This is a genomic window from Streptomyces violascens, assembly GCF_014649955.1.
Classification (GTDB): Bacteria; Actinomycetota; Actinomycetes; order Streptomycetales; family Streptomycetaceae; genus Streptomyces; species Streptomyces violascens.
Window position 1 is genome coordinate 1 of sequence record NZ_BMUA01000011.1, and the last position, 56,159, is coordinate 56,159.

A 56,159-nucleotide genomic window follows, 5' to 3' on the forward strand; every position below is an offset into this window, starting at 1 on the left:
GGCCGCGAACCTTTTCACCCGCAACATCTACAAGGACTTCCTCAAGCCGGACGCGACGGCCGCGCAGGAGGCCAAGGTCTCCAAGCTGGTCTCGCTGGTCGTGAAGGTCGGCGCGCTGGTCTTCGTCCTGACCATGGACAAGACGGTCGCCATCAACTTCCAGCTCCTGGGCGGCATCTGGATCCTGCAGACCTTCCCGGCCCTGGTCGGCGGCCTGTTCACCCGCTGGTTCCACCGCTGGGCGCTGCTCGCGGGCTGGGCGGTCGGCATGCTCTACGGCACCCTCGCCGCGTACGGGGTCGCCTCGCCCACCCAGAAGCACTTCGGCGGCTCTTCCAAGGAGATCCCGGGCATCGGCGAGATCGGCTACATCGGCCTCACCGCGTTCGTCCTGAACGTGGTGGTGACGGTGGTCCTCACCGTCGTCCTGCGCGCCCTGAAGGCCCCCGACGGCATCGACGAGACCTCCCCCGAGGACTACACGGCGGACGCCGGCGAGAAGGGTGCCCGGCGCCCGTCCCCGCCGGACACCAGGCTCTCCCCGGCCACCGGCTGAGCCGCAGCCCCGAGCACAAGCGTCGGCACCCGCAACCTACCGGCGGGTGCCGCCATCACACGTCACGCCGCCGTCCGGCACCGATCGCGTCGAGGGCGACGGCCACTGTCGCCTCCAACGCCGAAGCCCTGGCACCGGCACGTGAGCGCAGGTTCACGCCGTATGCGAGCAGGGCGAGCAGGTCGGCACCGGCACCGGGGTCGGCGCCAGGAGCGAGCTGCCCATGCGCCTCGGCAGTGATCAGGGCTGCATGCAGAGCATCCCGCAGCTGCTGATGATGCTGATCGAGGACGGCCTTGACTTCCGGGTCGCCGTTTTCGGCGCCGGCGTGCGCGTTGGAGACCATGCATCCCCAGCGCGCGTACTCGCCCGAACAGCGAGCCTTGATCAGCCCGCTGAAGAACTCCCGGACCGCAGGAAGACCACGCTCATCCTCCGCCAGGCCGCGGAACATCGGCTCGGAACGCCGTTCCAGATAGCAGCGCAGAGCCTTGACGTACAGCTCCTGCTTGCCGCCGAAGGTGGCATACAGACTGGAGCGGTTGAGGCCGGTCGCGGTCACGATGTCCTGGATCCCGGTCGAGGCCACACCCTGCCGCCAGAACAGCCGCACCGCGGTGTCCAGGGCCGCGTCCGGATCGAAGTGCTTGATGTCCGGCATGCCTCACCCCGGTATCTTGAAATAGGAATTCCAAGATAGCGCCATCCTGATCGCGGGCAAAGGGGACGCCTTCCGTGCACAGTGCGACCCCAGAGGCGTCCAGGTTCATCCACGATCCGCCGCACGGCAGCCGCCGCCCTCCATCCTGTGCCCATGAACCGCATACCAGCCTTGTGGACTCTCGCCTACGGGTCGCACGGATCCGCCACTCGCCGCTTCCTGGCCCGTCGCGCCGTGGCCCTCTGCGCCTTCATCCGCACCCTGGCCCTGGCGGACCATGAGCCCTTCACGACCCTCTAGCGCCCCCGAATCAGCTCCGCCCCGCCGCTGGCGCAGGGTCACACCTGCCCGTATCCTGGAATGAGCATTCCAGGATTGAGTGATCTCACGGCGCCGCCGCAGACTCAACCGTCGAGGAGGAACGGCTCAGATGACCCTCAACGCCGAACTGCGCACCTTCTACGAAGCCCGACAGCAGCAGATCCCGGCGGAGGTGCGCGAAATCATGAACCGGGCCGGCCAGGAACTCGCCGCCTCCGGCCAGGCCGACCGCGCCCTGACCGTCGGCGCCCAAGCTCCCCGCTTCAGCCTGCCTGCAGCGAACGGCGCGACCGTCACCCTGGACGGCCTGCTCGCCGACGGTCCCGTGGTCCTCACCTTCTACCGCGGAGCCTGGTGCCCGTACTGCAACATCGCCCTGCGCTCCCTGCAGCAGCACCACAGTCAAATCACCGCTCGCGGCGCCCAGTTGGTCGCCGTCTCACCGCAGGTCCCCGACGAGTCGCTGTCCCTGACCGAGAAGCACGAACTCGCCTTCCCCGTACTCAGCGACCTCGGCTCCGACACCGCCAAGCAGTACGGCCTCGCCTTCGACCTGCCGCACGACCTGGCCGGCGTCTACGACAAGCTCGGCTTCGACCTCCAGCGCGTCAACGCCGGGCACCCGCGCACCCTGCCGCTGCCCGCCACCTACGTCATCGACCCCGAAGGAACCATCCGCTGGGCCTTCGTCCACACCGACTACACAACACGCGCCGAACCGGCCGACATCCTCGCCGCACTCGATGCCCTGAGCTGAGCAACCAGCCTGGCGCCAGGACGACTTCACCGATCCCGCGATCAGCCCCGGCGGGTCGCCCAGACCTCGACATACGGGCCCGGGTCCACGCAGTCGACCTCGAACCCCGCCTCGGTCACGGCGGCGGTGAACTCGTCCTGGCCCCAGACCGTGTACCAGCGGCGCCCATCGGGCTCGTCGAGCCAGCCCGTACGGCCAGCGGCCTTGAGACACACGTACAGCCTGCCACCTGGCCTCAACAACCCGGCGAACTGCCCCAGCACATCCACCGTTTCCGCCTCAGCCAGGTGGACGAGCGAGGCAGACGCCCAGATACCGTCGAACGTCCCAGCCGGAAACCTCGCTCCCACTTCACGCAGATCACACTGAGACGTAGGAGCATGGGCACGGGCCATGGCCACGAACACCGGGTTGAGGTCGACGCCGCGCACCACATGGCCGTACGCACGGAACCGGGCCAGATCCCGACCGGGGCCGCAGCCGGCGTCCAGGATCAGCGAGGGCCGCGGCAACCAACCCGCGAACCGCTCCACCCGATCCGTCATCTTCGGAGCATGCGTGGCCGCGTAGTCGTCGGCACCGTCGCTGTAGACCGCGACGGACACGACGACCGGGTCCCGGTCCTGATCCGCGTCCAGGTCCTCACCAGTGACCGTGCCGTGTGTAGCCATGCCGCCCCCGTCATCCGAACCGCAACGCATTCCCGCACCCTTCCGGGCGCTCCTGGCACAGTCGACCAGTCTCCCACCTCCTCCGCGGCCGCTCGGGCCTAAGCCCTGCCCGTATGACCAGTTGGCCGGGTTCCCCGCCACACGGGGAGAGCGCGGCTGGATCACTCCCGGGCGGTCCCACCGCCGCCGAGGTGTTCCACCAGCTGGAACAGGGCGGGCAGCGCGGCCCGTACCGCTGTCCGGTCGGCGTTGTTGAGGGCGTTGAGTGCGGCGTCGAGGCGTTGTTCGTGGGCCTGGGTCCAGGCGGTGAGCTGGGCGCGGCCGGCGTCGGTGAGCGTGACGGCGGAGGCGCGGCGGTCGTCCTCGTCCACGGCGCGTACCACCAGGCCGCTCTTGATCATCTGGCCGATGAGTCCGCTGACGGTGCTCTGTGCCAGGCGTTGGCGGGCGGCCAGGTCGCTGATGCGGGCCGGGGAGTGTTCGGCGATGACCTGCAGGAGTTCGACCTTGGCCATGGGGAGTTGCTCCCACGGGTAGTCGGTGCGGATCGAGGTGCGCAAGGCGCGGCGCAGGCGGGTGACGGCCTCGGTCAGCTGGCGCGCGTCACTGGCGGCCTCGTGCGACGGGCCGGTGAGCGGGTCGGGTCGGGTCCTTGGGGACATGGCTGGACTTTAGCTTCCGCATACCTGTTCGACATCGGATTATTTCGGTAACCGATGTATTGTCGGGCGAGTCTGTCCCGGCCCGAGCCGGGGTCCCGCTCGCCTGATCGGTTGTGTTGTTCATGGAGTTGGCGTATCTGCCGAGCCCGTCTCAAGGGGTGTGGCACCTGGGGCCGATACCGATCAGGGCGTACGCGCTGTGCATCCTGGCCGGTGTGTTCGCGGCCACCTGGCTGACCCGGCGGCGCTGGGCCGCGCTCGGCCACGACCCGGAAGAGGTCGTGGACATCGTCGTATGGGCGGTCCCGTTCGGTCTGCTCGGCGGGCGTCTCTACCACGTGATCACCGACCCCGAGCTGTACTTCACCGCCGGGAAGCAGCCGATGCGGGCCCTGTACATCTGGGACGGCGGGCTCGGCATTCCCGGCGCGGTGGCCCTCGGCGCGGTCGGCGCCTGGATCGGCTGCCGCCGACGCGGCATCCGGCTCTCCGACTTCGCCGACGTGCTGGCCCCCGGCCTCGTGCTCGCCCAGGCGCTCGGCCGCTGGGGCAACTACTTCAACCAGGAGCTGTTCGGCGGCCCGACCAGCCTGCCGTGGAAGCTCCTGATCGACCCCGCGCACCGGCCGCCGGACTCCCCCGGCGCCGCGTTCTACCATCCGACCTTCTTGTACGAGTCGTTGTGGGACCTGGGCGTGATGGCGCTGCTGCTGTGGCTCGACCACCGCTACCGGCCTCGACGCGGGCGGCTGTTCGCGGCGTACGTCCTGGCCTACACCGCCGGCCGCGCCTGGATCGAGGCACTGCGCGTCGACCACGCCAACCACTTCCTCGGACTGCGCCTCAACGACTGGGTGTCCGCCGCATTGTTCACCGGCGCCGCGGTCTATCTGGTCGCCACCCGGCGGTCCGGGTCGGCAGACGATGCCCCGGCGTCGACTGACGACGAGCAGGGAGTGAAGACGCCGTGACGGCCACGCCTTCGGTCCAGACGGCCGCCCGGTCGCGCACCGGACTCCGAATAGGCCCGCTGCTGCCGGCCCGGCTGCGCCCCCTGGGCCGCCCTCGCCTTTGGGTGGAACTCGTCTTCACCGCGCTCGGCTACTGGGCCTACACCCTGACCCGCAACGCGGTCCCCGCCCACCAGGACGCGGCACTGCACCGCGCCCACCGGGTCTGGGACATCGAGAGCACCCTGCACCTCAACATCGAACGGGCGGTCAACCACGCCGCCGACAGCGTCGGCTGGCTCATAGTCGGCATGAACTACTACTACGCCACGCTGCACTTCATCGTCACCATCGGCGTCCTGTGCTGGCTCTACTTCCGCCACCCCAACCACTACCGCGCCGCCCGCACCGCCCTGTACACGGCCACCTTGCTGGCCCTGGCCGGGTTCACCTTCTTCGCGCTCGCCCCGCCCCGCTTCCTGACCGGGCAGGGCTTCATCGACACCGTCGTCACCCACCACACCTGGGGCTCCTGGGCCTCCGGCGATGTGGCGGCACTGTCCAACCAGTACGCGGCGATGCCCTCGGTCCACATCATCTGGTCCGCCTGGAGCGGAGCCGCCCTCTTCTTCCTGGCCCGCCGCACCTGGGTGAAGATTCTGGGCGCCTGCTACCCGCTGGCCACGTTCGCGGTCATCCTTTCCACCGCCAACCATTTCGTCGCCGACGCCATCGCGGGCGCGCTCACCCTTGCGCTCGGCTTCCTCGTCCAGCGCCTGCTCACCGGCCGCCCGGCCTATCCCCCGCTCCGCTGATCCACGGGCCGAGGAACAGGCGCCTTGGTGCCGGCACGGATCCGCGCACCCGGATCGGTGAAAGCGTTCGGGGAAGAGATACGTCATGAGAATGCCGTGGCAATACCGGTGGGCCTGGCTGGCCGAACTGCTGGCGGTGCTGGTGGGCGGCCTGGTCGCCCTCGGGCTCATCATCGGCCTGGGCTGGGGCGAGCACGGCGGCTGGCGGCTGCTCGCCGCCGCGGCCGTGGCCCTGGGAGTGGCCGCGGTGGTGGCCGAGTTGCCGATCGGCCTGGCCCGCACGGACCAGGCGGCCGCGGCGGCCCACCTGCGGCGCTACGCGGACAAGGCCAATACCGGGCCCGCCGGACAGGACTACTGATCGAGCCCCGGCCGCTGCACGCGGCTTGGTCTCCTTCCGCGGCGGCGGCACCACAGAATGAAGCGCCCGGCTAGCCGTCCGGCGGCAGACCGCGTACTTCTCCGCGACCGCGCGCTGCGACAGATCTGGATCAAAACCGAGCCAGCGGGAGCTACAGCGAGCAGCGGCGGGCACGCAGCGCCAACCTGACCTGGCGCAGGGCCAGGACGAGCCAGAGTCCGGCCAGCGTGCCCAGCCACTGGCGATGGATGCGCAGTCCTGCAGCCAGCACCATGGCGGCGACCGCCAGATCCAAGGCGGCAGACCACATGTCCCCTGCCCAGCCGCTCGCCCTTGCCCTTGCCCTTGCCCTTGCCCTCACCCTCGCCCTCGAAGGGGTCGGTTCATCGGACACCGGGTTGCCTGATCTGCCGGGGAACCGACCGGCGCAGAGCGGGTCCGGCCCAGGCCGCTCCGACCGTGAGCAGGGACACGACGAGCAGGACCAGTACGGCCCACCGGCCGCCCCGGCCCGCGGCGTGCAGGGCCAGGGTGACGAGTGCGACGCCGAGCGCGGTGCCCAGGCCCCGGGTCATGTTGACCAGCCCTCCGCCGGTACCGGAGCAGGTGGCCGGGATGGCTCCCATGACCAGCGCGTTGTTCGCCGGGATGAAGGTGCCAAGGCCCAGGCCGAGGGCGGCGAGCAGCGGTACGAGGGGGACGGTGGTGAGTGGCAGGGCAAGCATCGCCGTCAGCGCAGCGGCGCACACGAGTGTGCCCAGCACCCCCCGGGCCCGGTCGCTCATGCCGCCTGGCAGCGCCTTGTCCGCGCCCGTCGCGGACAGCGCGAACCCGGCCGGGAGGGCGGTCAGGACGAGCCCGGCCGTGACGTTGGAGGCACCCGAGTCCGTAAGGACGACTGGGACCAGGACCAGGGGGCCGAAGAGCACCAGGTAGCCGCCGAGCGCTCCGGCCAGGCCGGTCGACACCGCGCGCAGGCGCAGCAGCGACAGGTCGAGCAGCGGCGCGGGCGCCCGCCGCTGACGTGCGCCGAAGGCCCAGCCGCACACCCCGGCCGCGGCGAACAGAAGCGCCACACTCCAGGCCGGTGCCGGCAGTCCCGAGGCAGCGGACACCCCGAGCAGCAAAGTAGTGGTCGCGGCGGACAGCAGGGCCAGGCCCGGCCAGTCGAAGCCGACGGAGGCGTTGCGCTGGTGGGTGCGCGGCAGCAGGTAGTGGCCGGCGATCAGCGCGACGATCCCTATGGGGACGTTGATGCCGAACACCCAGCGCCAGCCGAGCGTGTCCACCAGGACGCCGCCAATGGTCGGCCCGAGCGCCAGGCCGAGCGCCTGGGCGGCGGCCTGCACCCCGAGCGCGGTGCGCATCTTCTCGCGCGGCGCACTGGTGGCGACCAGGGCCACGCTGTTCGCCTGCAGCATCGCGGCGCCCGCGGCCTGCACCGCGCGGAAGGCGATGAGCTCGGTGAGCGAGGTGGCCAGACCGCACAGCGCGGACGCAGCGGTGAACATCGCGAAGCCGTACAGGTAAAACAGCTTGCGGCCGTGCGCGTCGGCGAGCCGACCGACCGGCACCAAAAGCGCCACCAAGGTCAGCAGATAAGCCAGCGACACCCACTCCACCGCGGCCAGGGAGACAGCGAACTCCGAGCGCAGACTGCCGTAGGTCAGGGTGACGATGCTGGCGTCGAGCTGTCCCATGAACGCGCCGAAACACACCGTCGCCACCGCCAGCCACCAGGCGTTCGGACGGCTGCGTATGTGTTCCGGCCGGGCCCGCTCCTCGGTCAGGAGTGCAGGCCAGGAGCGGCGGCGACGCATCGGGGACTTGGTCGTACCGGCAGTCATGGCTTTCCCTTCCGGCACCCGGCGCGGTACCGCTGACGTCGGGGTGCGGACGCGGTCGCTGCCGGTGTGCACGCTGAGATGCGACATCCTCAGATTACATCGGTAACCGAAATAATCGGTGCCCGTAGGGCAAAGCCTCGGCATGGGTAAGGGGCACGGGAAACCGGGGCCGTGGGAGACCGGCAGGAAGGTGTCGCCGGGGCGGGAGCCCCGTGGGAGACCGGCCCGCAGACGCACGGCCAGGCACCGGGGGCCGCCCGAGTGGGAGCCCGACCGGGTCCGACCGGGTCCGACCGGGTCCGACCGGGTCAGCTCAGGGCGCCTCACCCGCCGGCCCCCGCCCCCAGCGCACCCGGCCCCGGACGGCCGCCATCGCTCGTGGCGCCAGAGACAACAGCACGCCGGCGGCGATCGCGTAGTGCAGCGCGATCTGGGTGGTGGCCAGGAAGGTGAGAAGCAGCGTCGTCACGCCGATCGGGCCCGACCGCCAGGCCCTCCGCACATCCGCGGACCGGCCCACGATCAGCTTGGCCCCGACCACCACGATCAGCCCGCCGACCACTGCCAGCGGAATGCGTCCGATGGCCCGCCCCATCGCGCACACCAGCACCGCGAGTACGACTCCCGAGACCACGCCGACCCATCGTGTACGGGCTCCGGCAGCCAGGGCGACACCGGTACGCGACAGCGACCCGCCGGCCGGAAGCGCCCGGAAGAAGGCTCCGGCAAGATTCGCCGCAGCCTGCGCGGGCAGATCGGCCCGCCACGCCTTCCGGCCGGACGTCACCTCCCCCACCGGCACCACCGACGGGATCCCCGCGGCCTGCGCCAGCGCCACCACCGCCACCGCGCACGCCCCCGGCACCAGCGCCGGCAGGACGCTCCAGTCGGGCAGCGTCACATCGGGCAGCCCCGTCGGTACCGGGCCCAGCGAACTCGCGAGCGGAAGCGGCACCCGCCACGCGGCCACCATCGCACTCACCGTCACCAGCGCGACCAGCACCGCCCAGGGCCGCCACCGCCGTGAGGCGTGGACCACCGCCCACACCGCGACCGTCGCCATCGCGGCCGTCACCACTCCCCGGTCCCACGCGCCCGCATGCGCCAGGCCGTCGGCGATCCGTACCAGGGTGTTGTGATGCGTCGAGCGGAATCCAGTAGCGTCGGCCAGCGCACCCGCGACGATCTGTACGGCGATTCCCAGCGAGAAGCCCGTCATCACCGGTACGGAGACGGCCCGGAACACCGCCCCCAGACGCACGAGGGCGAAGACCGCCATGGCCAGGCCCACCAAGAGCGTCAGCGCCGCGAGATTACGGGGGTCCGACGGATCCAACCGGGCGTTCCCCAGGGCCTCCTGGGAACTGAGGGCGATCGCGCTGGTGAGGGTGGTCACCATCAGCGGCGTACCGGCCAGCAGCGAACCCACCACCGCCGGCACCACCCCGGAATACAGTCCGGCCGCCGGATCCAGGCCGGCGATCGCCGCGAAGGCCATCCCCTCCGGAACGCTGAACAGAGCGACGATCACCCCGGCAGTCACATCGGCGCCCGCCGGCCCCCTACTGCCCCATCGGCCCGACCCGCCCCGCGCCAAGGGACCTTGCGAGGTGTTTGCCGGATCCCTCTCCGTCCCAGGGTCCGCCACCGCATCCGCCCCTACGTTGTCCACCGGTCCTCCGTGTCGCTCGGCACAAGGCATGCATCAGACACCCGGACACGACCGCACGCACAGCCGATGGACGAGTAGGGATGCGATGCCCGCAGCGTCACAAAGCCCCGTCAGGACACGCCATACCCCAACACCCGAAACCCCCCTTTCGGCTATTTCCACCCAACCTGGATGTAACCGATTCCCGGCCGCGTCCACCATGGCGATCCGGGCCTCCCCGGCGCCTCGGCAGCAACGGTCTGCCGCAGAGGGCGTGACCAGCCATCACCCGCAGCCGATACGCCGCGCGAGGGAACTCGGCCAACCCGACCGGCCGGCTCCCTCCGCGCCCACCCCTGCATCACTACACTCCACGGCAGGTGCGCCGGGAAGACTGGTCGGCAACATGACCCCACATGCCCAGGAGCACACATGGCGTCCGCGACCGTTCCTGTCCTTTGCGGGGACCCCTACGGCTCACCAACTCCCGCTCCCCGGCGTCAGGTGTCCGCCATGACCGGCCCACCACTGTCCTCGGAACCAGCCGCCACCACCTCCGGCACCCTCGCCATCATCGTGCTCGCTTCCCTGGCCATCTTTGTGTTCCGGCGGCGCAGAAGGCGGACCAACCGCGCGGAAGGCAGCCGTGTCGTGGTCAGGCTGCGCGGTGAAATCACCGCGACGAACGAGGAGGAGACGGGCAGGCAGCTCCGTGCGGCGCTGTACGGCCGCCCGGAGGTCCTGGAGATCGACCTGACGGATGTCTCCCACCTCAGCGGTGACGGCGCAGCAGCCTTCTTCACCGCGCTCAAAGCGGCCCGGAACAGCCGCACCCAGCTTCTTGTCACTCATGCCTCGCCCCAGGCCCGCACCATGTTGACTCGTATGGGGCTGGTTCGCGCCCTGCGCCACGACGACGGCCGAGGGCCTGGGATCAGCCAGACCTGAACGAGATGCTGTCGCCCTGAGGACGACCTGTCAGGCCAGGGCGAAGTACCGCAGCCACACGTAGAGCGCCGCGACGGCCGTGGTGACGGCGGTGACGACGAGGCCGTATCTGGTGAACTGCCAGAAGGAGATGGGCTGGCGGTTGCGTTCTGCGATGCCGAGGACGACGACGTTGGCGCTGGCGCCGATCGCGGTGGCGTTGCCTCCGAGGTCCGCGCCGAGCGCGAGGGCCCACCACATGACGTGGTCGGGGCCGCCGCCCATCGAGTGGACGAGGTCACTGGTGATGGGAGCCATGGTCGCGACGTAGGGGATGTTGTCGACCACCCCGGAAAGAACGGTGGAGGCGCCGAGCAACAGCATGGAGCCGCCCAGTTCCTGGCCGCCGATCCCGCTCGCGAGGGCGTCGGAGACCTTCTCGATGACGCCGGTGTCGATCAGGCCGCCGATCATGATGAACAGGCCGGCGAAGAACGCGAGGGTGGGCCATTCGACTTCCGCCAGGACCTCGCCGGTCTCGACGGTGGAGACGGCGATGAGCAGGCCGGCGCCGAGGAGGGCGACGATCGACGGCTCGTAGTGCAGGACCGGGTGGAGCACGAAGCCGGCGATGACCAGGGCGAGCACGATCAGGCCCTGGACGAGGAGGCGGGGGTTCTTGATGGCTTCCCGCTCCTCCAACTCCATGATCTCGGCGGCACGTTCCTCGTCGTACACGAAGGTCGTACGGAACAGCCACCAGCACAGGGCGATCAGGACGAGGGTGAGCAGCGCGGACAGCGGGGCCAGGTGGACGAGGAAGTCGTTGAAGGTCAGGCCGGCCCGGCTGGCGATGATGATGTTGGGCGGGTCCCCGACCAGGGTGGCGGTGCCGCCAATGTTGGACGCGAAGACCTCCGCGATCAGGAACGGGGCGGCGGGCAGGGCGAGGCGTTCGCAGACCAGCAGGGTGACCGGCGCTATCAGCAGCACGGTGGTGACGTTGTCGAGGAGCGCGGAGGCCACCGCGGTGATGACGATCAGCATGACCATGACCCGGAAAGGCCGCGCATGGGCCCGTTTGACGCCCCAGATCGCCAGGTATTCGAAGAGTCCGGTCTTCTTGAGCACACCGACGATCATCATCATCCCGGCCAGCAGGAAGATGACGTTCCAGTCGATGCCCCGGTCCTGGAGGTAGAAGGCGGAGACGTCGTCGGTCGCCCCGATCGCCAACATCAGACCCGCGCCGCCGAGGGCAGCCGCGACCCGGTGAATCTTCTCGCTGATGATCAGGGCGTACGTGCCGACGAAGACGGCGATCGCCGCCCAGCTGTGCCAGTCACTCACATGGTCTCCAACTAAGTCTGCGCTGCAAGCAGTTGATTGAGCAGGTGCGAAGCGGTGATCACGCCGATCAGGCGGGCACCGTCCTTCCCCTTGCCGGTGACCTTCTCCACCACCGCGACCAGTGGGCTGCGCTGCTGGGCCATCAGCGCGGCCACCTCCAGCGCGGTGTCGTCGGGCGCGACGATGGGCGGCGTGGCGGCCTTGCTGGACAGGCACTCGCCGACCGTGCAGCCGACCAGGGCCGCGCAGAGCCGGTCGGCGTGTTTCTCGTCGACGACCGCGGCGAGGGTGGGGTCCTCCAGGACGTAGGAGGGGACGAGGACCTTGACCATTTGAGAGGCGGGCAGGATCGCCACCGGTGCGCCTTGTCCGTCCAGGACCAGCAGACCGGGCAGCCGGTGTTCGGCCATCAGGCGGGCTGCCTGGAGGGCGTCGGTGTCGGTGGTGACGGTCTCGTACTGGACCGCGAGGTCACGTGCGCGCATGGCCGGCTCCGTTCGGGTGCGGGATGTCCTTCGGCTCATCGTGGGCCGCGTCCGGGATACCGACCAGGTCATTGACGCGGAACATACGGGCCACCGGCACGTCGGTGCTGGAGTGCGCGATGATCGAGAAGGCGATGCATACCGCGATCAGCGTGTACGCCTGCTCGGCCTGCGGGATGCCGGACTGGAGCACCAGAAGCCCGTATACCACCGAGGCGAAACCTTTCGGCCCGAACCACGCGGCGGCCAGCTTCTCCCGGCGGTCGAACTTGGTCCCGATGAGGGACAGCAGCAGGGACGCCGGGCGGATCAGCACGATCGCCAGGACGACGGCCACGTAACCGCCCCACGACAGGTTCCCGAAGAGCGTCGGCGTGAGCAGAGCCCCGAAAACCAGCAGGGCCGCGAACTTCGCCAGTTCGGCCAGCGCCTCGCCCAGCGGCTCGAAGGCGTCCTTGGACTCCGGTGATACAGAGGCGAGGACCGCGCCCGCCGAGAACGCGGCGAGGTAGGGGTTGGCGTGGGTGAGGTGGCAGGCCGCGTACAGGATCACGCCCGTCGCCAGCGGCAGCAGCGGCTGCAGCTTGGGCTCGGCGCCCAGGAGGCGGAAGCGGACCAGGCCGGTCACCAGCAGCGGCAGGACGACCCCGAGGGCCAGGCCCAGCGCGAGGTCCGTACCGATCGCCGACGCCGTGGCGCCCGTGTGGCCACCGGCTGTCGGTCCCGCCGCCACGATCAGCAACAGCACGACCGGCAGCGCGAGACCGTCGTTGATGCCGCTCTCCACGTTCAGCAACTGCCGCAGCCGGGCCGGGACTTCCTTGCGCCCCACGATCGCCGAGGCGAACACCGGGTCCGTCGGCGCGAGCACCGCCCCCACCAGGAACGACGTCGTCCAGTCCAGACCCACCAGGTAGCGGGTGGTCAGCGCCATGAAGACGAAGGCGAGCGGCATGCCCAGACCCAGCGCGCGGGCCGGGTTCCTCCAGGCGCGGCGCAGCGCCGGGAAGGACACGTGCATGCCGTCGGTGAACAGCACCGCGAACAGGGCGAGATCGGCGGTGACGGCGACGATCTCGCTGTCCGGCGTGATGTGGATCAGGCCGAGGAAGCCGTCACTGACCAGCGCCCCGCCGACGAGGAACAGGAAGGACGTGGAGAGAACCGTGCGGGCGGCGAACCCGGACAGCAGCACCGCCACCAGCAGCGCCACCCCGAAAACCGCGACGAGCACCATGGCCAAGACCCCCGGTCGAAAAGAGATTGATCCCTTGTTCGCCGACCAGGCTTCCCGGCACACCGCCAGCAACCTTATCTGCTCTTGATGCGTCTTTGACAAGATATTTATGCCGCACGAGCAGGGCCGAACCACTGCCGGGGCCGGCAACAGGACGTGTCTCAGAGTTCCTTCGCGGGCCAGTCGAGCAGCCGGGCTCCGATGACGGCGGTCTGCAGGGTGTAGTGGTCGGCCATGGCCTGGCGGCCGCAGGGTCTGGACGGGGAAGACCAGCAGGTCCGCGGCGCGCAGGACCGGGTCGTCGAGGTTCATGCGCTCGGCCAGGTCGAGAGCGTTGAGCGCTTCCTCGTAGGAGTAGGCGACGCCGCCCGCGCCGGGCTGGGGGCGGCCGATGGTGTCGGTCACCGCATACGATTGCCCTCGCCGAGCCGAGACACTGATCGTCTCCGGGGCCCTTCACGCCGCTGACCAGGCGTGCACTGCCGCGTACTGAGGCTGTTGAGGAGGCGCTGCTCAGATGCCGGTCCCTGCCCTGGCCGCGGTGTACGTCCTGACGGGATTACTGAGCGGGCCCGCGCCGCCCACCATCGCATGCCCGCCAGGCCAGGACCCGTTCTGGTGCCCGGGGGCGGGTGGGCGTGCAGCGACATTCCTGCCCATCTCGCAGGCGCGCCCAGCCAGGATATTGATGGAATCGTGACGGGGCCCGGCAGCTCCCTGCCGTATGGTTTTTGCCGGTATGGCGGTGCTTTGTTGGGTGATGCGCCTCTCTCCTTCTTGGTATTCGAGCCCCTCCAATCCGGGCGCTATTTCACGAAAGGCCCTGACCATGGGTTCTGATGAGTACGGCGGCATCAGGTCGGGACCGATCCCGGGGCGGGGCTGACCGGTCGATGAATGACCTATTGGAGTGGCTGCTGCCGGGTGCCTTCGCCGTGCTTGCCCTGCCGGCCGGAGCAGCGCTGGCCCTGGGGTGGGTTCCAGCCCGGCTCCGGCGCCGGCCTGGGCCGCTGAAGGTTCTGGGCGCCGGCACCATCGGGGTGGGAGCCGCCATGGCAGTGGACTCGGTTCCCCGGGCCGTTCACGTGTCCCGGGCGGCGACCGATGCATGCTCGTACGCGGCACTGGCGCTTGTGTCGGTCGCGGTACTCATGGCGGTCATGTACGACATCAGAAGGGGCCCCTCCGGCAGAGACGCGGCCTGAAGCCGGGTGAGCGCCACTCGGTGCCGGCCGGTCAGGTCTGCGGGGCGCTGCCCATGTGCGCGGTGAAGGCGGCCGGGGTGCCGTCGAACCCCCGGATCATCTCGTGGAACTCCCACTCGCCGGAGCGGTCGTCCCTGGTGAATTCCGCGACGGTCGCGGCATTGGAGCCTGCGACCTGGGTGAAGTCGTTCGTCAGTAGCTCGGTGTACTTCTCGACGACCACCACTCCCGCGTGCGCTATGTCACCGAAGGTACGAGTGCCGCCGTCCTGGTGGATGGCCACGCCGACCACCACCCTGCCGAACGAGGGTGCCATCCGGTCGAGCTCCAGAACCATCACCTCGACGAAGCCGAATCCCAGCCCGGTCCGGCTGTCCCGGATCATGCTGATGGTGCCGTCCGGCGACCGGCTGTCGTAGTGGACGACGTACACCGGTCGGCCATAAGGGTCGTTGGAGGAATAGGTCGCGGCGATGATGTCCAGGTGGCGCGGCGGCTGGCCGAAAGGGCTGGGATCCCATCGGAGTTTCACCTCCACCTTCTCGCGCACCTTGCTGACGTTGCCCATCCGATGCCGCCTCCCCCGTCGAAACCAGCACAGGGCCAACTCGAACCCCGCTCCGTCAAGTATGGCCCGTGACCAGCGACTTGACGCCCCCTTAACGCCCTTCCCGGCAGGCGGCTCCGGTCATCCCCCACGTCAGCCCGTGGACGCCTCCGCGCGGCTTTCGACGTCCTCGATCCCGGTGGGCCGGCCGGCCCGTACCCAGCGTGCGTACAGGCCGCCGGCGATCAGCAGCGTGCCCGCCAGCGAGAGGACCGGCCAGCCGCGCAGCAGGTTCACCGCGAGGGTGAAGGCGACGGCCGCGGCGGCGAGGCCGTTGACCCATGCCAGGGCCCGCTTCTTCTCCGTACGGGCGAACCGGGTCATGGCCAGCAGGCCGACCAGGAAGCTGACGAAGACGGCGACGGCGTAGAAGAGGACCAGTTCCTGCTCCTGGCCCGCGGCGGCGGCGATGATCAGGGCTGCGGCGCCGAGGTAGACGACGACCGACCAGTACGGGGTGTGGTGCTTGTTGGTGCGGCCGAGGACCGGGGGCAGCACGCCGGGTGCGCCGGCCGTTCCCGCCAGCGCCTTGAGCAGTCCCGGTCCGGCCTGGAAGGAGGAGCTGGCCGCGGCGAGCAGCAGGAGGGAGCTGGTGAGTTGAAAGGCTCCGTAGAGCCAGCCGGGTCCGGCGGCGGCGTGGGCGGTGTCGGCGATCTGGGTGGAGTCGGCGCCCGGGATGCCGATGTGCAGGCGTACGGCCAGGGCGGTCAGCGCGAGGGTGAGGCCGCCGACGATCACGACCAGCAGAGCGAGGGTGCCCCGGCCGAAGCGGCGGCGGTGGGTGTCGTCGAGCTGGCCGAGCTGGGCGATCGCCGTCGAAGGCGCCTCCACGCCGGTGGCCAGGGCCATCGCGACGGGGAAGGCGAGCACCACGGCCAGCACCGCCGGGTGGCCGGGGCCGGTGCTCGCGGCGGCGTGACCGGCCTCGTGCGGGGAGACGAATCCGAGCACGAGCACCGCGACGCAGACCGCGACGAACAGCACCGTCATCACGGCGAACAGCAGCCGCCCGCCGTGTCCGAACCACGTCAGCCCCGCGACCAGGACCAACAGGGCGAGCGCCAACGGGATGCGCGCTCCACCCAGTTCAGGGAACAGGGCGATGACCGCACTGGCGGCGGCCGAGATGGAGATGCCGATGGTCAGGACGAAGTCGACGACCAGGGCCCCGATCGGCAGGAACGTCCAGCGCGGCCCGAAAGCCCGCCCGGCCGCGGCGGCGGCTCCCCCGCCCTTGGGGAAACGGCGCACCAGCTGCCAGTAGTTGGCGGTGACCACCACGACCAGGCCGACCACCAAAGACATCGTCGGCAGCAGCAGTGCGAGGTCGCCTTTGAGGGCGCGCAGGGCGGCCTCGATGGCGTACGCGACGGAGGAGACCGGGTCGGCGATCACGGCGAACGCGAACGCGAAGAACAGCACCGAACGGCGCGGAACGCGTCCCGCACGAGGCGCGGCCGGGACGGAGGCGGGGCTCGTCTGCCCGGAGAGTGTCATGTGCCGGTGCCTTTCGAGGCGAGGCCGTGACGCGTCACGCGCGCACGAGAACGATGAAATTTCGCCGACCAGGCTTCCCGGCACACCAGGTGTGAGCGTACGTCAAGAAGCCGACAGCAAGACGTTAAGGAGACGTCAAGGCTCCCCTACTACAAGGAGGAGTCCAGCCAAATGCACCCTCTGGGCTATTCCGCACTGTGCAAAGCAGAGTGTCGGCCGGGGCCGGACGGCCATCGGCGGTGCCTGCCGAACCAGGCACCCCCGGACGTCGCCTCAAGCGAGGCGCCTGAGGGGCATCAGCCTGCTGGGAGAGGTACGTTGCCGACAGCGGACCGGCTGTCCGCGTACTTTGAGCACGCCCCACATTCGTCATCGGCGCCCCCGGGAGGCGAACGTGCCAGGATCCATGCTCGCGCCCACCCGTTGGCCCCGCCCCCTCATCAGGATCTGCTGGAGTGCCCGCAACCGGCAGTGGGGGTGGGACGCCGCCGGCTTCGTGGTCCTGCTGGCCGGGGGTGCCATGGCCTTGTGGGGCATGTTCCCCGTGGACCTGCACGGGCCGTGGCGCTACCCGGGCATCATGGCTCCGGCCTGTGGTGCGACCCGATCCGTGGTGGCGCTCCTGCACGGCGACGCAGTCATGGCCTGGCGTTACAACCCGCTGGGCTTCCTGATGGTGCTTGCCGCGGCGGCAGGTGTGGTCAGGCTGGTGCTCGGAGTGCTCACCCGGCGGTGGCTGACGCTCTTCGTCCGCCCCGGCCCACTCGGCTGGAGCGCGCTTGTCCTGCTGGTGGTGGCCCTGGACGTGCGCCAGCAAGGCCACGCCGCGCTGCTCATGAGTACGGGACTGCGCTGATACGGCTGCCTACAAGGTCACTGAAAGTGCACGCGGGTGACTGGTCAGTCCGGATACGGCTCCGCCCGTCCCTCTATGGCGTGCCGCAGCAAGCAGGAACATCGCCGTGTGCGCTCGGTGGCCTTGTCGGAAGCTGCCGACCCGCTCCCCGACGCGCCGAAGAAGCCGCCAGCCGCACGGTGTCGTGTCACATGGTCACCAGCATCGCGACCATGCCGAACCCCAGCAGGACATGGCATCCCTCGGCGAGTTCCGGGGCCCACAGCGGGTGGGCGGCCGGCTCGTCAGCGGCGCCGGCCACGACGGGGGCGCCCAGGACACGGCTGCCCGCGGCGAGTGCGTAGCCGGTGAAGAACACCAGGAGGACGCCCGTGAGCCACGGGACGCCCACGGCATGCCCCGTCTCCGGCATGCCCGCCATACCCGCGGCGCCCGTCATGGGGGCGGCCATGGCGACCGCCATGTAGACCATCGCGAGATGCCCCACCCCATGGAAGAGGTGGTGGCGCCGGTGAACGGTGGGCCGCGTGACGGCGATCAGCGACCACAGACCGGCCGGGGCGAGGAGCGCGACCCACACGAAGAGCGGTACCGCCATGCCCATCCCGTACGGCAGCGCCATGACCGCCATGGACAGCCCCTTCAGTGCTGCCGATGCGTCCAACAGCCCTTCCTCTCGTGACTGCTGAGGGGCGCTGCGGCACCGGGCGAGGCAGTACAGCCCCGCCCCCGCCATCAGCACGACCCGCAGCCACACCACTTCCGCCGAGACTCGCACACCCGATCCCCTCCCCCGGTGACGTCGGCCCCTTCGAGCCTTCCCGCAGCAACCGGGCGGGCAGGGGCGCAGACGGGGCGTACGGATGCATTCGGCGAACGGGCAGCAGACCGGACCGGGCGGCAGCGCCCGTAGCCGGCGCTCACCGGTAGGCGGCGCCGAGGGCCTCGGCCCGATCGGTATGACCCTCGATGCGGGTGATCAGTCCGTCGGCGAGGTGGAAGACCTGATACGTCCTGATGGCTGTCTTGGCGGAGTCTTCGCCGTCCCGGATCCACAGGCTCAGGGCGATCGCCTCGGGGTAGGTGATTGCTTCCTCGACCGTCACCGCCAGCCCCCGGGCGTACAAGTGGGCGCAACGACCGAGGACTTGGGCGCGCCCACAGCATCCGTCGCTACCCCCGTCGGGCGGGCTCCACCGGACATCGGCGTGGAGCACCTCGGCCAGCGCGTGGCAGTCCGGGGTGTCCAGGGCGGTGCGCAGGCGGGCGGTGACGGCGCTGGGGGCGGGGCTGGAGCTGACGGGCATGCGACACCTCACTGAGCAGTGTGGGAGTTCGTGAACACGCGTGGACGTGTGGAATTACGGTGCGGCGGTGGCGAGTTCATCGAGAGCGGGAAGCCTCTGTGCCGCAAGGCGAGCGCCGGTCAGGCGGCTCGCTCCGGGCAGCCCGGCCAGTTCGAGGGCGGCGCGCCGGACACGCAGCCGCAGTGATGAGTCGGGCACGACCCAGCGAGCCCCGCCCCGGGCCGCGCGCTGGCCGCGCGAGACTACGGGCCGCCAGATGCGCTCGTAGTGCCGCAGTGCCTCTTCCACGCTGTCGGCGTGTCCGAGCTGGTCGGCCAGTATGTAGGCGCCGGTGATGCCCAGCGACGCGCCCTGTCGGGAGAGCGGCGACACCGCGTGGCAGGCGTCGCCGGCCAGGACGACGCGGCCCCGGCTCCAGGTGCCCATCTCCACCTGTGCGACCTGGTCGCAGTAGAGCTCGCGTGCGGGCGGACAGCGCTCCAGGACGCGCGGCACCATCCAGCCGATGCCCTGGAAGCTCTCGCGTAGCGCGGAACGTGTGTCGGCGGGCGGCTCCGGGTGGGTGGCGCGGTGTACGGCGAGGACCGCGACGTTTCCGTCGCGCACCGCGTACAGGCCCAGCTGGCGGCCGACCATGTCGGTGAGGACGAGGCGGTCGCCGAGCTCAGCGTGCAGTACGGGATCCTCGATGGTGAACGCCGCCGCACTGAGACCGAGGTCGCGTACGTAGCGCCGCTCGTCGCCGAAGATAAGGGCGCGCACGGTGGAGTGGATGCCGTCGGCGCCGACGAGCAGGTCGGCGTCGAGGGTGCTGCCGTCGGTGAGGGTGACGCGTACACCGTCTCCGCGGTCCTCGATGCGGGCGGGGCCGGTGCCGAAGCGCAGGTCGACGGCGAACGACAGCCTTTCGCGCAGGGCGAGTTCGAGGTCGCTCCGCATGATGCTGAGCAGACGGCCACCGGCCGAGCGGGCAAGCCTGTCATACGTCAGGCTCGCCGTGCACCGCCCGCTCTCGTCGACGAATGCGGTCCTGGTGACCGGTTGGCTGAGCTCCCGCAGCCACGGAAGGACGCCCATCACCTCGGCCGCGTCGTAGCCCGGGCCGAAGACATCGACCAGGTACCCCTCGGCGCGGGGCGCGGGGGACGTCTCCAGGACCGTGACCTGCCAGCCCAGGACGTTGTGCAGCCGTCCCGCCAGAGCGAGCCCGGCGATCCCCGCGCCGCAGATCACTGCCTTCATCGAGATGGCCCACTCTCTTTCGGACGGCGCCGACCGACATCCCCACACCCATATTTGCATCATGCAAAATCATGCTGTCAAGGGCCCGCCGGAGTCGGCTGGAGCGCTCCGCGCATGCTAGAAGTGGTGTGCCGTTACCGGCCGGTCGCCGTGTTAGTGGACGCCCACGGCCCGGCCGGGACGGCCCACACCGCCCCTCGCAGACCAGCACGCCGCACAAGTGCCACCAATCCCGATCGCCGCCGGGGACGCCGCGGGGAGCGGGCAGACGCCGCCGCGCCTTATCACCACAGGGATCTCAAGCCTCTGCCGGCCGCAGGAGTGAAGTCCCACTGCGGGCCCCCGAGCCGGAGGCCCACGAGAACCGAACGGGTGCCACGTTCTTGACGCCACGCCCGCGAGCGCGGCGACCGCCACGGTCCGACGGCAAGGTCGGACACAATCACGCCGGACCGACGGCCACGACGTCGGGGCGAGCCGGACATGCCCCCTTCCGAGCTAATTTGCACTATGCAAAATGCGTGTCACGGTGGAACGCCCGCTCCGCTGCGGTAGCTGTCGGGAGCCCGGCGTCCCCGCCCCACCGGGCCAACCGCTCCGGAGGTATGCCATGGCCACGCGTCCGTCCCGACTGAAGTCCCACAAGACCTGGCTCGGCGCCGGAGCCGTGCTGGTACTGGCCGGGCTGAACGCGCCGGCCGTGCTCGGCTTCGCCACGGACCAGTACCACGCCTACGAGATCGAGACCGACGACTACAAAACGGAGCGCGGTCACTGGGACCTGGTGGACATGCCGGCCGCGTACCAGCTCAACTCCATCCACGCGGTATTGCTGCGGACAGGGAAGGTGCTCCTGATCGCGGGCTCCGGGAACAACGTCAAGCACTTCGAGGGCGGCACCTTCAAGTCCACCGTGTGGGACCCGGTCAGGAACACGTTCAAGAAGATCGACACCCCGAAGGACATGTTCTGCGCCGGGCACGCCCAACTGCCCGACGGGAAGGTTCTGGTGGCGGGCGGCACCGCACGCTACGAGGTGCTCGATGGGAACGTGAAGCGGGCCGGCGGGGCGATGCTGGTCAAGAACGAGGACCCGGACCAGGAGCGCAGCTTCCCCAAGGGAACCGTCTTCCTCTCCGCCTCGGGACGGACCTACCGCTCCCAGGTGCCCGTCCACGTCCCCGCCGCCCACAAGATGATCGATCCCGCGACCCTGAAGGCGACCGTCACCGCCAGCGAGGCGCGGGTCTACGTCGAGGCCGGCCAGGAGGGCCCCGAGGGGATCACCAACACCACCGAGCAGTACGAGATCCAGGGCCTGACCGGCGAGGACGACAACAACTTCTACGGCATCGCCAACAAACTCGGCCTGGACAAGAAGGACTTCCAGGGGATCAAGGACGCCTACGAGTTCGACCCGGTGACCGAGAACTACACCCGCGTCGACCCGATGAGCGAGGCCCGCTGGTACCCGACACTGCTCACCCTCACCGACGGCAAGGTCCTCGCCACCTCCGGGCTCGACGACGTCGGCCAGGTCGTACCCGGCAAGAACGAGATCTACGACCCGGCCACCCGCACCTGGTCCAAGGCGCCCACCCGCTACTTCCCCACCTATCCGTCCCTGTTCCTGATGAACGGCGGCAAGGTCTTCTACTCCGGATCGAACGCCGGATACGGCCCCGCCGACAAGGGCCGGCTGCCGGGCCTGTGGGACCTGGGCGCCAACACGTTCCAGGCCGTGCCCGGGCTCAGGGCGCCGGATGTACTGGAGACTTCGGGCTCGGTGCTGCTCCCTCCGGCCCAGGATCAGAAGGTCATGGTCTTCGGCGGCGGAGGCGTGGGCGAGTCGAAGAAAGCCACGGCCCGCACCGCGGTGGTCGATCTGGCGTCACCCCACCCGTCGTTCTCCCCCGGCCCGGATCTGGCGCACAGGACCCGATACCTCAACACCGTGCTCATGCCGGACGACACCGTCTTCACCACCGGTGGCTCCGGTGACTACCGGGGGCGCGGCCAGAGCGACATCCTGGCCGCCCAGTTCTACGACCCGAAGGCCAACACCTTCCTCACGGCCGCCGAACCGACCGTGGGCCGGAACTATCACACCGAGGCCCTGCTCCTGCCGGACGGCCGGGTCGCCGTCTTCGGCTCGGACCCGCTCTACGGGAACGAGGACAACAGCAAGCCGGGCACCTTCGAGCAGCGCGTCGAGGTCTACACCCCGCCCTACCTCTACCGGGACCACGACCACCGGCCCACCCTCGGCGCCGGGCCCACCTCGGTCCGGCGCGGCGGGAGCGCCACCTTCCCCACCCGGGACGCGGCCCGCATCAAGACGGCCCGTCTGATCCACCCCGGATCCGCCACCCACGTCACGGACTTCGACCAGCGCTCCGTCGCCCTCGACGTGAAGCGGACCGGCGATGCCGTCACGCTGACCGTCCCGAAGGACCCCTCCCTCGTCCCGGCCGGCTGGCACATGATCTTCGTGACGGACGAGAACGGAACCCCGTCACAGGCCGTCTGGATCCAGGTCACGTAGGGCCAGTGGGCTGAGCAGTTGCTGTACCACCGACAGGTATGTGGGCCCGGGTGTGGGTTGACCGGCCCTGCGAGTTCGTAACGAGATCTTGTTGCGGTGCCTGGGCGGGCGTAACCGATTTGATGATCTGGCGATTTGCGCCGGATGACGACTCAGCCGTCGATCGCGGACGACGGCTTCTGAGCGCGGATCGAACCACTGCTGCCGCCCTGGCCCAAGCGGTCACCAGGGCCGAAACCGGCACCAGACCGGCTGCGCCTGCAGAGCATCTTGTATCAGGACACCGCCTGGCAACTCCCGCCGCCGGAACTCGGGGTCGACTCCGGGCAGACCTGTTGGCTGCGCCTGGACCGCTGGCAGAAGGCCGGAGTCTTCGAGCAGCCGCACCGCATCTTGCTCGCCGAACTGCACGCCACCGACGAACTCGACTGGACGCGCGCGTGCGTACGTGGAGGGCTCTCACGTCCGCGCGACAAGAGGGAGTGCCGCAACCTGTCTTCCGCCGGTCGACCGGCGGAAGACAGGCAGCAAACACCATTCGATCTACGACAGGCGCGGCACCTCGCTCCGGGTCATCACAACCGCCGCCAACATCAATGACGTCACCCAGACCTTCAACCTGGTCGACGGCATCCTGCCCGTCGCCGGACGGACCGGCCGCCCACGACGGCGCCCCGAGTCCGTCGTAGGGCGTGTATCGAAAGCGCATGTTGCGCTCGACGTGGCAGTTGTAATCCGCCTCGGTGCAGTGCAGCAAGGCCAAGCGCGTCGGTCCGTATAGTTGCCAGGGCGCTGAACAGGGGGACCACATGGGTGAGGTACTGAAGCGACGGCCGGCTCTGAAGAGACTTGCGATCGCGGCCTTCGGGCTGATGATGCTCGCTGTTTCGAGCTGGCTCTTGAGCGAAGTAGTCGGCGCCGACTACCCGCGGCGGCCTGTCTGGGACGTTGGAAGTGCAGGGCCCTGGGTGGCTTCGTACGCGCGCGCCATCGCCGCCGGATCCTGGATGGCGGCGCGCGCCTGCCTGATGCTGGCCGCCCTGCTCTTGGCGCTGGATTTTGCCTCGCTACTCGTGGGCACGATCCGCAGGGCCACCCGGAAGCCAGACCGCCCGGTGCCTTGAGACGGACGTGGAGTGACCGTGCTGGTCACAGCCACTCGTTTATGGCCGCTACGACGATGGTCGCCTCGTAGCGGACGGGGAGCTTGTCGTACCTCACGGCCACCGCCCGGTACACCCTGCGCTCCTCTCAGCGCGGTAAAGACCTTGCCATCGAGGTCTTGTTCTTCGGCCGGTTCGCCCCCGATGGGCGGATGCGCCAGGCGCATATGGCCACCCGCACTGTCCCTGTGGACGGCAGCGGCGTGTGGGAAGGGGCGACGTCATGACCGCCGAGAGCACGTACACCGTCACAGGTATGGCTTGCGGGCACTGCGCGGCGTCGATCACCGAGGAGCTCAAGCGCGTCGTTGCCGTCAGCGCCGTGACAGTGGACGTCGACAGCGGCACGGTTGTGGTGATCAGCGACAAAGATCTGGCAACCGCAGACGTACGCGCCGCGATCGAGAAGGCAGGCTACGAGCTCACGACCGAGGGCACATAGACCCCGCACGCCGCTTCGGATGCCTGCGCAGCACGCCCGCCCATGCCACGCAGTCCGACACATTCGGACGGGAGCAGCGGCGTGGCAGGCGCGGCCGGGAAGCCGTTCCCGAAAGGAAGGGCACGGATGCCTCTCGATGATGGGCTGAGCCAGGAGGTCACTGGTCGGCGTGGCGGCGCTGTCGCACTTCTACCCGCGGGGTGGTGGAGGTGGAGCGCCATGGTGCCTTTACCTGCAGAGCTTCAGGTGCGGGAGGACGCTGCTTGGCAACAAGGTGGAGGAACTCCAGGCTGAGGCTCAAGAGTTGGCCCTCCGGCCGGAGGGGGGGCGCGGGAGGATCTGTCGCGGCTGGCGATCACCCGGGAGACCGTCGTGCAGGCGCCGGCGGAACTGTCGGCCGCAAAGGCCGAGTCGGATTGGGCCGGCGGGGGACGCACCGCAGACGAAGGAGGCGTCCGCGCCGCATGACATCGGAGTGGTCATGGTGCCGCCGCAATGCGAGGACTTGGTCGTGGCGGTGTTGCCGGATGTGTACGGGGACATCGTCGAGGTCATCGCTGATGCGTCGGGGCCGTTGCAGGAGAAGCAGATCGTTCCGCGGATCGATCTGCCGACGACCGGGAGGATCGAGGGAAGTGAAACGACTGGTGGAACGGGGCTGGCTGGACGAGGAGGCACCTGGACGATTCCCCCTCACCTGCCACGAGCAAGACCGCGCTGGCCGGGCCGACTTTTGTGCGCTCAGGACTGCATGGGGATGTGATCCAGCGTCCGTTCCTGACCGGGGTGTTCCAGCAGGCGGCGCAGTAGTCCGCGCGCGGTGACGACCCCCTTGACGACGGACGCGCCCCGCTCCCGGCCCACCACCACCGCCAGTTGGCTGTTGTTGCCGACCAGACAGAGCATCACCTGGGACAGCGTGGCTTCTGCCGCCACGACGGGTGGCCGGCCCCCTTCAGGCGGAAGGCACTCGGCGACCCGGCGCCCCGCCACGGTCCTGCGCAGGCGCTCACGCCCGTCCAGACCGAAGAGCGAGGCAAGCCCCGGCTGGACTGCGACGAAGTCCGGGATCAGCAGCCGGACGAAGCCCATGGGCTGCACGATCTGTTGGGGAACGCCGGCCGCGTCCACGAGAACGAGGTAGGGGTCGGGTCCGAAGACCAGGGCCTGGACTACCTCCAGGGCATCGCTCTCCAGCGGCATGGTCCGGCACGGTTGAGCGATGTCCCTGGCATACATGGGCGGCTCCCGGCGTAGACGCGCGTCAATGCGTTGCCGACCAGACTTCCCGGCACACCAGGGACGCCCTCACGAGGGTGTCCCACACCTCAATCTTTGCACAGGGCAAGACAGTTGAGGCAGCCTTCGCGCAACCGCCCTACGAGGAGTAAAGCACGCAGCTCATGTGGTGCGGCGGGCCTGAGTGTCGGACCAGCCCAGCGGGTAGAGCGAGACCTCGTCGGGGGCGGCGGGCTCGCCGCCCGCCTCCGCGAAGGCAGTCAGGGCATCGACCAGAGCCGCGCGCTGGCCTGGCGCGAGCCGCTCGACGACCTCGGCGATCTCCTGGCGCCGGCGGGCGGTGACGTCCTCCACCAGACGGCGCCCTTCGTCGGTCAGGCGCAGCAGGGTCTCGCGCCGGTTGTCCGGGTTGACCTGGCGGTCCGCGAGTCCGGCCGCGATGAGGCGGTCCATCATGCGCATCGCGGTCGAGGGGTTCACGCCGAGCAGGTCGGCCAGGACGACGAGTTTGGCGGTGCCGTGCGTCGACAGGACGACGAGCAGGCGGAATTGGGGCAGCGTCACCCGGTCCTCGACGGCCGCGAGGGAGCGGGCGGAGACGGCCACCAGGACGCGTGAGGCGGTCAGGACGGCGCGGGTCACCCCGTCGACGTCGCCCATGGCGGATGCGGGCTGCTCATGCTCGGTCATACCTCTTTCTACCCTGCCGCCGCCCGCAGCCCGCAGCCCGGTGCCCTATTGGCGGTAACGGAGCAGCAGCATGGCCGCGTCGTCGTGAAGCGGGCCCGGGACGTGCCGCATCAGGTCCTGGCGCAGAGCTTCCAGCGCAGCGTCGGGGTTCGGGTCCTTGAGCAGATCGGCACGTTCGCCCAGCGGGTAGAACGCGCCTGCCCGGTCGCGGGCCTCAGTGACGCCGTCGGTGTGCAGAAGGAGCTGATCGCCGGGGCCGAAGTCCACCCGGAACGGCCGCGGCCCGTCGGTGCCGTGGAGGCCGAGACCGAGCGGCAGGGCGTACTGTGCCGGTTCCGGGAAGTGCACGACGCCGCCCTCGCGCATGAGCAGGGGCGGCGGGTGGCCGTAGTTGAGGAAGGCCGCGCCGTTTTCCGGGCTGAGCTCGGCGAGGAGAGCGGTCACGAACTTCTCGCCCCGCAGTGCCCGGTCGGCCGTCCGTGCCACCCGCGCGCCGACAGCAGCCAGATCGGCTTCGTCGTACGCGGCCTCCCGGAAGGCCCCGAGGACCACGGCCGCCGTCTCCACCGCCTCGAGCCCCTTGCCCTGCACGTCCCCGATGATCACCCGTACCGCGGCAGGGGTCGCGACCACTTCGTAGAGGTCACCGCCGATGCGGGCCTCGGCGACCGCCGAGGTGTACGAGACCGCCGCTCGCAGATGCCCGGCCACCCCCGGCACCGGCCGCAGCAGCACCCGCTGGGCGACCTCGGCGATCGAGCGCACTCCCGCGAACTCGATCTCGCGGCGCTGGCGCATCACCGCTCCCGCAAGACCCGCCACCGTCACCCCGACGACCGACGCCATGGCGGTGAACCCGCGCCGTTCCGTGAACAGCCCGTCGTACACCCCGAGTACGAGGCAAAGGGCGAGGGCGAGCACGCCGACCAGAGCGGTGCGCCGCCATCCGCCGACGAGACTGGCGAACGCCGGGCCGAGCGACACCATCGGCAGGAATCCCACGCCTGGGCCGGCTGCCAGATCCACGGCAGCCACCAGCGCCATCACCGCGAGCGGCAGCACGACCAGCGGCGATAGGGCAGCGGGCGCGGGCGGCTTCACATCGGACAGGGGATCCTCCAAGCGGCTGGTCTGGGATGGGGCGCTTCCACGGCTGCATGGTCTCGCCCACGGGGCACGGGGTGACGCGTTGACCGATTGTGTCGCCTCATTGACCGCCCCCCTTTCATCAACGTTTAGACTATGCAAAGGTTGCGCTGTCGAAGTTCCGTGAGCGGCATGCCGTTACCGAATCGAGGCCGCTGACGCGTCCCTCCGCATGCACGAGGAGGCAGATAGTGACGTCCCACTCCACCCCGCAGCGCCGCCCGAAGCTCCCGACCGGATGGCGCCGCACGGTGGCCCGGCTTCCGGTCCACCTCTACCGGCTGGGTCTCGGCCCGCTGTTCGGCAAGCGGATGCTGCTGTTGGTCCACACCGGACGCGTCTCCGGGCAGGCCCGCAAGGTGGTCATCGAGGTGGTGGCGCACGACGCCGAACAGCGGACCTGGACGGTCGCCTCCGGCTTCGGCCCGAACGCCCAGTGGTACCGGAATCTGCAGCGCACCCCGCAGGCCACCGTCCAGACCGGCCGCCGCTATCACGCCGTGACCGCCCGCTTCTTGAGCGAGGAGGAGGGCGGCCGAATCATGGCCGCCTACGCACCCGAACACCCACGCGCCGCCCGCCTGCTCTGCTCCTACATGGGCTTCACGACGGACGGCAGCACCGAAAGCTTCCGGCTGGCGGGCGAACAGATTCCTTTCGTACGGCTTGAAGCGACCGGTCCCCGCTGACGTGCCTCAGGCCCGAACGGGATGCAAGGCGCGCAGCGCGCTCTGGTGGGTGAGCCAGCCCACCAGGCGCGCCCGCTCGGAATCCAGGACGGGCAGGCCAGTCCCCGGGTGGGAGATCAGATCATGCAGGGCCACGGCCAGCGACATATCAGCCGTGAGCGAGGCGGGCCGCTCCACCAAGTCCCCGGCAATAGCGCCGCAGCCGGCGGAACCGGGCTCGTCAGTCAGGGCCTCGGCGACCGCCCTGGCCGTGATCGTGCCCAGGTAATGGCCTTCCTTGTCAGTCACCGGCAGCACACCGTGCGCGGACAAGGACAGTTCCATAGCCGCCACAGACAGTCCCGCGTCGACGGCGAGCGCCCCGGGGGCCTGTTCCATGACCTCGTCCACCTGCTGCGTGCCGAGTACTGCGCCCGTTGCCGGTCCGTCGAGGTCGATGCCGCGGCGGCGCAGCTTGAGGGTGTAAACGGTGTCACGGGAGAGCAGCTTGCTGGTCAGAGTGGCGGTGACGATGGCGAGCATCAGCGGCAGGATGATCGAGTACTCGCCGGTCAGCTCGAACAGGATGACCACCGCGGTGATCGGGGCCCGCGAGGCGCCGGCGAACACCGCACCCATGCCGACCAGCGCGTACGCGCCGACCGCCCCCGACGTCGACGGCATGAGGGTCTGCATCCCGGCCCCGTAGGCCGCACCCAGCATCGCCCCCATGAACAGACTGGGCGCGAACACTCCGCCGGAGCCGCCGATGCCGATGGTCAGGCTGGTGGCCAGGATCTTCCCCACCAGGAGCAGCAGCAGGAACGCGGCGGCGTACTTGCCCTCGGCCGCGTTCTCCAGGACCGGATAACCCACCCCGTACATCTCGGGCAGCACCAGGAGCACCACGCCCAGGAGCAGACCGCCGACGGCGGGGCGCAGCCATTCGGGGCCGCGCCAGGCCCAGTCGCAGGCGTCCTCGATCCAGTACAGGATGCGGGTGAAGCCGATGCCGACGCCGCCCGCGACGACACCCAGGACGGCGAACAGCCCGTACTGGACGACGTGGTCGACATGGAAGGCGGGCAGGTTCAGGAAGGCGACGTCACCGAAGGCGGCCCGGCCTATCACGCTGGCTGCGACGCTGGAGATCACCACGGCGCCGAACGACTCGATGGCGAAGTCGCGCAGGATCAGCTCCATCGCGAAGAACACCCCGGCCAGCGGCGCGTTGAAAGTGGCCGCGATGCCGCCCGCCGCGCCGCACGCGACCAGCAGCTTCATCCGGCCCTCGGTGACCTTCGCGATCCGGCCCAGCGTCGAGCCGAGCGCGGAACCGATCTGCACGATCGGACCCTCGCGGCCCACCGAGCCGCCCGAACCGATGGTCAGCGCCGAGGCGAGCGCCTTGACCACAGAGACCTGCGGGTTGATACGCCCCCCACGCTGCGCGACCGCAAGCATCACCTCGGGCACCCCGTGCCCGCGCGCCTCCTTGGCGAACCGGTCCACCAGCGGGCCGTACAGCAGCCCGCCGATCACGGGCGCGAGGAGCACGAAGTACGGACCGAGCCACGAAACGTGCGGGTTGGCCGCATGCCCGGCGGCGGCATAGTCCGCGTGCCCGGAGAACAGGCCGGTGAAGGTCTTGATCAGCCAGCGGAACGCGATCGAGCCGAGCCCCGCCCCCGCCCCGATCACCAGAGCGAGCACAGCGAGGCCCCACTGCGCCTCACGCACCCCCACCCCGACCCGCTCCCGCCACGGCACAGGACGTATCGCCCCAGGCGGGGCGGCCGCCCCGGCGGCCTTCGTCATCGTCTCGGTCATCAGCCATTCCCCTTACTCGCGCCATTTTGCATTATGCAAAGCTTGTCAAGGGGATGCATCACAGAGGGGCGACGACTCCACCACTCGACGTAGGCTGAACAATCGTTTAACATGCTATACATGTGTTCAACGCGCGATGACGACCGGACCGCGCGGGCGGTCATCCGGGACGAGGCCCTGCGGCTCTTCGCCGAGCGAGGCCCCGACGCGGTGACCGTGCGGCAGATCGCCACCGCCGCCGGCGTATCACCGGGGCTCGTCGTGCACCACTTCGGCTCGAAGGACGGCCTGCGCACCGAGGTCGACCAGCACGTACTCGCGGTCTTCGAGGCGATGCTGGGCCAGCTCACCGGCGAAGGCGGGGCCGACCTGCTCGACCCGCAGACCGGTTCGCTGAGCGAAGCCCTCGCACAGCACCTGCCGCCCGACTCCCCGCTCCCCGGCTACCTGCGCCGACTCCTGCTCTCCGACACCGACGCGGGACGGCTGCTGTTCCGCCGCCTGTACGAGCTCAGCCGGGCGGCACTGGCCCAACTGGCGGACGCCGGACTGGCCGCCCCCGGCCGCGACCCCGACGCCCGCGCGGCGTTCCTGCTCGCCAACGACCTGGCCCTGTTCCTGCTGCGCGACCGCCTCACCGACGTCCTCGGCACCGACCCGCTGTCGGCCGAGGGCATCACCCGCTGGGCCCCAGAAATGCTGAGCATCTACGCCGGCGGACTGACCGCGTCCCCCGACGACACGAACACCCCCGTACCCCCGATCCCGGACACGCCCCGAGGAGACCCACCCACAGCGTAAGGAGACCCGATGTGACCGCCATACCCCCGTGCACGCTCGACGCCCACGACATCCACAAGGCGTACGGCCGGCACCAGGTGCTGCGCGGCGTCGACCTCTCCGTCACCCGCGGGCAGCTCGTCGCGGTCGTCGGCGAGAACGGCGCCGGCAAGTCAACCCTGCTCCAGGCCCTGGCCGGGACCCTGCCCGTGGACCGGGGCGAGATCCGCCTCACCGGAAGCCTCGGATACTGCCCTCAGGATCCCGTCCTCAACGACAACCTCACCGCCGAACAGCACCTGCGCTACTTCGCCGCAGCCCATCGCCTGCCCGACCTCGACCACGGCCACGCGCTCATGGCCCGGCTCGGCTACCAGCAGTACGCGCGGACACCCGCCGGACACCTCTCGGGCGGCACCCGCCAGAAGCTCAACCTCACCCTCGCCCTACTGCACGACCCCGACCTCCTGCTGCTCGACGAGCCCTACCAGGGCTTCGACTGGGAGACCTACCTGCGCTTCTGGGAACTCGTCGCCGACCTGCGCGCACGCGGCACAGCAGTTGTGATCATCACCCACCTCGTCTTCGAGCAGGACCGCTTCGACACCCTCGCCGACCTGGCCCAGGGCCGACTCACCCCTCGCACCCAGGCGACGGAGGCCCACCATGTCAGCCCCTGATGCTCTCCATGCGCACCAACTACGCGCAGCATCGGGCCAGTTCACCACCGCACTGCGGTTCTCCATCCGTGACCAGACCCGCAACCGGCTCGCCGCCCTCCTGCTCGTCGCCTTCGTGCCGCTCTGGTATCTACTGATGGCGGCCATGGCCGGGCACCGCCCCCTGGACTTCAGGCTATTCGCCACCGGCCAGGTCATGCACATCGACGGCGGTCACCTGACACTCATCTCGGCGGGCCTCAACTCCCTCACCATGATCTGCGGGTTCGCCGTCTTCGACGCAGTCCGCAAGTCCCTCGCCTTCGACCGGCGTCTGGTCCACGCGGGATACCGCCAGCCCGTCCTGATCGGCGCAAAGTCACTGGCCGTCGCCGCGGTCGCCTTCGCCGTCGCCGTTTACACCGCCCTGGCCCTGCTGCCGTTCTGGCGCCCCTCCGTCACCGGCTGGCTCGCCGTCCTCGCCGCGTTCACCGTCATCGCCCTCACCTACGGCGCGCTCGGGCTGCTCCTGGGCGTCCTGGTCCGGGGCGATCTGGAGGGCTTCTTCCTGATCATCATGGGCAGCCTGATGGACACCTTCCTGCAGAACCCGCTGGGCAACCCGCTCGCCAACAAGCCCGTCCTGCACTGGTTCCCGTCGTTCGGCCCCATGCAGTTCGCCACCGCCGGAGCCTTCGCGCACACCGCCCTGTGGGGCTACCTCGCCCTCGGACTGGCCTGGGCCGCAGGATTCGCCGCCACGGGCCTGATCATCTTCCGCCGACGCACCCACAGGCGCACGGCCACCCCGCGCCGCCCCGTCACGGCGAAGCCCGGCACGGACCCCTCCCCCGCTTGAGCCCGCGGACTTCCGCGCCCGCGCAACACCCCCACTGACTCAACTCCCTCCCGGGCGGGCGGCCTTGCCGACGATTCCCGCGCGTCGCCGAAGAGGGCCGCCGGCCCGGAGGCCCTCCGGCGGGCAAGATGCAGCGTCAGATCCGAGCGACCGCAGCCCGCCCCAGGCGGGTGCGCAGCGTAGCGGCGAAGCCTTCGGCGCGGACCCGCTCGACCAGCACCGCGCGCTCGGCCTTGGGCAGCTCGCCATCGGCGTCCAGGCGGTCGGTGGCGCCCAGCAGGTCGCGCATCTGCTCCAGAGTGAAGCCGAGTAGCTTCATCCGGCGGATGACCATGAGGCGGGCGACGTCGGACTGGGTGTACAGCCGGAAGCCGCCCTGGGAACGGGCGGAGGGAACGACCAGGCCGGTCTCCTCGTAGTGGCGGATCGTGCGCAACGACAACTCGGTCCGCGCGGCGACCTCGCCAATCTGCATGTGCTTGGCATCCACGCCCGTAGTCCCGGCCCTTCGTCTCCCAGTGCTGCCGCATCACGTACAGCACCCACCGATCGCCACGCCGACGTAAAGGTAGAGTTAAGGGTGGCGGAGCGCCTGGGGCAGCCGCCGTTGACGTGTCAGGGCCGATGGTGCCCCCGGCGAAGATTCGATTCCTGCGGGAGAAGTGCGTGCGCGAGCCCATGACGCCCAGCGTCGCCGACTGCCCGCCGTGATGCTTCGCCCCTGCATGTGAGCCGGTCGCGCCGCCCGCGCCTGCCCCCGCTCCATCCTTCCACTCCCTCCGGCTCCACTCCACGGAGCCGTCCGCGGGCGCCCACCCGGGTCCGTCCGCGTCCTCCCGTTCGCCCGGCCCGCCGCAGGGTGTGCCCGAGACGACAGGTTCCCTCCGCCTTGCCTTCCTCCGCTCCCGCCGTGTCCCCGGGCGCGCGCCTGCGTGGCCTCAAGCCCGACTGGCTGACCGACCCGAAGGTCTGGCGCACCGAGGTGCTTGGCGGTCTGGTGGTCGGACTCGCGCTGATCCCCGAGGCGATCTCGTTCTCGGTCATCGCCGGGGTGGATCCCGCGATCGGCCTGTTCGCCTCGTTCACGATGGCCGTCGTGATCTCGATAGTCGGCGGGCGGCGAGCGATGATCTCGGCCGCCACCGGCGCCGTGGCCCTGGTGATCGCGCCCCTGAATCGCGAGCACGGTTTCGGTTACCTGGTCGCCGCGGTCATCCTGGCCGGCCTCTTCCAGATCGCCCTGGGCGCGCTGGGGGTGGCGAAGCTGATGCGGTTCGTCCCGCGCTCGGTGATGGTCGGCTTCGTCAACTCCCTCGCCGTCCTGGTCTTCATAGCCCAGGTGCCGGAGATGCGGAACGTGCCCTGGGCCGTGTACCCGCTGATCATCGGCGGCCTGGTCCTGATGGTGTTCTTCCCGAGGATCACCACCGTCGTCCCGGCCCCGCTGGTCTCCATCGCCATCCTGACCGTGATCACCGTGGGCGCGGGCATCGCGGTGCCGACCGTCGGCGACAAGGGCACGCTACCTTCCTCCCTGCCGGTACCGGGCTTGCCGGACGTGCCGTTCACGATGGACACCCTCACCACCATCGCGCCGTACGCACTCGCGATGGCGCTGGTCGGGCTGATGGAGTCGCTGATGACCGCCAAGCTGGTCGACGAGATCACCGACACCCGCTCCAACAAGACCCGCGAGTCCATAGGACAGGGCATCGCCAACATCGTCACCGGCTTCTTCGGCGGCATGGGCGGGTGCGCCATGATCGGCCAGACGATGATCAACGTGAAGGTGTCCGGGGCCCGCACCCGCCTGTCCACCTTCCTCGCCGGTACGTTCCTGATGGTGCTGTGCATCGTCTTCGGCCCCGTGGTCTCCGACATCCCCATGGCCGCGCTGGTCGCCGTCATGGTCATGGTGTCGTTCGCGACCTTCGACTGGCACTCCATCGCCCCGAAGACCCTCAAGCGGATGCCGGCCGGCGAGATCACCGTCATGCTCATCACCGTCGCGTGTGTGGTCGCCACCCACAACCTGGCCATCGGTGTGGTCGTCGGCTCCATCACCGCCATGGTCGTCTTCGCCAAGCGCGTCGCCCACCTCGCGGAAGTCACCGCCGTGACCGACCCGGACGGCACGACGGTCGTCTACCGGGTCACCGGCGAACTGTTCTTCGCCTCCTCCAACGACATCGTCGGTCGGTTCAACTACGCCACCGACCCCGACAAGGTCGTCATCGACCTGAGCGCCGCGCGCATCTGGGACGCCTCCTCGGTGGCGGCCCTCGACGCGATAGAGACGAAGTACGCCCAGCGGGGCAAGGCCGTCGAGATCACCGGCCTGAACGACCCGAGCGCCACCCTCCACGACAGACTCACCGGCGAACTCACCAGCCACTGACCGGAGTTGGTATTGAGACGCCTCTTGTCGCCCAGGAGGCGTGTATGTCGATGCTGGGCCTGTGTTAGCCAGCTCCTGCGCCCCATCTTTCAATGCGGCCGCCCCAGTACGCGGCCAGTCGGCCGGCTTGTCGCCCTCGCTCTTCGAAGTCATCGAGGAGCTCACGAGCCGTCGCCTGACCAGTGTGTCGCCGATGTCGGTGCGGGCACCGGGATCGCCACCGAGCTGTTGCGCGGGAGAGGTGCCGACGTCATCGCCGTCGAGTGTCGCAGAGCGCTCTCGGAGGTGCCGGTCGCACTCGGGGACGACAACGCCCTCCCGCTGGCCGAACCCTCCCAAGACCTCATCACGTACGTGCAGTCCTGGCAGTGGGCCGACCCGGCCCGACACCACGCTCTCCCCGGCACCGGCTGAGCCGAAACCGAGAGCACGAGTGTCGGCACCCACGCGATACCTGTGGGTACCGGCGTGGCACATCACGCCGCCGTGCGCCCACCGATCGCGTCAAGGGCCGCGGCCACCGTCCCCTGCAATGCCGGAGTCCTGGCGCCGGAGCGTGAGCGCAGGTTCACGCCGTATGCGAGCAGGCCGGCGCCAGGAGCGCGCCGCCCATGCGCCTCGGCAGTGATCAGGGCTGCATGCAGAGCATCCCGCAGCTGCTGATGGTGCTGATCGAGGACAGCCTTGACTTCCGGGTGGCCGTTTTCGGCGCCGGCGTGCGCGTTGGAGACCATGCATCCCCAGCGCGCGTACTCCCCCGAGCAGCGCGCCTTGATCAGCCCGCTGAATCTGCACCACCTGCAACCGACCGCTGTCCCGCCCCTACCAGCGCAGAACAACAAGATCTCCTGCAACCTAACGGAGTCCTACTAGGCACGTAGCCAGGCGTAGGTTCGCATTTCGCGTGTCTCTTCCTCGTTGACGGTGGCCTCTGTCCGCCCCAAACGACGCCGACGGCACCGGGAGCAACGACCTCTTTGTCGGGCCGACTTGCTGGCCGGACAAAGAGGCTGGGTGTGGCTCCTCTGCAGTGACCTGCTCGGTCAGGTCGCGGGGTGGCATCCGGCCTGGGCAGTGCTGAAGTAGGAGCACTTCTCAGGGTTGCTGCGCCACTGCGCACGGGCCCGTGGCGGGCATGATTGGGTACGGACGGCCGCCACACCATTCGCGTGGTGGTGGCCGCCATGGGTGCGAGTAATCGCCGCTGCGCGCCACCGACCTCCTCGTGACTCACCAGCAGTTGGTCAGGAAAGACCCGTTCCCGCTCCTCCAGCCGGGCCAGCACCGCGGCGAGCGTCTGCTCCCCGCCGCTTATGCGGTGCGTCAGGCCGGTGCGGTCGCCGGTCAACCGGCGCAGTATCACCGCAGCCTTCGCCATGGTGTCGGTGTCGGCGGCGGCGGCGGCGGCGGCGGCGGCGGCGAACCGTGCATCGTCGGGTCGGGTAGCGCTTGCTCGTGGCGAGGGGCAGTGGGGCTGAGGCAGCGAGGGTGGCCGCACCGGCATATTGTCAGTGCCGCTCAGTAGAGTCCCGCCGTGACCACTGACTTACCGAAGCAGGCTATCCAGGCCCTGCTCAGCGATGCGGGGCGTAGCGCTGTCCTCGCTAACGCGGTACCAGCAGCCAGCGAGACTGACCTGCACTCAGCCTTCCTCCATGCCTGCGAGTGGGATATCGCGGCGGACATCTTCCGCAGGCTGACGGCCCATGCGGACGACATCGCCATCGAGAAGGACGACGCGGAGCAGCGCGGTCGCGCGCAATCCGGTTCTGTACTTCAGCCTGCTTCATGGCACATAAATGAGGTCTCCGCCCAAGCGGCCCGCACGCTCGTACGTGCCCTGGAAGAGGAGATTGCGGAGGCCGCCGTCGCCGTGGCGGAAGCCAGTCAAGTACGAGCCCGGATCGCGCGCAGCCACGAAGCACCGCCGACCGTACCCACGTCACTCCCTGATGCACGCCCCCCGTCCCCGTTGGAGACGCTCATCGCGTTCCATCACCAGCTCCGCGCCGCCCGCCTGCGCGTCCACGCCCTGCGCACCGCGAACAACCGGACCTTGCAGGAACTCGCTCTGGAGGAGGATCTCCGCGAACGAGCCGCCGGCGGGCGCGACGGGCTCGCGCTGGAACTCATCGACCTCTACCTCACGGACGACTTCTTCGATCTGATCGCCGATCTCTCCGAAGGCGTGCCGCACCCCGTGCCCGGCTACGACGGCCGGGACCGGCCCGTCACCGCCTCCCTGCCCGACGGCCAGCCCGTGGTCTTCTTCCCCAAACACCTCCCCGTTGTCGGCCACGCCAACTACACGCCACCGCCGCTGCCCGCCCTCGGGCTCCCCGAGGTGGAGCCTCTGTCCGCTCTTGCACGCCGCCACTTCCCCGGGGCCGCCGTCGTCGTGGTCACCAACGGCCGTTTCTCTGCCACCGCGCAGCGCTACGCGCAGACCAGCGATGTCCAGCTCCTGGGCCGTGAGGGCTTGGAGCGCTGGGCGACGTGGTCCTCTCCCCTCGATACGGTCCTGGGATCCTGCGAGGTACACACGAACGCGGAGCTGGTCCGGTGACGCGCTCCGATGCCCTGCGCGCCGCGGCGCCCGTCTACCAGGATGAGCTTCTCAACGAGATGTTGGAGCAGCGGATCGCTGCCGCAGACGACGAGTCGCTGCGCGCCGCTGTTCGCTGGAACACCGAGGACCGCCTGATCGAGAGCGCCCTGCGCGTGCTCCGGGCACACCGCGCCGACCTCGAACGAGAACACGACCACGCCGACCGCCGGGCGAAACACGACCCGTCATTCGACGATCCCGAGTGCACCCTCACCACCGGACGCTGTGTTCTGGCCGCCCTGCGCCTCCGGAAGCTCCTGGCCCAGGAACTGGACTGGGCCAGGAAAGATGTCGCTCAAGGCGAACAGCTCCAGCAGGAGCTGCGGTCGACGCACGGAGTCGAGCGTGTGGAGCGCTACCGTCAACACCCTCGCAGCACACCGGAACTCGACGCAGCAGCGAAGTTGCTCCACCATCGTGCCGAATCCGCCAGCCGAGTCGAAGCTCTCCTTACCCGGGACCGTGAGCTGCTCCATGCCCTGGCCTTCGAGGAGCAGCAGGCCCAGGTCTTCTTGGCATCGCCGGCGAGCACGAGCTTGCGGCAGATCCAGGAGATGTCCCACCGCCCGTTCGAGCGGCTGATCTCCGACCTGGCGGCCCGCGACGGATTCGCAGTCAACCAGCGGCACGGCGGTCCTCACGACGGGGGCGTCGATGTCATCGCCACAACGCCCGGCGGCAGCAAGGCGGTCTCCAATGCAAACACACCACACGAACCACACCCGTGGGAGTGTCGGCAGTCCGCGAGCTGATGGGAATCGCCCGCCCCATCCACCACGCTGACATCGCGGTCCTGATCACCAACGGCACCTTCAGCAAGCACGCCGAAAAGCTCGCCTGGCAGCACGACATCATCCTGCTCAGCTGGTGCGTGCTCGTGCGCTGGGCCACTTGGGGCGAATCCCTGCTCGACATCCTCGAACTAGACGAAGCCAATGGGCTGGCGGCATGACCAGCCCATGTGCGACTGAAACTTTCTTGACCCATGACGCCGGCCGAGTCCTGCGCGTTGATCCGTCGTACGAGGATCACCACAACATCCGCGGTGGCTACGTCGAGCACTGGCCCTGCCCCGCTATCTTGCCGTTGATCAGGTTCAGGTCCGCACGGCGACAGAGGCTGCGTCAGAATGGTGCTCAGTCGCCTCCTTGGGCGGCTCGGGCGATGGGGATGCGGCAGTTGGACGGGCGCAGTACCAGTGCGGCAGAAGTGAGTGAGCGCTGCGTGGAGGCAGCCGGGGCATCCGCGTGGGCGTTACGTCGGCGTACCCGCGCGGGGGTTGCTGCGCTCAGGGGCCGTCGGCTGGTTGCGATCAGCGTCTGCGGATCCGATGGCTGAGCCGGCCGCGGCCCTCGGCGAGGGCCTATCGCAGGTGGGGGTCGTGGAGGGCCCCGGGTGGAGCCGGCCGGGGCTGGACGTTGCTGCGGGGCGTTTCCCGCTCTCTGTGGAACGGCATGTGGGGGGCATGGTCGAGCGTCTCGTGCCGGGAGTGACAACAGTGACTCCGCATGCCCGCTATTACGCACTGCACGGGCTGGTTGCAACGCACGCCGAGGAGACGGGGCTGGCGGTCCCTGCGGCCCAGACGCTGTTGCGTCGCGCGGAAGTGGCGCTGGCGGCCGTGTCGTTCACCCATCATCCCCAGGCCCTCGCGTGGCTCCCGCGTGCGCATGGTGCCGATGCCTTGGCCCGGCGTCTTGAGGCGGGGGTGGTCACCGTGGCCGAGGCCGAGGTCCCCGGCAAGGGCGGGTACGTAGGCAACGCTTGGGGATTCTGGGGGCCGTATGCCGGGTCCGAGGTTGAGCTCGGCATACTGGGCACGGGGCCCATGCCGGTGCCCGGACCGCGGCTCGACCGGGCGGCAGTCCGTGACGGCTTGGGCGAGGTCCTCGAACTGGCTCGCCAGGACACGCTGTACGTCGGCGATCTCGCCTCGCTGGGCGAGCGTCTGTGCGTGTGTGCTGGCGGCGACCGGCCCGACGGTGCATGGCTGGCCCGCCTGTTGTGCGAGCCTAATGCCTCCGCCGAGGCGGGCTCCCGTGCGGCTACGCGGCGGCAGACGATCCAGCTGCTGGCGCGCGTGGTCGCCACCCACCCCGTCTCCCGTTTCACCCAGGACGTCGGCCAGGTCCTCGCCTTCGGTGACTTCCTGACCACCGATCCGGTGACCCGTGACATCGACGCCGCGGCTGCCTGGCGCGGCGTGGCGCTGCGGAACTATGCCGTCGGCGCGTGGCGCCGCCTGTGGTCCTGGCTGGTGGAGCAGGTCGACGGGCTGCTGCCGGTCGAGGAGCTGGCCGACCGCTTCGCCGAAGAGCTGCCTGACATGACGGTGGACGCGTTCTTGTCCTCCCTGCCCGCGACACAGAGCACGACCGGTGTGCCATTGCCCGCCGAGCACGCCCTGCGGGCGTCCGACGAGGCCCTGCCTCTCGCCGAGCTGCGGGTGCTCGCCACCAGTGCACTCCGGACGGGTGAACTCACCGGCCGGGTCCGGGACGCCTTCCTCGGGCAGCGCGGTGTCGAGCTCGGCCCCGAATGGGTCCAGCGGCGGTTGGAGGAGGCCCGGCCCATGAACCTGCGCGATGTCGCCCGCCAGCTCACCCATGACCTGGTGGCACGGTCGCAGCGGATCGCGCTGTCCAAGGCCCGCCGTGGCGCCGACGGCTCACTGTGGCTGCCGACCCGGTTGCATGAGCACGCCGGACTGCTGTACCGGACCAGCAAGGAGGGGCGCGGGGACGTCGGGCTGCGGCTGGACCAGCTCGGGAGTGTCCTGGCCACCTGCGGCGTCCTGCGCTACGACGACCAGCACTGGTCGGTGACCAGAAGCGGGAAGGCCCTCGTTGACTGAGACCACACTGGCGCCGGGCGTGCTGGAGCCGCCCACCGGCTTGACCTCGCCGCTGTCCCTCATTCTCGACGAGGGGCGCACGGGCAGACCGGGCCTGGAAGAGGCGCTCTTCCTCAGTTTCACTGCCGATCTCGGCTTCTTCGAGGAGGTCGTCCTCGGCGTGGCCCAGGCCACCGGCGCACGCGTCACGGTGGCGGGTGATGTCGCCATGGCCCGCAACGACCCCCGGTCCGTCCGGCGGGCCGGCCGCAGCTATCTCGCCGGGCTGGCCTACGCACACGGTGCCGCGTTCCACCCCAAGTTGGTGGTGCTGGCCGGAGCGGAGCACGCCACCATCGCGCTGGGCTCTGGCAACACCACCCTGTCCGGCTGGCAGGCGAACGCCGAGTTATGGACGGTCCTTCGGGTGAACAGCGAGCAGAGTCCCGCCGTGCTCCCGGACCTGTCCGCCTGGCTGCGCGACGTTCCGGACAAGGTGGAGTTCTCCGCCGGTGTGCCGCAGGCACTGGGGCGGGTCGCGGCGCTGCTGGACCGGCTCCACCATGGCAGGACGCCGACGGCGCCGCAGGTCCGTTTCATCAACAGCCTGCACGCGCCCCTCATCAACCAGCTGCCCCACGGACCAGTCGACGAGCTGGCCGTGTTCGCACCGTTCCACGACCAGCGCTCCCAGGCCCTGCGGCAGCTGCTGGAGCGCATGCGTCCGCGCCGGTTCACCCTCTCCTACCAGCCGGGACTCACCGACCTCGACGGCCCGTCGGTCGCTGCCCTGGTGCAAGAGTACGACGGGCGGGTCATCAGCGACCACGACCAGCGCTACCGCCACGGAAAGCTCATCGAGTGGGCCTCCCAAGGGCAGCGGTGGGCGCTGACTGGCAGTCCGAACCTGTCCGCCGCGGCCCTGCTGCGCTCCCAGGGCGACGGCGGCAACTGCGAACTCGGCATCATCACTCCCATCCCCACCACCCTCCTGCCGGACGGCACCGATGAGCCCGCCGCCCGGCTACGCACGGCCGCCTCCCTCCCCCGCCCCATTGCCAACCACGGGCCGTTGCTGCTCGGCGCCCTGCGCGTACCGGACGGCCTGGACATCAGCCTGGCCCGCCCGCTCACCGCCCCTGCATACCTGCAGTTGTCGCAAGCGGCCACGCCACCGGAGACATGGGAGCGCCTCGCCGACGTCCCGCCCGCCCAGACCACGCTGACGGTGACGGCTTCGGCGGATGCGGGCAGCCGCGTGCGCCTGGCGGTCCTCGACAACGACGGCTTACCGCGCTTCGGTAACATCGTGTTCGTCGTCGACCCTGACTGCGCGCTGCGCCGCCTGATGCCGGCCCGCGCCCAGACCCCCACGACACTGCCGCCCGACCTGTTTGCGGACCCCCGGCTCGCCGAACGGTTCCTGGGCGACCTGACAACCCTTCGTACGGGACTGTCCCCCGCCCATGCGGGCGTATCCGCGAGCAGCAGCACCAGCGGTACAGTCGCAGCCGCGCCGCGGGACGTCGCGGGGGACAGCTGGGAGCGGTACCTGGACGAATGCGCCGGCCGCGTCGGGCATCCGCTCACCCGCTTCGCTCTGGGGCTCCCCCTGCCCGCCGGTGCCGGCAAAGCCTTTCTTCAGGATCTGCTGCCGGTCTCCTGGGACGAGCGGTTCATCGACGACATCGAGCCCACCCTCGATGAGGACGACGCCGAGGCCGTGGCAACAGCGGCTGATACCGGCGTGGATGCCGCCGCGCTGCCCGACCTCCGGCGCGCGGACCAGGAAGTCCGCCACCGGTACCGCCGCTGGGTGGAACGCCTGGTGGCTCTCGCTCCCCATCTGGGTCCTCCGGAACGGATGCTCGTCGTCCGGCTGACCCTGTGGACCGTCGCGGCCGGCGCCTGGCCTCCGACAGACTCCGACTGGGTGTCCCTGCTCTCCCGCGCGGTCCGCGCACTGGACCGACAAGACCTTTCCAAACAGGTCGAGCCCCAGATCGGCAGCCTCGCCGCCGTCGCCCTCGCCGTGCTGCGAAGCCATGCCCCGCGGTACGAAATCACCCCCGAGACCGTCGCCTTCAACGAAGCCTCCCAGGCGGTCAGCCACCTGCTGCCCGCCGCGGAGTCCGCGTACGTCACGGAATACACAGCACTGCTCGACACAGCCTTCGGCCCGGCCGTCGACCAGACAGCTGTCCTCGACGTAGCGTCCGACGTGGTCCAGGCCGACCCCGTCGACGACGCCGAAAGAACTCTCACCGAGAAGGACCGCAACGTCCGCCGCCACGGGCAGCAACTGCTCCACGTCACTGGCTCGTTCAGCAACCCGGCGCTGATGGCCCTCGAAGCCGTCGGCGCAGCGGAAGACGCGCCCCTGGTCGGCGCCTGGGCCAGCTCGGACTCCAGCAACGGAGCCTGGGCGCTGGTCATCTGGCGTCGTCCCGACCTCATCGTGGTGGACGCCCGCCGACCCACCACTCCGCTCTGGCGGCATCATCGGCTCACCGGCCTGGTCGGACCCAGAGCTCTCGCCGCGCAGCGCAGCTTCGAAGCCGCCGCCTCCGTACCCCACGGCCCCCGCAACCAGCCCTTCGACTTGGCACTCCAACTCCTGTCCGACCTCAACCTCCCTGGGCCCCAACCACCCGACTTCGCGACATAGCCACAGGCTCCCATCGCTCCTCGAAGAGCACCGCCACCAAGCAGAAGGAGGTTGCCGCGAGTGGACTGCACCCCGCGGAGATGATGTACAGGGCGTCGGCGCGGCCCGCGGCAACGGCTCCCGCCACCGCACACCTCAGGGCCAATGACACCGTGCTGAAGCGGTCCCTGTCTCGACCGCCGGTCGAACCGGCTGCGCAGGCACTCCCTCCCCGAGTCCGCCGCCACCTTGCTGCGCACGGCCAGGCTCCACGGCCACGAATACGCCATTGACGCCATGCCCTGCACTACCGCGCTCACCCAGCCCGGACGGATCACGATTCTGACCTCCGACGTCGCGGACACCGCCATGCTCACCGCACACCAACCCCGGATCATGAGGAGGGAGTTTCGGGTGGCGGCCCAGCTGACCGATGTGCCGGGAGCACCGTCGCCGTGTTACGGGCCGTTAGCCTGTTGCTATGTCGGAGCGTGTCATGACCGGTCGCGCAGGCGGTCTGATCAGCCTGGGCGTCGCGGACGCTTTGTGGGTTGATCTGACGGCCGACGGTACTGTGCCGACGGCTTCTGGGGCATTCACCCGCTCTCCTTCCCGCGCCCGGACGGGGTACGTCCTGCTCGGCGCCCATGCGGTGGCGACGGTGGAAGCGAGCGGCGGTCAGTGGGGTGTTCCGGAAGGTGAAGTGCGCCGGGCGGCCGCGGAGTTGACCGCGGTGGGGATGGACCGACGGGACCTGGTCCGCATCGGCCCCTTCCGCGGGGCGCCGCGGCAGGAGTGCACCGAGGCAGCACCCCTGCGCTGGCGCCTGCGCATCGCGCGGGAACTGTGTCAGTCAGGCGGCCACGAGCACACGGCACGACGCGAAGAGAGCCGGCCGTACCATCTAGCGGGGATCGACTGGCGACAGCTGCTCGTGGAGCAGGTCCGCGACGGGACGGAGCGGACGTGGTGGCTGCCGCGCACGGTGGTCAGGCTGCTGGATGCGGCCGAACACGCCGAAACACAGCGGGCGCACGCCCCGCAGAGCCGCCAGGCAGGCACAGCCGTCACGGGGCTTCCCCATCCCCGACAGGCCCCCGATGCCGACAGCCGGCGAACAACGGGCCCCGAGGACTCCGTCACCTCACTGCGCTCGTACAACGGGGAGTTGGCGGGCCAGGCGTACTCGGTGCTCAGCAAGAAGCCCGGTACCTCCCGCAGGGTGGCCGGGTGGGCGTGCGCCGTCTGCAACACCGCGCCCGCCACCGTCCTCGACCACTGCCACGAACACGGCTACGTCCGCGCCCCCGTCTGCCAGTCCTGCAACACCCAGGAGCGCCCCGACCACCTGTACAGCAACGACATCCGCGTGGCCGGCCGCTACACACGCCTCTTCCACACCCACGCCGAGGACTGGCTCCTCCACTGGCACCGCTGCCCCGGCTGCCGCGCCCGCACCACCCTCCCGTTGCCGCACCTCGCCGCATGGACCGCCCACACAGCCTGCCGATCACTGCGCCCCACCCACCCCGCACCCCGCGGGCGCAAGCCCTGCGGCACACTGCGCGTGTCCTGGACGGGCAGTCAGAACGCCCCGCGTTCCTGCCTGTTCACGGTCGCCGTCGACTTCTGCCCCTCCGGTGAGCACCGCGTCCTGGCACAAGTCCCCTACCGCGAAGCCGCCGAGCGGTTTCGTGTCTGGCTGGCCGAAACGGCCCCTGCCGTGGCCGCCGCAGCCGGTCCCGACCGCCTGGACGGCCTCCCCAACCGGCCCCGGCCCGTCATCGCGGACACCAGCGGCGAGGGCCTGGCACTGTTCTGAGCGAGCACCGGGACACCTGAACATCCCTACGCCCCCTCGCAGTTCATGACCCCCCGACACAGCCACCCCGCACGCCCCAGCGACATACACAGCGGAGACCCCGGACCCTGCTGCGCATGTGCACGACGCAGCCGTCGACACAACGGCAGGAACCCCTTGATGCTCAGGCACCCGGTCGCACTGACCGGATCCCGGCACCCACTTGTGATCGGCCGAGGACGCGCAGTCCCCTGATATGGTTTTCCTGCACGAATAACCGGTGGAAACACCAGGTCAGACGGGCATCGGGACGTGGCGCAGCTTGGTAGCGCACTTGACTGGGGGTCAAGGGGTCGCAGGTTCAAATCCTGTCGTCCCGACCAACGCTTCACGCGTGGTCGAGGGCCGTATCCGCAGACGCGAGAAGACGACCGCCAGTCGTTCTCCGGGGCACGGTGGTCACCACGCGATCGCCCTCCGACCACGTCCGTGATCCTCGACATCTCAGTCGAATGCGGACCACCTCACGCCCCGAGCAGAGCCCCCCCCTCACCGGCCAGGGGGCGAGAGGGCCGTTCACGAGCAAGCCGGGCCCTGCCGCTGCCCCTGGACAAGGCGGTAGACCTCCCGGGCCACATACCGCTTCAGGCAGCGGATGATCTCCCGGCGGGTCTTCCCTTCCGCCACCCGCCGCTCGTAGTACGCCTGGGTCCGCGGGTCCCAGCGCAGCCGGGTCAGCACGATGCGATGCAAGGCGGCATTGGCCTGCCGGTTGCCGCCACGGTTGAGCCGGCGATGGCATCTGCTGCCCGAGGAGTACTCGACCGGGCTTGCCCCGCACAACGCCGCGAACGACGCCTCGCCCCGCATTCGCTCGCTGTTGTCACCCAGGACCGTCAACAACACCGCTGCGCTGTGAGGGCCGACTCCGACAGAGTCCATGAGGCGGGGGTAGTGCGTTCCGATCACGTTCGCCAGGCGCTGCTCCAGCATTCGAGCCTGCACACCGAGCTGCTCAATGCGCTCGGCCAGCACCCGCACCGTGAACCTCGTTGCTCTCACCACCGGGTCCATCCCCTCGCCGCCTTCGCGTAACTGCAGGCAGGCAAGGACGAGCCCACGGCGTGAAAGGCTCCGCAACTCGTCTCGGAGGGCCGGGTCGGCCGTGACCAAGAGGGCTTTGAGTTGGTTCACGGCCTGCCGTTTGGCGCTCACCGCAGAGTCCTTGGCCATCAGGTACATGCGGGCAATCTCGACCGGGCCACTCCCCGACTTCACCGGCCACTGAGCACGGCCACTGAGCACAGAGCGGGCAGCAGCCACGGCATCGCCCTCATCCGACTTACTCCGTCGGCGCCTGGCCGATCGGCCAGGGCCGGGAGCCTCCACCGCCGCGATGCCTACAGACAGCAGATATCGAGACAGGGCCGCCCCGTAGTTGCCGGAACTCTCCACCCCCGCCCGCCGCACCACGCCGCGGCAAAGGGCCCACTCGACGAGGTTTCGATAACCACTCGCCGTGGTTGGGAAGCGCTCAACAGCCAAGACCTCCCCCACCGTCGAAACCACAGCCGCCACGTGGACATCACGATGCGAATCGACTCCGAGCACCACCTCTCCGCCACGCGCACAGTGGTCCACGCCTTGCTGAGGGTTTGGCGGTTCGATGGCCAATTCACCCCCTTCAGCGCCCACTCACAAGGCTCGCCGCCGGCCCGGAGAGCGGTCACAAGTGACACCGTGCAGGAGGCGCCCGCAATGCAGTGCTCTGGACACGCTCGCCCGGTCCGGCGTCTGAGCTCACTGCCTCGCCCCGCGTCGACACAGGATGGTCAGGACACGTCGGTCACAAAAGTCAGGAGCCAGTCCACGGTGCAGCAGCAGTGCTGAACGTCATGCTTCCCGACAGCCAGACGCTTCTACCCCGCCACACCACCACGCGCCAAAAACCGTGCGTCAGCGCATTTCAACGCGCCCCGCGCGAACGCCGGCATGGGCGACGGCTCTCGGGAATGCGATGAGCCGAGGGCGCAGACACCGCAGGCAAACGACACACCCCGCAGCTTTGCGGTCAAGCCGCGTCAGAGACCGTCAGCAGAGCGGGTGACCATTTGCGGGCCCGGGATGGACGCAAGTGCTGGGCGCCGCCGCCCCGGCCGAACCGGTCGCGTGACGGCCTCTACTTCTGCCATCGAGGACATCGCCAGGCTCACGACGGATCATCCCCAGACAGCGGCCGAGAGGCAGGTTGCCCTACCGAATCGGCACCGAGCCAACGGGGCAGCAGCGCTGCCCCGTTGGGTGTGCGTCCAGAGGCTTCGCCCAACACCACTCATGGAACGCTCAGTTGGACTGTCAGTGGTGCGTGATACCCCTGGAGAGATCGCACTCTGCGGATCATGCGCGGAATATTTTTGGAAATAAAACCGTGTATCCTCAGTGGAGTTGAAACTTGCCAGGACTGGAGGTGGACTGTGAGTGATCAGCAAGGGTTGCTGGCGGATCCCGCCATGCTTGCCCTGGCGCGCGACTCTCGGGGGTGGACCCAGTCCGAACTTGCCGAACAGATGTCGCACGTAGAGGGCAACCGCATCACGCAGGGGTACGTAAGCCGGGCCGAAGCCGGACGCATCCCGGTCCGGGCCGAGCGGGTCCTCCTGTTCGCCGCCGCGCTTCGCTTCACACCCGAGATACTGTGCCAGGCCACTGAAACGGCCGGGGCAGGCATCGGGCTGGTACACCACCGCAAGCGGGCCTCCCTAGGAGCCCCCGCACTGCGCCGGATCCATGCGACGCTGGCGCTCACCCGCCTCCAGGTCGAAGCAGTGACGCAGGCAGCGGCCCTCCGTCGCCCCCACCGGTTCAGGCCCATTGAGGTCAACGACTTCGACACCCCCGCGGACGCCGCGGAGACGCTGCGCGACGAGTGGAACGTTCCCATCGGTCCCATCGACGACCTGGTCACGCTCCTCGAAGACGTCGGCGCCCTGGTCGTCGTCCGCGATCTGGGCACCACCGAACTCGACGCCGTCAGCCAGTGGCCGCACGACCGGGCGCCGCTGATGCTCCTCAACTCCACTGCGCCTGGGGATCGTTCACGTTTCAGTCTCGCTCACGAGCTGGGCCATCTGATCATGCACCGCGAGCCAGGCGAGGGACGTGCACAGGAGACCCAGGCCGACCGGTTCGCCGCCGAGTTCCTCATGCCGCACGAGGTGATCCTGAGCGAGCTCAAGCCCGGCATCGACGTCGCTCGCCTCATGGACCTCAAAGCCCGCTGGGGAGTCTCCATGGCCGCTCTCATCCGGCGGGCCGTGGACCTGGGCGTGATCAGCGAATGGCAGTACCGCACGCTCATGGTCGAGTTGTCCGCACTCGGCTACCGCACCAACGAACCAATCGTCATCCGGCGCGAGACCCCGCGCCGTATCGCTCAGGCCGTCATCCGGCTTGAGGAACAGCACCACCTCAGTGCGACCGAGACCGCTCACCTGGCGGGCCTGGGTCGTGAGGAGTTCCACGAGATCTACTTGTGCGCTTCTTCTCCGTCCGGACACAAGGACGTGCCGGACCCTTCTGCGAGGTGATTCATGAGCAACGCCCCCGATCCCAGGCGGCGACCGCCCGCCGTGAAGACGCTCGACCACACCGTGGCAGCGGTGCCGCTTCTGCAGGGACGTGTACTGCTACACGAACATACCCAGCCAGTTCCCCGGCCTCGTCCTGCCCTGGATGATGACCTGGGCGGCGTGGTCATGACCGGTGCCAACGCCGACACTCGAGCGTTCCAGCTCCGCGCCGACGTCGGCTTCACAGGCACACTGCTGATCGACAGCGCCGTGTACGCCACCTACACGGCAACGGCGGAGGAGCCGTTCATGGCTCCCCCCGACGAACTGTTCGGCGCCGTGGACGACTCCTTGAACTTCCAGAAGGCTCGGGGAGCAAGCGCAGCACTGACACCCACCGGCTACATACCGCCGGCGAACTCCCGTGCCCTCAAGGCAGTACTGCGGGAAGCCAACCGGATCGAGCGAGCCGACACGCTGGTCTCCCTTCCGATCGATGTCACCTGGCTGAACCGGGAGAACATCGGCCAACTGATCGCGGTCTGCGCCAAGATCCGTCACCCGAAGGCAGTCATCCTCTTCCGTCAGTTCGACCCAATGGGACAGACGAAGGACGTCCCAGCCAACTTGCGCCGACTGTTCACCGAGGTCGAGCACATGTCACTGCTGCGCACAGACCTCGCGGCTCTCGACGTGATGGCGCACGGCGCCCTGTGCGCCGGAATCGGCGTCCAAAGCTCGCTCCGACACGCGATACCGCCCGACGAGAAGGCCCTGATAGGCAAGCGCGGTGGCGGCCCCGCGTACCCACACATCCTGATGCCGCAGTTGATGTGCTTCAAGGGCGCCGAATTCTTGTCCAAGGTCTACGGCAATGCCGATCCGGCAACCTGCGACTGCGAGGAGTGCGACGGACGCAGCCTCGACAGCTTCTACCTCTCCGACGGTGAAACGCGGCGCGAGGCCGAGAACCACAACATCCACACCTGGAGCGCATGGGTCAACGACATGGCCAGCTACCGAACCGGCTCCGAGCGTAAGACGTGGTGGCGCAACAAATGCGCCGCAGCCGTCGACCGCTACGCACTGGAAAACCAGCGCATCGGAGTAGGCGCGAGTCACAAGTCCGGGTTCCAAGTACCCGCACCGCTCAAAACATGGGCGACGCTGCCCGTCGCTCCATAGCCAAATGCACCCCCTCAGGGGAGCTGACAGTGGACGTCTTCCAGGAATTTCCAGCCAGCAACCGTATGGCGCTTGCGTACGAAGGGGCTGGGTGGCACAACAACCTCGACCGCATCCCCCTGGACGTGGAGCAATCCGATGCCATAGAAGTCAGCACGCATCACCGCCTCGTCCTTGCGCCGCAACGCGCCATCGATCAATACGGAACGAGCAGTGAATGGCGTGAACCGCTCGGCCCGCTCCATCGCCGATTCCCAGCTGCGTCCGGGCACGAACACCATGTCGACATGGACCGGCTGGGTTGCCAGACGGGTAATCAATCCGTCGCGTCGGACCACCGCCCCCTTCGGCAGGCACTTCAACGCTCGGCGTTCCCTGCCGTTCAGTGATCCGGCAGGAACAGGCTCGCCGAGCGGCAGCGCCATCAAGAGGTTCAGGGCATCCGGTCGCGTCAGGGGTGGCATACCCGCAGCCGCCCGTCGCTCCCGCTCTCGCGCCTCGAATCGGTAGGCCGCAACGACCTTCGCCCCCTCGGCTTCAACAACCGCCAGGCTCGCATCGCGGGGTACGAGTTCGCCGGGAGCCAGCGCTCCCGCAACCACACCCAAGGGCTCTCGTGCCGCGATTGCCATCGACCAACCCGCTCTCGTACTGCACCGACGCTCTCCCCAGCAGGGCTGTACGCGCTCATCCTTATCGCTTGCCCCGCGCCACCGGAAGCAGCCTCAACCACAAAACCAACAGATCTCAACCGGCCCTAGACACGGGAACGCATCCAAACGAATGCCAAGGCTATTACGGACACTCGTGCGATCATCGGCCGCCTCTCCAGATAGCTCCTCATTGGTCATCCGACGCCCACTTGCTGCACTATCTGCCCCCGCAACAGGCCACGGCGGACGACTGCGATCGTAGCCATCCCGCACCACGACGCCTACAGTTGTTCGAATTCTTGGGCCACCACGACCTGCCGGAAGCATCTCCTCCCAAGCCGCCGCCGACCAGCGCCGCGCCTTCGACCTCGCAGACAGAACCCCCGCCGAAACAGACCGACGGGGGTCAGCATCTGTCACGCCCGTGTCACCAACAGCGTTGACGCGGCTGGACAGCAAGATCTCAACTCGGTCAAACGCTCCCGATCTGGACCACATGGACGCCAGAAGACGGCTTCGCCCACCTGTGCCATGTGGTACCCAGCGAGGGACCCACGACCAGGACAGGAGCGTCTTCTGGCCCGTCAACGCGGTATTGCAGGGTGTTCTTCGGTGTCTCGCTCACCCGCACGACCCTCTCATCTGTCACGACAGCCCCTATAAGCGGGGCATGTCTGTATCGGTCGACCAGGTGGAACGCTCGGTGCTCGCGTGGTCACCTGAATCAGGACACTCCCGCTGTCTCCCATCTCGACTCGTGCTCGTACTCGTACTCGTACTCAAAGAGGTAGCTGATCTGTCCGGGCTCGGGCTTCGGGGTGAAGGAGGTGCTCTTTCTGGGGAGCGCCACTCCGGACTCGGCGCAGCGCCAGATCTGCGCAAGTGTCGGGCGGGGCAGGACGACGCCCACCTGGCCTCGTGCCGTGAGGCTGGGCAGGGCGTGGGTGTAGGAGAAGGGGCGTTCCACCGACGGGGCCGCGCACAGTTCCGGGATGAGCACATGGGTGGCGAGCGCCGCGTCAAGGTCGTGCCACTGCCGGGGCAGTTCCCGCAGTCGGCTGTCGGTCAGGGACGGGCAGATCTGTGAGACCTCCCATGCCTGGCCTTCCGCGCACAGGACCAGGTGTCCGGGGTGCGGGGGCTCGAACGGGGTCGGGAGCCGGCGGACGCGGGCGAAGCGTGACGCCGTACGGACGGCTTGTCCGATGTCGATGTCCGGCACCGTCCGGTGGATCGCCGCGAGCTTGGGAGGGAAGCGCGAGGAGTCCACGGCGAGGGCGAGGATGCGGCTTGCCGGGCCCGAGTCGTCGTTGCTCTTGTTCCGGTGGAAGCGCAGTGCGGCCTCCAGACGGTGGTGTCCGTCGGCCACCAACAAGTGCGGATCCGCGAGCCGTAGGGCCTGGGCGATCGGTTCGGGGTTGTGGCAGGCCCAGATCCGTTGCTCGGTGCCGTCCCCGGCGACGGTCACCGAGTCCGGCGGGGTTGTGGCCAGGCGGTCCAGGTAGTCGCTGACGGTCCCGAGGCTCGGCGCCATGAGCAGGATGGGCTCATCGTTCCCGCCGCGGTGCCGCAGCAGCCTTTCCTACACGGCGACTTGGGCGTCTATGACGCCTTCGTGCTTGTGCAGTCGCCGTGAGGCTACGGCCGCCAGGTCCACTGCGCCCACCAGGCCGCGCTGGAGCACGGCCTGGCCGTGCCGCTGTTCGAGCATGTAGAAGTCGGGAGTGGGCGCCACCGGGAGGGCGGCGTGTCCGGCGGCCCCACGGACGAGGGTGTCTGGGTTCGGATGGGGTGCCCGGGCGCCTTTGGCTGCGCGCCCCTCCTCGGCGAGGACACCCCGGATGGGGTGGAGGAGGGGGCGGTCGACGGCCTGGGGCCGGGGTGCCGTCAACGGCATTGTCCTTGGGCGTGCAGATTGCGCAGCACGGTGACCACGGCCGGTGCGCAACGGCTGGTGTCGTGGGAGTCGACCCAGGCCAGTTCCTGGATCTCCCGCGCGGGCTTCGGCTCGCCGTTTCCGGGGCTCGTGTAGCAGTGCATGTGCAGTTGGGTGTTGTCCAGGCCGTGGGCGGTTGCGCTGACCAGCATGGCAGGAGCCAGGCCCTGTGGGGCGAGCTCGATGGTGAGCTCTTCCCTGACCTCCCGGACCAGGGCCTGCTGGTGGCTCTCGCCCGGCTCGATCTTGCCGCCGGGCAGGTAGAAGGCGTCACGGCCGACGGAGCGTACGACGAGCAGTCGTCCGTCGCGTATGCAGATCCAGCCGACGGACTGAAGGGTGCGGGTTGCGTTCATGTCCACTTCGCTTGCGGTGGGGTCCAGGACGACAGTTGCTGAAGAAGACTGTCGGTGTCCTTGGCGATGACGAGTCCGTCGAGGTGACGCCGGGCGAGGAAGCCCCCGTTGACCATGTCCTGCAGCATCGCCACCAGGCTCTGCCAGCTGCCGTCGATGTCCAGCAGGGAGACCGGCTTGGTGTGCAGGCCGAGTTGGCCCCAGGTCCACACCTCGAAGAACTCCTCAAGCGTGCCGGAGCCGCCGGGGAGTGCGACGAATGCCTCCGCGAGCTCCGCCATGCGCGCCTTGCGTTCGTGCATGGTGGACACGACCTGGAGGTCGTCGAGTTCGGTGTGGGCGAGTTCGCTGTTCACGAGGGATCGGGGCATGACGCCGACGACCTTGCCGCCCGCGGCGAGGGCGGAGTCGGCGAGGACACCCATGAGCCCGACGCGCCCGCCGCCGTAGACCACGGTGATGCCCTCCTTGGCGAGGGCTGAGCCGAAGGCGCGGACCTGTTCGGCGACGGCGGGCGAGGCCCCGAGGGCGGAGCCGGTGTAGACGGCGATGCTGCGCGGGAGCGGGCGCGCGGTGGCGGGTGCTCTCGTGGTGTCGTGCGGGTGGTGAGCGTGTGTCACGGGGTGTCCCTACAGCAGGTCGTCGGCGGTGAATACGGAGCGGACGGGCAGACCGGCTTCGGCGATGGCGCGGCTTCCCCCGCGGTCGACGAGCAGGACCACGCCGGCCACTTCGGCTCCTTCCGCGCGCGCGGCCTCGACCGCGGTCAGGAGCGAGCCGCCGGTGGTGGAGGTGTCCTCCACCAGAAGCACCCGCCGCCCGGCCAGGTCGACTCCCTCGGTGCGGCGGCCCAGGCCGTGCTTCTTGGCTTCCTTGCGGATGGCGACGGCCGGCAGCGGCCTGCCGTTCTTGTGGGCGGCGGCCATGGCGGCGACGGCGATGGGTACAGCTCCGAGGACCAGGCCGGCGACGCAGTCGTAGTCCCAGTCCTGGGTGTGTTCCAGGACGGCGTTGCCGATCCAGGATCAGCGCCGCCCAGTTGCTCAGGACGATGCCTCCTCCAAAGGTCACGGTGTGCACCGCCGCCAGGCGGTACAGCTCCGAGTCCTTCACGACGGACCGCCGTGCCCCCTCGGGTCCGGGGCGCACGCCCCGGCCCGGCGAAGGCGCGGTCGCCAGGCATGCGAGGAGGCCGGCCGCGGCGAATACGACGCTGGTGATCCAGACGGACCGCCATGCCAGTGCCCCTGCCACCCCGACGCCTCGCGGACCGATCCGGTCCACCAGGGCGCCGGCCGGGATCTGGCAGAGCGCGTAGGCGGCCGCGAACGCGGTGGTGAAGATCCCCACCGTTGCGAGATCCACCCGGTAGGCGTCCGCCATCCCCGAGGCGATGGCCCCCACCGCGGTGAGCGACCAGCCGGCCATCCCGCCCAGCAGGCAGGCAGCCGTGATGCCCCGGATCACCCCGAAACGATGACTGAGCAACTTCGCCTCAGACACACGCATACCTATCGCCGGCGCGGGCAAAGACAAAGTAAAGGTCTGGGCCTGCCACCGCTCCGCCAGCCGCAGAGCGAGGTCGCGGCAACGGCCGGGGTTGTGCCGGCAAGGCCCACCCCTTCTCTTCTCTCCTCCGGTCTCTCCTCCGGAACACAAATGCGACGCGACGTCGCGTCGCACATATTGGCATGGAGAATGGCTCTCATGTCAAAACCGAGAGAGCGGGACCACATCGCGCTAGGCAGCGCCGAGGGGCCACGCGGACGCGAAGCAATCCTCAAAGCCACCTTGGACGTGCTGGCAGAACAGGGGTATCAGCGCCTGGCCATGGAACAGGTCGCCACCCGCGCCGGCGTCCACAAGGCGACGCTCTACCGCTGGTGGCCGTCGAAGGGGAATCTCGTCGGCTGGGCGCTGGGGGCCACCCTGTCCACCGGCCCGGTGCCCGACACCGGAAACACCCGCGACGACCTCATCGCCTGGCTCCAGGGGACGATCTCCAACTACACCTCGACACCCGCCGGAACGGCGCTTCCAGCCCTGTTGAGTGACCTCGCCCACGAGCCCGGCACCCTCGCAGGGTTCCGTCGGCACTTCCTGGACGAACGCCGCGCCAACTGCGAAGTCCTGATCAACCGCGGCGTGGAGCGCGGAGACATTCCGGCCGATGTCGACGTCGAGATCTTCATGGACATCCTCGCGGGACCGGTCTTCTACCGGCAGGTGGTCACAGGCGTGGTCTTCGTCGAGGATCTCCCCGAGAAAATCGTGGACCTGCTCCTGTCGGGCCGAACCCCCCGACGTACAGAGTGAGTTGGCCTGCCCCTCGGTCAACCGGAAAACAAAGGGCGGCCCCAGGTCAACGAGCCGACTGAAACCCGCCGCGCGCGCAAGGTTCCCCCTCTCCCACCACCCAGGCACCGAGCAGTGGCATCCCGCCGAACTACCCCGACAACAACCGGGGGCGCCAGTCAGGCGAGATGGCACCAAGGGACGAGAGCGCTGCCCGCCAAAAGGCCACCGCCGTCGAGCACGCGCTCAACGAGCTTCGCGTGCAGGGGAGCATCAGCCCGGCAGATGTACGTCCCGTCCTCGTACGCATCGCCGGTCCCGTCCATCTCTCTGTGGGTGATCTGCTGGTCGCCATCGCGATGTCCAGGACGGAAGGCAGCAACTACGGCATCCGGACCGGCAATACGGCCTGCGTCACCGGGGCTGTCACCAAGGACCGCGTACGGGCTGGCGCTCGCCGCCACCGTGGTCATCGCCCTGTCGGGCTGCACCACTGATCAGCAGGATCGCGGCGGCCCCACCAGCACACTCGGCCCCACCGGAGCCCTGCGGCACCGCTTCGACACGCGCCCGTGACCGTCCCGTCGTCAGGGCACGTGGGCGTCCGGAGTTGAGCGGGGCCGGCAACACCGGAGACGTCCAGTTGGGCCCATCCACCCGCCGGCATGCCCACGGGCTGTCCGTGGGCCCTGCGGCAGATGGAGCACAACCCCTTCACCGTCTCGTACTCCATCGCTCCGCCCCCTTCCTGAGGGACATGGCGACGAGAAGCCCAGTCCTCCTCGGCTTGGAGGCGGAGGACGAACTCGGCAACGAGTACGCGGACGGGGACGGGGACGGCGCGTTCGGCCCCGCCGCCGACGGCTCCCGCCGAGTGCCCGTCTGGTAGCCGCGGTGGTGCGGTTCGGCCTCCGGGGTGAGGACGGCGATCTGCCGGCCTCCTTCCGCCGTGGCCAGGACGTCGGCGACGATGGGTTCAGGGGCGGGGCGGGTTCCCCGTCTCGGTCACCGGCCGGTCATGCCGCAGCTCGTCGAACAACTGCACCGACCTCATGGGGTCCCACTTCAGTACGTTGCCCTTGGGGGTGGGGACGCCCATCCCGGACACGGGCACGTTGAGCTGCTTGCCGTGTCCGCCCGCGATGCTCTGTACGGCGCGGAACATCCTGCCGAGATCGCTCAGGCTCATGCCCTTGTCGACGATGAGCGTGTCGAGGCCGGCCTGCACGGCCGGACCGATCTCCAGCGGGTCGAAGAGGGTGTCGGGCTGGGCGGCCTGGTGGGCGAGGCTCGCCAGGAACTTCTGCTGGTTCCTCGACCGGCCCAGGTCGCCCTCCTTCTCCTGGTGCCGCTGACGGACGTAGGCGAGCGCCTGCTTGCCGTTCAGCGTCTGACAGCCCCGGAGCAGGTCGGCGCCCGACTTCTCGTCCTTGATGTCCCGGTCCAGGCACATCCGAACGCCGCCGACGGCGTCGACGATGTTCACGAACCCGGCGAAGCCGATCTCCGCATAGTGGTCGACACGCAGCCCTGTGTTCTTCTCGACGGTGTGCACCAGGAGTTCGGGGCCTCCGTAGGAGAAGGCTGCGTTCAGCTTGTCCCCCTCGGGCCACTTGGTCTTGCCCGTCGACGTGTCGAGGCGGCCGGGCACGGTGACCCAGGAGTCGCGCGGCAGGCTGACCATGCTGGTGCCGTGGGCCCCGGTGTGCAGCAGCATCATCGAGTCGGTGCGCCGACCGCCGCCCCCGCCGGCGTGCAGTTCCTTCGCGTCGTCCTCGGAGAGCCCGTCGCGGCTGTCCGAGCCCACGACGAGGTAGTTGGTGCCCTCTCCGGGCGGCGGACGGTCCCCGTACGCGCCGAGGTCGACGTCACGCTGGAGGCGGGTCTCGGCC

At 69.3% G+C, this 56,159-nt stretch carries 54 protein-coding genes, 1 tRNA gene and 3 pseudogenes (1 of these 58 running past the window's edge); 28 read left to right on the plus strand and 30 right to left on the minus strand.

The genetic code is table 11. From position 1 onward, the window contains the following. Positions 1 to 556, plus strand: a pseudogene (locus IE206_RS21720) (sodium:solute symporter); the annotation flags it as partial. 55 nt (positions 557 to 611) lie between these two features. Here the strand turns inward: IE206_RS21720 and IE206_RS21725 are convergent. Then, positions 612 to 1,217, minus strand: coding sequence for a TetR/AcrR family transcriptional regulator (locus IE206_RS21725; RefSeq protein ID WP_189964528.1), 606 nt, complete (start codon positions 1,215 to 1,217; stop codon positions 612 to 614). Between the two features lie 153 nt (positions 1,218 to 1,370). Here IE206_RS21725 and IE206_RS21730 point away from each other — a divergent pair, with 153 nt between their 5' ends. Continuing rightward, on the plus strand, positions 1,371 to 1,517 hold the full coding sequence (locus IE206_RS21730; RefSeq protein ID WP_189964530.1) for a hypothetical protein: 147 nt from the start codon (positions 1,371 to 1,373) through the stop codon (positions 1,515 to 1,517). A 130-nt stretch (positions 1,518 to 1,647) separates the two neighbouring features. After that, positions 1,648 to 2,295 (plus strand): peroxiredoxin-like family protein, encoded by a 648-nt coding sequence (locus tag IE206_RS21735; RefSeq protein WP_189964532.1) that lies wholly within the window; start codon positions 1,648 to 1,650, stop codon positions 2,293 to 2,295. Positions 2,296 to 2,336: 41 nt separating this feature from the next. Here the strand turns inward: IE206_RS21735 and IE206_RS21740 are convergent, their stop codons facing one another. Beyond that, positions 2,337 to 2,966: a class I SAM-dependent methyltransferase gene (locus tag IE206_RS21740; protein ID WP_189964534.1), complete on the minus strand. Its 630-nt coding sequence runs from the start codon at positions 2,964 to 2,966 to the stop codon at positions 2,337 to 2,339. A gap of 161 nt (positions 2,967 to 3,127) precedes the next feature. Next, a complete protein-coding gene (locus IE206_RS21745; protein WP_189964536.1) occupies positions 3,128 to 3,628 on the minus strand; it encodes a MarR family winged helix-turn-helix transcriptional regulator in 501 nt (166 codons plus the stop codon). A 122-nt stretch (positions 3,629 to 3,750) separates the two neighbouring features. Here IE206_RS21745 and lgt point away from each other — a divergent pair, with 122 nt between their 5' ends. The 3 genes from lgt (at position 3,751) to IE206_RS21760 (ending at position 5,754) form a co-directional block, all read left to right on the plus strand. Then, positions 3,751 to 4,599: a prolipoprotein diacylglyceryl transferase gene (lgt, locus tag IE206_RS21750; RefSeq protein ID WP_189964538.1), complete on the plus strand. Its 849-nt coding sequence runs from the start codon at positions 3,751 to 3,753 to the stop codon at positions 4,597 to 4,599. After that, on the plus strand, positions 4,596 to 5,393 hold the full coding sequence (locus tag IE206_RS21755) for a phosphatase PAP2 family protein (RefSeq protein ID WP_189964540.1): 798 nt from the start codon (positions 4,596 to 4,598) through the stop codon (positions 5,391 to 5,393). The genes lgt and IE206_RS21755 overlap by 4 nt, the downstream gene beginning before the upstream one ends. An 85-nt stretch (positions 5,394 to 5,478) precedes the next feature. Continuing rightward, positions 5,479 to 5,754, plus strand: coding sequence for a hypothetical protein (locus IE206_RS21760; protein ID WP_189964542.1), 276 nt, complete (start codon positions 5,479 to 5,481; stop codon positions 5,752 to 5,754). Positions 5,755 to 5,905: 151 nt separating this feature from the next. Here the strand turns inward: IE206_RS21760 and IE206_RS21765 are convergent, their stop codons facing one another. The 3 genes from IE206_RS21765 to IE206_RS21775 form a co-directional block, all read right to left on the minus strand. Further along, a complete protein-coding gene (locus IE206_RS21765; protein ID WP_189964544.1) occupies positions 5,906 to 6,064 on the minus strand; it encodes a hypothetical protein in 159 nt (52 codons plus the stop codon). 73 nt (positions 6,065 to 6,137) lie between these two features. Continuing rightward, on the minus strand, positions 6,138 to 7,601 hold the full coding sequence (locus IE206_RS21770; RefSeq protein WP_444545513.1) for an MFS transporter: 1,464 nt from the start codon (positions 7,599 to 7,601) through the stop codon (positions 6,138 to 6,140). Between the two features lie 313 nt (positions 7,602 to 7,914). Then, positions 7,915 to 9,303 carry a SulP family inorganic anion transporter gene (locus tag IE206_RS21775; RefSeq protein WP_226599739.1) on the minus strand — a complete coding sequence of 463 codons (1,389 nt, stop codon included), beginning with the start codon at positions 9,301 to 9,303 and terminating at the stop codon, positions 7,915 to 7,917. Between the two features lie 462 nt (positions 9,304 to 9,765). Here IE206_RS21775 and IE206_RS21780 point away from each other — a divergent pair, with 462 nt between their 5' ends. Continuing rightward, positions 9,766 to 10,200 carry an STAS domain-containing protein gene (locus IE206_RS21780; RefSeq protein WP_189964548.1) on the plus strand — a complete coding sequence of 145 codons (435 nt, stop codon included), beginning with the start codon at positions 9,766 to 9,768 and terminating at the stop codon, positions 10,198 to 10,200. A gap of 30 nt (positions 10,201 to 10,230) precedes the next feature. Here IE206_RS21780 and IE206_RS21785 read toward each other — a convergent pair whose 3' ends face one another. The 6 genes and pseudogenes from IE206_RS21785 to IE206_RS21805 all read right to left on the minus strand — a co-directional run bounded on the left by IE206_RS21785 (position 10,231) and on the right by IE206_RS21805 (position 16,560). Then, on the minus strand, positions 10,231 to 11,529 hold the full coding sequence (locus IE206_RS21785; RefSeq protein WP_189964550.1) for an ArsB/NhaD family transporter: 1,299 nt from the start codon (positions 11,527 to 11,529) through the stop codon (positions 10,231 to 10,233). An 11-nt stretch (positions 11,530 to 11,540) separates the two neighbouring features. Continuing rightward, complete coding sequence (locus IE206_RS21790) at positions 11,541 to 12,014, minus strand: CBS domain-containing protein (protein WP_189964552.1); 474 nt, start codon at positions 12,012 to 12,014, stop codon at positions 11,541 to 11,543. Further along, a complete protein-coding gene (locus IE206_RS21795) occupies positions 12,001 to 13,251 on the minus strand; it encodes a cation:proton antiporter (RefSeq protein WP_189964554.1) in 1,251 nt (416 codons plus the stop codon). Before IE206_RS21795 ends, IE206_RS21790 begins: the two co-directional genes overlap by 14 nt. Before the next feature lie 161 nt (positions 13,252 to 13,412). Further along, positions 13,413 to 13,668 (minus strand): annotated as a pseudogene (locus tag IE206_RS42520) (PucR family transcriptional regulator); the annotation flags it as partial. An 819-nt stretch (positions 13,669 to 14,487) separates the two neighbouring features. Then, a complete protein-coding gene (locus IE206_RS21800; protein ID WP_264198837.1) occupies positions 14,488 to 15,057 on the minus strand; it encodes a TerD family protein in 570 nt (189 codons plus the stop codon). 99 nt (positions 15,058 to 15,156) lie between these two features. Further along, positions 15,157 to 16,560 carry an APC family permease gene (locus IE206_RS21805; protein ID WP_189964558.1) on the minus strand — a complete coding sequence of 468 codons (1,404 nt, stop codon included), beginning with the start codon at positions 16,558 to 16,560 and terminating at the stop codon, positions 15,157 to 15,159. Positions 16,561 to 16,954: 394 nt separating this feature from the next. Between IE206_RS21805 and IE206_RS21810 the strand changes: the two genes are divergently transcribed. Continuing rightward, the gene (locus IE206_RS21810) at positions 16,955 to 17,416 is read left to right on the plus strand and encodes a DUF2752 domain-containing protein (RefSeq protein WP_189964560.1); all 462 of its coding nucleotides are present in this window, start codon (positions 16,955 to 16,957) and stop codon (positions 17,414 to 17,416) included. A 187-nt stretch (positions 17,417 to 17,603) separates the two neighbouring features. On the opposite strand, the gene IE206_RS21815 is transcribed toward IE206_RS21810, so the two are convergent. The 3 genes from IE206_RS21815 to IE206_RS21825 form a co-directional block, all read right to left on the minus strand. Then, positions 17,604 to 18,194, minus strand: coding sequence for a DUF5134 domain-containing protein (locus tag IE206_RS21815; RefSeq protein WP_226599741.1), 591 nt, complete (start codon positions 18,192 to 18,194; stop codon positions 17,604 to 17,606). Positions 18,195 to 18,336: 142 nt separating this feature from the next. Beyond that, positions 18,337 to 18,723, minus strand: a complete 387-nt coding sequence (locus IE206_RS21820) for a nuclear transport factor 2 family protein (protein WP_189964562.1) — start codon at positions 18,721 to 18,723, stop codon at positions 18,337 to 18,339. A 54-nt stretch (positions 18,724 to 18,777) separates the two neighbouring features. Next, positions 18,778 to 19,965 (minus strand): FAD-dependent monooxygenase, encoded by a 1,188-nt coding sequence (locus tag IE206_RS21825; protein WP_189964564.1) that lies wholly within the window; start codon positions 19,963 to 19,965, stop codon positions 18,778 to 18,780. Between the two features lie 610 nt (positions 19,966 to 20,575). On the opposite strand from IE206_RS21825, the gene glxA reads away from it, so the two are divergent. From glxA to IE206_RS21845, 4 genes are all read left to right on the plus strand, one after another. Then, on the plus strand, positions 20,576 to 22,510 hold the full coding sequence (gene glxA, locus IE206_RS21830; protein ID WP_189964565.1) for a radical copper oxidase GlxA: 1,935 nt from the start codon (positions 20,576 to 20,578) through the stop codon (positions 22,508 to 22,510). Positions 22,511 to 22,699: 189 nt separating this feature from the next. Beyond that, entirely contained in the window at positions 22,700 to 23,110 is a 411-nt protein-coding gene (locus IE206_RS43580) for a transposase (RefSeq protein ID WP_189964916.1), read from the plus strand. 209 nt (positions 23,111 to 23,319) lie between these two features. Further along, positions 23,320 to 23,634 (plus strand): hypothetical protein, encoded by a 315-nt coding sequence (locus IE206_RS21840; RefSeq protein WP_189964567.1) that lies wholly within the window; start codon positions 23,320 to 23,322, stop codon positions 23,632 to 23,634. A gap of 262 nt (positions 23,635 to 23,896) precedes the next feature. Beyond that, positions 23,897 to 24,115, plus strand: coding sequence for a heavy-metal-associated domain-containing protein (locus tag IE206_RS21845; protein WP_189964569.1), 219 nt, complete (start codon positions 23,897 to 23,899; stop codon positions 24,113 to 24,115). Between the two features lie 741 nt (positions 24,116 to 24,856). Here IE206_RS21845 and IE206_RS21850 read toward each other — a convergent pair. The 3 genes from IE206_RS21850 to IE206_RS21860 form a co-directional block, all read right to left on the minus strand. Further along, positions 24,857 to 25,354, minus strand: coding sequence for a CBS domain-containing protein (locus IE206_RS21850; RefSeq protein WP_189964572.1), 498 nt, complete (start codon positions 25,352 to 25,354; stop codon positions 24,857 to 24,859). Positions 25,355 to 25,516: 162 nt separating this feature from the next. Next, positions 25,517 to 26,044, minus strand: coding sequence for a MarR family winged helix-turn-helix transcriptional regulator (locus tag IE206_RS21855; RefSeq protein WP_226599743.1), 528 nt, complete (start codon positions 26,042 to 26,044; stop codon positions 25,517 to 25,519). A 45-nt stretch (positions 26,045 to 26,089) separates the two neighbouring features. Continuing rightward, on the minus strand, positions 26,090 to 27,088 hold the full coding sequence (locus IE206_RS21860) for a PP2C family protein-serine/threonine phosphatase (RefSeq protein ID WP_189964921.1): 999 nt from the start codon (positions 27,086 to 27,088) through the stop codon (positions 26,090 to 26,092). A 293-nt stretch (positions 27,089 to 27,381) separates the two neighbouring features. On the opposite strand from IE206_RS21860, the gene IE206_RS21865 reads away from it, so the two are divergent. Further along, the gene (locus IE206_RS21865) at positions 27,382 to 27,879 is read left to right on the plus strand and encodes a nitroreductase family deazaflavin-dependent oxidoreductase (protein ID WP_189964573.1); all 498 of its coding nucleotides are present in this window, start codon (positions 27,382 to 27,384) and stop codon (positions 27,877 to 27,879) included. 6 nt (positions 27,880 to 27,885) lie between these two features. Here the strand turns inward: IE206_RS21865 and IE206_RS21870 are convergent, their stop codons facing one another. Then, positions 27,886 to 29,688, minus strand: a complete 1,803-nt coding sequence (locus tag IE206_RS21870) for a chloride channel protein (RefSeq protein WP_226599744.1) — start codon at positions 29,686 to 29,688, stop codon at positions 27,886 to 27,888. A gap of 120 nt (positions 29,689 to 29,808) precedes the next feature. Between IE206_RS21870 and IE206_RS21875 the strand changes: the two genes are divergently transcribed. From IE206_RS21875 to IE206_RS21885, 3 genes are read left to right on the plus strand one after another with little or no spacing between them, the layout of a single operon-like run. Further along, a complete protein-coding gene (locus tag IE206_RS21875) occupies positions 29,809 to 30,489 on the plus strand; it encodes a TetR/AcrR family transcriptional regulator (RefSeq protein WP_189964575.1) in 681 nt (226 codons plus the stop codon). Positions 30,490 to 30,500: 11 nt separating this feature from the next. After that, positions 30,501 to 31,148 carry an ATP-binding cassette domain-containing protein gene (locus IE206_RS21880; RefSeq protein WP_189964577.1) on the plus strand — a complete coding sequence of 216 codons (648 nt, stop codon included), beginning with the start codon at positions 30,501 to 30,503 and terminating at the stop codon, positions 31,146 to 31,148. After that, a complete protein-coding gene (locus IE206_RS21885; protein WP_189964579.1) occupies positions 31,135 to 31,986 on the plus strand; it encodes a hypothetical protein in 852 nt (283 codons plus the stop codon). The genes IE206_RS21880 and IE206_RS21885 overlap by 14 nt, the downstream gene beginning before the upstream one ends. Positions 31,987 to 32,122: 136 nt before the next feature. Here the strand turns inward: IE206_RS21885 and IE206_RS21890 are convergent, their stop codons facing one another. Beyond that, positions 32,123 to 32,461 (minus strand): MerR family transcriptional regulator, encoded by a 339-nt coding sequence (locus IE206_RS21890; protein ID WP_373300961.1) that lies wholly within the window; start codon positions 32,459 to 32,461, stop codon positions 32,123 to 32,125. A gap of 435 nt (positions 32,462 to 32,896) precedes the next feature. Here IE206_RS21890 and IE206_RS21895 point away from each other — a divergent pair, with 435 nt between their 5' ends. Further along, the gene (locus IE206_RS21895) at positions 32,897 to 34,384 is read left to right on the plus strand and encodes a SulP family inorganic anion transporter (protein ID WP_189964583.1); all 1,488 of its coding nucleotides are present in this window, start codon (positions 32,897 to 32,899) and stop codon (positions 34,382 to 34,384) included. A gap of 228 nt (positions 34,385 to 34,612) precedes the next feature. Continuing rightward, positions 34,613 to 34,798: a hypothetical protein gene (locus tag IE206_RS43585; RefSeq protein WP_373300962.1), complete on the plus strand. Its 186-nt coding sequence runs from the start codon at positions 34,613 to 34,615 to the stop codon at positions 34,796 to 34,798. Positions 34,799 to 34,860: 62 nt separating this feature from the next. Here IE206_RS43585 and IE206_RS21900 read toward each other — a convergent pair whose 3' ends face one another. Next, positions 34,861 to 35,118, minus strand: a complete 258-nt coding sequence (locus IE206_RS21900; RefSeq protein WP_189964585.1) for a hypothetical protein — start codon at positions 35,116 to 35,118, stop codon at positions 34,861 to 34,863. Between the two features lie 800 nt (positions 35,119 to 35,918). Here IE206_RS21900 and IE206_RS21905 point away from each other — a divergent pair. From IE206_RS21905 to IE206_RS21935, 6 genes and pseudogenes are all read left to right on the plus strand, one after another. Then, complete coding sequence (locus IE206_RS21905) at positions 35,919 to 36,950, plus strand: hypothetical protein (RefSeq protein ID WP_189964587.1); 1,032 nt, start codon at positions 35,919 to 35,921, stop codon at positions 36,948 to 36,950. Between the two features lie 596 nt (positions 36,951 to 37,546). Next, positions 37,547 to 37,944, plus strand: a pseudogene (locus tag IE206_RS43590) (restriction endonuclease). A gap of 513 nt (positions 37,945 to 38,457) precedes the next feature. After that, positions 38,458 to 39,846: a hypothetical protein gene (locus tag IE206_RS21920; RefSeq protein ID WP_189964593.1), complete on the plus strand. Its 1,389-nt coding sequence runs from the start codon at positions 38,458 to 38,460 to the stop codon at positions 39,844 to 39,846. Continuing rightward, the gene (locus IE206_RS21925; protein ID WP_189964595.1) at positions 39,839 to 42,493 is read left to right on the plus strand and encodes a phospholipase D-like domain-containing protein; all 2,655 of its coding nucleotides are present in this window, start codon (positions 39,839 to 39,841) and stop codon (positions 42,491 to 42,493) included. Before IE206_RS21920 ends, IE206_RS21925 begins: the two co-directional genes overlap by 8 nt. A gap of 475 nt (positions 42,494 to 42,968) precedes the next feature. Continuing rightward, positions 42,969 to 44,294 carry an endonuclease domain-containing protein gene (locus IE206_RS21930; RefSeq protein ID WP_226599746.1) on the plus strand — a complete coding sequence of 442 codons (1,326 nt, stop codon included), beginning with the start codon at positions 42,969 to 42,971 and terminating at the stop codon, positions 44,292 to 44,294. Between the two features lie 285 nt (positions 44,295 to 44,579). Further along, positions 44,580 to 44,656: transfer RNA gene (locus tag IE206_RS21935), tRNA-Pro, on the plus strand. A 193-nt stretch (positions 44,657 to 44,849) separates the two neighbouring features. On the opposite strand, the gene IE206_RS21940 is transcribed toward IE206_RS21935, so the two are convergent. Beyond that, positions 44,850 to 45,947: an IS110 family RNA-guided transposase gene (locus IE206_RS21940; protein ID WP_226599747.1), complete on the minus strand. Its 1,098-nt coding sequence runs from the start codon at positions 45,945 to 45,947 to the stop codon at positions 44,850 to 44,852. 800 nt (positions 45,948 to 46,747) lie between these two features. Here IE206_RS21940 and IE206_RS21945 point away from each other — a divergent pair. Together IE206_RS21945 and IE206_RS21950 are read left to right on the plus strand one after the other, a co-directional pair. Continuing rightward, positions 46,748 to 47,860: an ImmA/IrrE family metallo-endopeptidase gene (locus tag IE206_RS21945; RefSeq protein WP_226599748.1), complete on the plus strand. Its 1,113-nt coding sequence runs from the start codon at positions 46,748 to 46,750 to the stop codon at positions 47,858 to 47,860. A 3-nt stretch (positions 47,861 to 47,863) separates the two neighbouring features. Next, positions 47,864 to 49,027 carry a hypothetical protein gene (locus tag IE206_RS21950; protein ID WP_189964599.1) on the plus strand — a complete coding sequence of 388 codons (1,164 nt, stop codon included), beginning with the start codon at positions 47,864 to 47,866 and terminating at the stop codon, positions 49,025 to 49,027. A gap of 14 nt (positions 49,028 to 49,041) precedes the next feature. Here the strand turns inward: IE206_RS21950 and IE206_RS21955 are convergent, their stop codons facing one another. The 6 genes from IE206_RS21955 to IE206_RS21980 all read right to left on the minus strand — a co-directional run bounded on the left by IE206_RS21955 (position 49,042) and on the right by IE206_RS21980 (position 52,991). Further along, positions 49,042 to 49,659: a hypothetical protein gene (locus IE206_RS21955; protein WP_189964601.1), complete on the minus strand. Its 618-nt coding sequence runs from the start codon at positions 49,657 to 49,659 to the stop codon at positions 49,042 to 49,044. A 745-nt stretch (positions 49,660 to 50,404) separates the two neighbouring features. Then, positions 50,405 to 51,256, minus strand: coding sequence for a DUF1015 family protein (locus IE206_RS21960; RefSeq protein ID WP_226600010.1), 852 nt, complete (start codon positions 51,254 to 51,256; stop codon positions 50,405 to 50,407). Positions 51,257 to 51,262: 6 nt separating this feature from the next. Then, positions 51,263 to 51,571 carry a hypothetical protein gene (locus tag IE206_RS21965; RefSeq protein ID WP_189964603.1) on the minus strand — a complete coding sequence of 103 codons (309 nt, stop codon included), beginning with the start codon at positions 51,569 to 51,571 and terminating at the stop codon, positions 51,263 to 51,265. Further along, complete coding sequence (locus IE206_RS21970) at positions 51,568 to 51,972, minus strand: NUDIX hydrolase (protein WP_189964605.1); 405 nt, start codon at positions 51,970 to 51,972, stop codon at positions 51,568 to 51,570. Before IE206_RS21970 ends, IE206_RS21965 begins: the two co-directional genes overlap by 4 nt. Next, positions 51,969 to 52,592, minus strand: coding sequence for an LOG family protein (locus IE206_RS21975; RefSeq protein WP_189964607.1), 624 nt, complete (start codon positions 52,590 to 52,592; stop codon positions 51,969 to 51,971). The genes IE206_RS21970 and IE206_RS21975 overlap by 4 nt, the downstream gene beginning before the upstream one ends. Positions 52,593 to 52,601: 9 nt before the next feature. Further along, a complete protein-coding gene (locus IE206_RS21980) occupies positions 52,602 to 52,991 on the minus strand; it encodes a phosphoribosyltransferase family protein (protein WP_189964931.1) in 390 nt (129 codons plus the stop codon). A 688-nt stretch (positions 52,992 to 53,679) separates the two neighbouring features. Between IE206_RS21980 and IE206_RS21985 the strand changes: the two genes are divergently transcribed. Next, entirely contained in the window at positions 53,680 to 54,288 is a 609-nt protein-coding gene (locus IE206_RS21985; protein WP_189964609.1) for a TetR/AcrR family transcriptional regulator, read from the plus strand. Positions 54,289 to 54,446: 158 nt separating this feature from the next. Here the strand turns inward: IE206_RS21985 and IE206_RS21990 are convergent, their stop codons facing one another. Continuing rightward, positions 54,447 to 54,761 (minus strand): hypothetical protein, encoded by a 315-nt coding sequence (locus tag IE206_RS21990; protein WP_189964611.1) that lies wholly within the window; start codon positions 54,759 to 54,761, stop codon positions 54,447 to 54,449. 263 nt (positions 54,762 to 55,024) lie between these two features. On the opposite strand from IE206_RS21990, the gene IE206_RS43200 reads away from it, so the two are divergent. Next, a complete protein-coding gene (locus tag IE206_RS43200; protein WP_264198710.1) occupies positions 55,025 to 55,156 on the plus strand; it encodes a hypothetical protein in 132 nt (43 codons plus the stop codon). 87 nt (positions 55,157 to 55,243) lie between these two features. Here IE206_RS43200 and IE206_RS21995 read toward each other — a convergent pair whose 3' ends face one another. After that, a protein-coding gene (locus tag IE206_RS21995; protein WP_373300963.1) for an LCP family protein crosses the window boundary here: on the minus strand, positions 55,244 to 56,159 show its 3' portion. It continues 362 nt past the right edge of the window; the window shows 916 of its 1,278 coding nt (coding positions 363-1,278); its start codon lies beyond the right edge, outside the window — the gene reads right to left on this strand; its stop codon occupies positions 55,244 to 55,246.

Excerpts from the sequence above, each read along its gene's own strand:
- IE206_RS21725 (WP_189964528.1), bottom strand. The coding sequence starts at position 1,217 with ATGCCGGACATCAAGCACTTCGATCCGGACGCGGCCCTGGACACCGCG.
- IE206_RS21730 (WP_189964530.1), top strand. The coding sequence starts at position 1,371 with ATGAACCGCATACCAGCCTTGTGGACTCTCGCCTACGGGTCGCACGGA.
- IE206_RS21735 (WP_189964532.1), top strand. The coding sequence starts at position 1,648 with ATGACCCTCAACGCCGAACTGCGCACCTTCTACGAAGCCCGACAGCAG.
- IE206_RS21740 (WP_189964534.1), bottom strand. The coding sequence starts at position 2,966 with ATGGCTACACACGGCACGGTCACTGGTGAGGACCTGGACGCGGATCAG.
- IE206_RS21745 (WP_189964536.1), bottom strand. The coding sequence starts at position 3,628 with ATGTCCCCAAGGACCCGACCCGACCCGCTCACCGGCCCGTCGCACGAG.
- lgt (WP_189964538.1), top strand. The coding sequence starts at position 3,751 with ATGGAGTTGGCGTATCTGCCGAGCCCGTCTCAAGGGGTGTGGCACCTG.
- IE206_RS21760 (WP_189964542.1), top strand. The coding sequence starts at position 5,479 with ATGAGAATGCCGTGGCAATACCGGTGGGCCTGGCTGGCCGAACTGCTG.
- IE206_RS21765 (WP_189964544.1), bottom strand. The coding sequence starts at position 6,064 with ATGTGGTCTGCCGCCTTGGATCTGGCGGTCGCCGCCATGGTGCTGGCT.
- IE206_RS21770 (WP_444545513.1), bottom strand. The coding sequence starts at position 7,601 with ATGACTGCCGGTACGACCAAGTCCCCGATGCGTCGCCGCCGCTCCTGG.
- IE206_RS21775 (WP_226599739.1), bottom strand. The coding sequence starts at position 9,303 with ATGCCTTGTGCCGAGCGACACGGAGGACCGGTGGACAACGTAGGGGCG.
- IE206_RS21780 (WP_189964548.1), top strand. The coding sequence starts at position 9,766 with ATGACCGGCCCACCACTGTCCTCGGAACCAGCCGCCACCACCTCCGGC.
- IE206_RS21790 (WP_189964552.1), bottom strand. The coding sequence starts at position 12,014 with ATGCGCGCACGTGACCTCGCGGTCCAGTACGAGACCGTCACCACCGAC.
- IE206_RS21795 (WP_189964554.1), bottom strand. The coding sequence starts at position 13,251 with ATGGTGCTCGTCGCGGTTTTCGGGGTGGCGCTGCTGGTGGCGGTGCTG.
- IE206_RS21805 (WP_189964558.1), bottom strand. The coding sequence starts at position 16,560 with ATGACACTCTCCGGGCAGACGAGCCCCGCCTCCGTCCCGGCCGCGCCT.
- IE206_RS21820 (WP_189964562.1), bottom strand. The coding sequence starts at position 18,723 with ATGCCCGTCAGCTCCAGCCCCGCCCCCAGCGCCGTCACCGCCCGCCTG.
- IE206_RS21825 (WP_189964564.1), bottom strand. The coding sequence starts at position 19,965 with ATGAAGGCAGTGATCTGCGGCGCGGGGATCGCCGGGCTCGCTCTGGCG.
- glxA (WP_189964565.1), top strand. The coding sequence starts at position 20,576 with ATGGCCACGCGTCCGTCCCGACTGAAGTCCCACAAGACCTGGCTCGGC.
- IE206_RS21840 (WP_189964567.1), top strand. The coding sequence starts at position 23,320 with ATGGGTGAGGTACTGAAGCGACGGCCGGCTCTGAAGAGACTTGCGATC.
- IE206_RS21845 (WP_189964569.1), top strand. The coding sequence starts at position 23,897 with ATGACCGCCGAGAGCACGTACACCGTCACAGGTATGGCTTGCGGGCAC.
- IE206_RS21850 (WP_189964572.1), bottom strand. The coding sequence starts at position 25,354 with ATGTATGCCAGGGACATCGCTCAACCGTGCCGGACCATGCCGCTGGAG.
- IE206_RS21855 (WP_226599743.1), bottom strand. The coding sequence starts at position 26,044 with ATGACCGAGCATGAGCAGCCCGCATCCGCCATGGGCGACGTCGACGGG.
- IE206_RS21860 (WP_189964921.1), bottom strand. The coding sequence starts at position 27,088 with ATGGCGCTGGTGGCTGCCGTGGATCTGGCAGCCGGCCCAGGCGTGGGA.
- IE206_RS21870 (WP_226599744.1), bottom strand. The coding sequence starts at position 29,688 with ATGACCGAGACGATGACGAAGGCCGCCGGGGCGGCCGCCCCGCCTGGG.
- IE206_RS21875 (WP_189964575.1), top strand. The coding sequence starts at position 29,809 with ATGTGTTCAACGCGCGATGACGACCGGACCGCGCGGGCGGTCATCCGG.
- IE206_RS21885 (WP_189964579.1), top strand. The coding sequence starts at position 31,135 with ATGTCAGCCCCTGATGCTCTCCATGCGCACCAACTACGCGCAGCATCG.
- IE206_RS21890 (WP_373300961.1), bottom strand. The coding sequence starts at position 32,461 with ATGCAGATTGGCGAGGTCGCCGCGCGGACCGAGTTGTCGTTGCGCACG.
- IE206_RS21900 (WP_189964585.1), bottom strand. The coding sequence starts at position 35,118 with ATGGTCTCCAACGCGCACGCCGGCGCCGAAAACGGCCACCCGGAAGTC.
- IE206_RS21920 (WP_189964593.1), top strand. The coding sequence starts at position 38,458 with ATGGTCGAGCGTCTCGTGCCGGGAGTGACAACAGTGACTCCGCATGCC.
- IE206_RS21930 (WP_226599746.1), top strand. The coding sequence starts at position 42,969 with ATGACCGGTCGCGCAGGCGGTCTGATCAGCCTGGGCGTCGCGGACGCT.
- IE206_RS21950 (WP_189964599.1), top strand. The coding sequence starts at position 47,864 with ATGAGCAACGCCCCCGATCCCAGGCGGCGACCGCCCGCCGTGAAGACG.
- IE206_RS21955 (WP_189964601.1), bottom strand. The coding sequence starts at position 49,659 with ATGGCAATCGCGGCACGAGAGCCCTTGGGTGTGGTTGCGGGAGCGCTG.
- IE206_RS21970 (WP_189964605.1), bottom strand. The coding sequence starts at position 51,972 with ATGAACGCAACCCGCACCCTTCAGTCCGTCGGCTGGATCTGCATACGC.
- IE206_RS21985 (WP_189964609.1), top strand. The coding sequence starts at position 53,680 with ATGTCAAAACCGAGAGAGCGGGACCACATCGCGCTAGGCAGCGCCGAG.
- IE206_RS43200 (WP_264198710.1), top strand. The coding sequence starts at position 55,025 with ATGGCGACGAGAAGCCCAGTCCTCCTCGGCTTGGAGGCGGAGGACGAA.